Source organism: bacterium (genome assembly GCA_016703265.1).
In the GTDB taxonomy this organism is placed as follows: Bacteria; Krumholzibacteriota; Krumholzibacteriia; order LZORAL124-64-63; family LZORAL124-64-63; genus CAINDZ01.
Genome location: JADJCK010000009.1, coordinates 115,344 through 173,014 on the forward strand (window position 1 = coordinate 115,344; position 57,671 = coordinate 173,014).

39 protein-coding genes (2 of these 39 cut by a window edge) are annotated in these 57,671 nt (G+C 68.3%); 13 read left to right on the forward strand and 26 right to left on the reverse strand.

The window, feature by feature from the left end; translation table 11 throughout:
- Nucleotides 1-151, reverse strand: partial view of a hypothetical protein gene (locus IPG61_16395; protein MBK6735619.1) — the 5' portion only. 623 nt of this gene lie to the left of the window's left edge; the window shows 151 of its 774 coding nt (coding positions 1-151); the start codon lies at nucleotides 149-151; the stop codon falls past the left edge of the window.
- Nucleotides 152-409: 258 nt separating this feature from the next.
- Complete coding sequence (locus tag IPG61_16400; protein ID MBK6735620.1) at nucleotides 410-2,263, reverse strand: hypothetical protein; 1,854 nt, start codon at nucleotides 2,261-2,263, stop codon at nucleotides 410-412.
- 540 nt (nucleotides 2,264-2,803) lie between these two features.
- Between IPG61_16400 and IPG61_16405 the strand changes: the two genes are divergently transcribed.
- Nucleotides 2,804-3,439 carry a hypothetical protein gene (locus IPG61_16405; GenBank protein ID MBK6735621.1) on the forward strand — a complete coding sequence of 212 codons (636 nt, stop codon included), beginning with the start codon at nucleotides 2,804-2,806 and terminating at the stop codon, nucleotides 3,437-3,439.
- 199 nt (nucleotides 3,440-3,638) lie between these two features.
- Nucleotides 3,639-6,053 (forward strand): serine hydrolase, encoded by a 2,415-nt coding sequence (locus IPG61_16410; GenBank protein ID MBK6735622.1) that lies wholly within the window; start codon nucleotides 3,639-3,641, stop codon nucleotides 6,051-6,053.
- Between the two features lie 86 nt (nucleotides 6,054-6,139).
- Here the strand turns inward: IPG61_16410 and IPG61_16415 are convergent, their stop codons facing one another.
- A complete protein-coding gene (locus IPG61_16415) occupies nucleotides 6,140-8,242 on the reverse strand; it encodes a S8 family serine peptidase (protein MBK6735623.1) in 2,103 nt (700 codons plus the stop codon).
- Nucleotides 8,243-8,513: 271 nt separating this feature from the next.
- Here IPG61_16415 and IPG61_16420 point away from each other — a divergent pair, with 271 nt between their 5' ends.
- Entirely contained in the window at nucleotides 8,514-8,855 is a 342-nt protein-coding gene (locus IPG61_16420; protein MBK6735624.1) for a PAS domain-containing protein, read from the forward strand.
- A gap of 58 nt (nucleotides 8,856-8,913) precedes the next feature.
- Here the strand turns inward: IPG61_16420 and IPG61_16425 are convergent, their stop codons facing one another.
- Both IPG61_16425 and IPG61_16430 read right to left on the reverse strand, forming a co-directional pair.
- Nucleotides 8,914-9,669, reverse strand: a complete 756-nt coding sequence (locus IPG61_16425) for a hypothetical protein (GenBank protein ID MBK6735625.1) — start codon at nucleotides 9,667-9,669, stop codon at nucleotides 8,914-8,916.
- Nucleotides 9,670-9,876: 207 nt separating this feature from the next.
- The gene (locus IPG61_16430; protein ID MBK6735626.1) at nucleotides 9,877-11,919 is read right to left on the reverse strand and encodes a hypothetical protein; all 2,043 of its coding nucleotides are present in this window, start codon (nucleotides 11,917-11,919) and stop codon (nucleotides 9,877-9,879) included.
- A 1,244-nt stretch (nucleotides 11,920-13,163) separates the two neighbouring features.
- Between IPG61_16430 and IPG61_16435 the strand changes: the two genes are divergently transcribed.
- Nucleotides 13,164-13,826 (forward strand): PAS domain-containing protein, encoded by a 663-nt coding sequence (locus IPG61_16435; protein ID MBK6735627.1) that lies wholly within the window; start codon nucleotides 13,164-13,166, stop codon nucleotides 13,824-13,826.
- Between the two features lie 9 nt (nucleotides 13,827-13,835).
- On the opposite strand, the gene IPG61_16440 is transcribed toward IPG61_16435, so the two are convergent.
- The 7 genes from IPG61_16440 to IPG61_16470 all read right to left on the reverse strand — a co-directional run bounded on the left by IPG61_16440 (nucleotide 13,836) and on the right by IPG61_16470 (nucleotide 25,335).
- The gene (locus tag IPG61_16440; protein ID MBK6735628.1) at nucleotides 13,836-16,199 is read right to left on the reverse strand and encodes a T9SS type A sorting domain-containing protein; all 2,364 of its coding nucleotides are present in this window, start codon (nucleotides 16,197-16,199) and stop codon (nucleotides 13,836-13,838) included.
- A gap of 145 nt (nucleotides 16,200-16,344) precedes the next feature.
- Nucleotides 16,345-18,171: a sulfatase-like hydrolase/transferase gene (locus tag IPG61_16445; GenBank protein ID MBK6735629.1), complete on the reverse strand. Its 1,827-nt coding sequence runs from the start codon at nucleotides 18,169-18,171 to the stop codon at nucleotides 16,345-16,347.
- Nucleotides 18,172-18,183: 12 nt separating this feature from the next.
- Entirely contained in the window at nucleotides 18,184-19,572 is a 1,389-nt protein-coding gene (locus IPG61_16450) for an SAM-dependent methyltransferase (GenBank protein ID MBK6735630.1), read from the reverse strand.
- Nucleotides 19,559-19,780, reverse strand: coding sequence for a hypothetical protein (locus IPG61_16455; GenBank protein ID MBK6735631.1), 222 nt, complete (start codon nucleotides 19,778-19,780; stop codon nucleotides 19,559-19,561). The genes IPG61_16450 and IPG61_16455 overlap by 14 nt, the downstream gene beginning before the upstream one ends.
- A gap of 117 nt (nucleotides 19,781-19,897) precedes the next feature.
- Nucleotides 19,898-21,289, reverse strand: a complete 1,392-nt coding sequence (gene lpdA / locus IPG61_16460; GenBank protein ID MBK6735632.1) for a dihydrolipoyl dehydrogenase — start codon at nucleotides 21,287-21,289, stop codon at nucleotides 19,898-19,900.
- A 5-nt stretch (nucleotides 21,290-21,294) separates the two neighbouring features.
- Nucleotides 21,295-22,521 (reverse strand): 2-oxoglutarate dehydrogenase complex dihydrolipoyllysine-residue succinyltransferase, encoded by a 1,227-nt coding sequence (gene odhB, locus IPG61_16465; protein ID MBK6735633.1) that lies wholly within the window; start codon nucleotides 22,519-22,521, stop codon nucleotides 21,295-21,297.
- Between the two features lie 18 nt (nucleotides 22,522-22,539).
- Nucleotides 22,540-25,335, reverse strand: coding sequence for a 2-oxoglutarate dehydrogenase E1 component (locus IPG61_16470; protein ID MBK6735634.1), 2,796 nt, complete (start codon nucleotides 25,333-25,335; stop codon nucleotides 22,540-22,542).
- A gap of 378 nt (nucleotides 25,336-25,713) precedes the next feature.
- Between IPG61_16470 and IPG61_16475 the strand changes: the two genes are divergently transcribed.
- Nucleotides 25,714-28,233, forward strand: coding sequence for a hypothetical protein (locus IPG61_16475; protein ID MBK6735635.1), 2,520 nt, complete (start codon nucleotides 25,714-25,716; stop codon nucleotides 28,231-28,233).
- A 9-nt stretch (nucleotides 28,234-28,242) separates the two neighbouring features.
- Here the strand turns inward: IPG61_16475 and IPG61_16480 are convergent, their stop codons facing one another.
- The 3 genes from IPG61_16480 to IPG61_16490 all read right to left on the reverse strand — a co-directional run bounded on the left by IPG61_16480 (nucleotide 28,243) and on the right by IPG61_16490 (nucleotide 31,675).
- Entirely contained in the window at nucleotides 28,243-29,631 is a 1,389-nt protein-coding gene (locus IPG61_16480) for a hypothetical protein (protein MBK6735636.1), read from the reverse strand.
- A gap of 144 nt (nucleotides 29,632-29,775) precedes the next feature.
- The gene (locus IPG61_16485; GenBank protein MBK6735637.1) at nucleotides 29,776-30,468 is read right to left on the reverse strand and encodes a hypothetical protein; all 693 of its coding nucleotides are present in this window, start codon (nucleotides 30,466-30,468) and stop codon (nucleotides 29,776-29,778) included.
- 139 nt (nucleotides 30,469-30,607) lie between these two features.
- On the reverse strand, nucleotides 30,608-31,675 hold the full coding sequence (locus IPG61_16490) for a TerC/Alx family metal homeostasis membrane protein (GenBank protein ID MBK6735638.1): 1,068 nt from the start codon (nucleotides 31,673-31,675) through the stop codon (nucleotides 30,608-30,610).
- Nucleotides 31,676-32,012: 337 nt separating this feature from the next.
- On the opposite strand from IPG61_16490, the gene IPG61_16495 reads away from it, so the two are divergent.
- The gene (locus tag IPG61_16495) at nucleotides 32,013-33,581 is read left to right on the forward strand and encodes a T9SS type A sorting domain-containing protein (protein MBK6735639.1); all 1,569 of its coding nucleotides are present in this window, start codon (nucleotides 32,013-32,015) and stop codon (nucleotides 33,579-33,581) included.
- Nucleotides 33,582-33,626: 45 nt separating this feature from the next.
- Here the strand turns inward: IPG61_16495 and IPG61_16500 are convergent, their stop codons facing one another.
- The 4 genes from IPG61_16500 to IPG61_16515 form a co-directional block, all read right to left on the reverse strand.
- Nucleotides 33,627-35,420: a hypothetical protein gene (locus IPG61_16500; protein MBK6735640.1), complete on the reverse strand. Its 1,794-nt coding sequence runs from the start codon at nucleotides 35,418-35,420 to the stop codon at nucleotides 33,627-33,629.
- 47 nt (nucleotides 35,421-35,467) lie between these two features.
- Nucleotides 35,468-36,232, reverse strand: a complete 765-nt coding sequence (locus IPG61_16505; GenBank protein MBK6735641.1) for a viroplasmin family protein — start codon at nucleotides 36,230-36,232, stop codon at nucleotides 35,468-35,470.
- 211 nt (nucleotides 36,233-36,443) lie between these two features.
- On the reverse strand, nucleotides 36,444-37,265 hold the full coding sequence (locus IPG61_16510) for a MerR family transcriptional regulator (protein ID MBK6735642.1): 822 nt from the start codon (nucleotides 37,263-37,265) through the stop codon (nucleotides 36,444-36,446).
- A 68-nt stretch (nucleotides 37,266-37,333) separates the two neighbouring features.
- Nucleotides 37,334-38,710 carry an MFS transporter gene (locus tag IPG61_16515; protein ID MBK6735643.1) on the reverse strand — a complete coding sequence of 459 codons (1,377 nt, stop codon included), beginning with the start codon at nucleotides 38,708-38,710 and terminating at the stop codon, nucleotides 37,334-37,336.
- 364 nt (nucleotides 38,711-39,074) lie between these two features.
- Between IPG61_16515 and IPG61_16520 the strand changes: the two genes are divergently transcribed.
- The gene (locus IPG61_16520; protein ID MBK6735644.1) at nucleotides 39,075-40,463 is read left to right on the forward strand and encodes a S8 family serine peptidase; all 1,389 of its coding nucleotides are present in this window, start codon (nucleotides 39,075-39,077) and stop codon (nucleotides 40,461-40,463) included.
- Nucleotides 40,464-40,537: 74 nt separating this feature from the next.
- Here the strand turns inward: IPG61_16520 and IPG61_16525 are convergent, their stop codons facing one another.
- Nucleotides 40,538-43,960: a M6 family metalloprotease domain-containing protein gene (locus tag IPG61_16525; protein ID MBK6735645.1), complete on the reverse strand. Its 3,423-nt coding sequence runs from the start codon at nucleotides 43,958-43,960 to the stop codon at nucleotides 40,538-40,540.
- Between the two features lie 167 nt (nucleotides 43,961-44,127).
- Nucleotides 44,128-45,912: an agmatine deiminase family protein gene (locus tag IPG61_16530; GenBank protein ID MBK6735646.1), complete on the reverse strand. Its 1,785-nt coding sequence runs from the start codon at nucleotides 45,910-45,912 to the stop codon at nucleotides 44,128-44,130.
- A gap of 272 nt (nucleotides 45,913-46,184) precedes the next feature.
- Between IPG61_16530 and IPG61_16535 the strand changes: the two genes are divergently transcribed.
- From IPG61_16535 to IPG61_16545, 3 genes are all read left to right on the forward strand, one after another.
- The gene (locus IPG61_16535; GenBank protein MBK6735647.1) at nucleotides 46,185-47,117 is read left to right on the forward strand and encodes a PD40 domain-containing protein; all 933 of its coding nucleotides are present in this window, start codon (nucleotides 46,185-46,187) and stop codon (nucleotides 47,115-47,117) included.
- Nucleotides 47,118-47,265: 148 nt separating this feature from the next.
- Nucleotides 47,266-47,976 carry a YebC/PmpR family DNA-binding transcriptional regulator gene (locus IPG61_16540; protein MBK6735648.1) on the forward strand — a complete coding sequence of 237 codons (711 nt, stop codon included), beginning with the start codon at nucleotides 47,266-47,268 and terminating at the stop codon, nucleotides 47,974-47,976.
- Between the two features lie 230 nt (nucleotides 47,977-48,206).
- The gene (locus tag IPG61_16545; GenBank protein ID MBK6735649.1) at nucleotides 48,207-48,884 is read left to right on the forward strand and encodes a hypothetical protein; all 678 of its coding nucleotides are present in this window, start codon (nucleotides 48,207-48,209) and stop codon (nucleotides 48,882-48,884) included.
- Nucleotides 48,885-48,964: 80 nt separating this feature from the next.
- Here IPG61_16545 and IPG61_16550 read toward each other — a convergent pair whose 3' ends face one another.
- From IPG61_16550 to IPG61_16565, 4 genes are all read right to left on the reverse strand, one after another.
- Entirely contained in the window at nucleotides 48,965-49,675 is a 711-nt protein-coding gene (locus IPG61_16550) for a hypothetical protein (GenBank protein ID MBK6735650.1), read from the reverse strand.
- Nucleotides 49,676-49,826: 151 nt separating this feature from the next.
- A complete protein-coding gene (locus IPG61_16555) occupies nucleotides 49,827-50,933 on the reverse strand; it encodes a hypothetical protein (GenBank protein MBK6735651.1) in 1,107 nt (368 codons plus the stop codon).
- Between the two features lie 217 nt (nucleotides 50,934-51,150).
- Entirely contained in the window at nucleotides 51,151-52,293 is a 1,143-nt protein-coding gene (locus IPG61_16560; protein ID MBK6735652.1) for a formylglycine-generating enzyme family protein, read from the reverse strand.
- Between the two features lie 56 nt (nucleotides 52,294-52,349).
- Nucleotides 52,350-52,775 (reverse strand): T9SS type A sorting domain-containing protein, encoded by a 426-nt coding sequence (locus IPG61_16565; GenBank protein MBK6735653.1) that lies wholly within the window; start codon nucleotides 52,773-52,775, stop codon nucleotides 52,350-52,352.
- Between the two features lie 213 nt (nucleotides 52,776-52,988).
- On the opposite strand from IPG61_16565, the gene IPG61_16570 reads away from it, so the two are divergent.
- The 3 genes from IPG61_16570 (at nucleotide 52,989) to IPG61_16580 (ending at nucleotide 56,430) form a co-directional block, all read left to right on the forward strand.
- Nucleotides 52,989-54,239, forward strand: coding sequence for a hypothetical protein (locus tag IPG61_16570; protein ID MBK6735654.1), 1,251 nt, complete (start codon nucleotides 52,989-52,991; stop codon nucleotides 54,237-54,239).
- A gap of 102 nt (nucleotides 54,240-54,341) precedes the next feature.
- Nucleotides 54,342-54,989, forward strand: a complete 648-nt coding sequence (locus tag IPG61_16575; GenBank protein MBK6735655.1) for an NAD(P)-binding domain-containing protein — start codon at nucleotides 54,342-54,344, stop codon at nucleotides 54,987-54,989.
- A gap of 106 nt (nucleotides 54,990-55,095) precedes the next feature.
- Complete coding sequence (locus IPG61_16580; GenBank protein MBK6735656.1) at nucleotides 55,096-56,430, forward strand: hypothetical protein; 1,335 nt, start codon at nucleotides 55,096-55,098, stop codon at nucleotides 56,428-56,430.
- Nucleotides 56,431-56,515: 85 nt separating this feature from the next.
- On the opposite strand, the gene IPG61_16585 is transcribed toward IPG61_16580, so the two are convergent.
- A protein-coding gene (locus IPG61_16585) for a deoxyribodipyrimidine photo-lyase (protein MBK6735657.1) crosses the window boundary here: on the reverse strand, nucleotides 56,516-57,671 show its 3' portion. The gene runs 269 nt beyond the window's last position; the window shows 1,156 of its 1,425 coding nt (coding positions 270-1,425); the start codon falls outside the window, past its right edge; the stop codon is at nucleotides 56,516-56,518.

A 57,671-nucleotide genomic window follows, 5' to 3' on the forward strand; every position in this document is an offset into this window, starting at 1 on the left:
CATGGACCACCGAGGCCAGCGCTTCGGCGTCCTTCACGCCGGCGACCTTCGCCGCCTGTTCCGAACGTACGAGCAGGGCGCCGAGCATGCCGGTGAGCGTCACCAGGAGAACGCCGACGACGATCAGGCCGATGGTGCGGGACAGGGACATGGTGCCTCACTCGGGTGTCGAAGGGGTGAACGTCGGCGCGGTCGCCGACCGACGGGTCACAGGTCCCCAATGGCATCGGGTTGCGGCGCGGCAACCTTGAGCAAAGGTTTACGCAAGCGGGCCGGCTTTACGCGGACATCCCACAGTGAATTCATCGGCATTTCAGGGCGAAATGATCCTCATGAGGATCGACATTGGCATGAGAACCCCGGCCGCGGTCGGTCGGGGTTCTCCATGCCAGATCGGAATTGCCCGGTGCTACCGCACAAGCATCATCTTGCGCGTCCCGACCCGGCCATCCGCTTCAAGCCGGCACAGGTACGTGCCCGACGGGGCCGGCTGCCCGGCGTCGTCGCGGCCGTCCCACACCACGCGGTTGTCGCCGCCAGGCATGGCGCCGTCGTGCAGCACGCGGACCAGGGCCCCGCGGATGTCGTACAGCTCCAGCCGCACCGGGCCCGAAGCCGCCAACGTGAAGGCGATCTCGGTGCGCGGGTTGAACGGGTTGGGCACGTTGTCCAGCCCGGCCGCAAGGCCCGGCAGCTGCGGGTCGTCCACACCGGCCGCATACGGCAGCAGCCAGTCGCAGATGCGCTGCATGAGCAGGGCGCGCGAGGTCGCGTTGTTGATGGCCTCGAACCCGAAGCCCAGGTACACCACGCGGTGCACGCCGTTGTCGGCCTTGATGCCGGCGGTGTAGGTCGGGCTGTAGGTGATGATCGCCGACGCCCCGGTGCCGCGCGGGGTGATGGCGTCGGGGTACGTCTGGTTGTTGGCGCCGCCGGTGCCGCTGATGGTCAGGGCCAGGCCGTCGCCGATCGGGTCGCCGGGCACGCCCACCAGCGACATGTCGTTCGTGTCGTCGAGCACGAAATTGGCGTGGAGATAGTTGTTGTACCAGGTCAGCGCGGCGCCGCCGATGTCCGCCATCTCCCAGCCGATCTCCTGGCCGGTGATCATCAACCGCCCGCCGCCGTCGAGATAGCCGGCCAGGGCCGCGCGATCGCTCTCGTCCACCGTCGGGTACGCCAGGCCGCATTCCCAGACGACGATGTCGAAGTTGGCCAGGTCAGCCGCGGTGATCGCCGTACTGGAGCGGTCCCACACGGCAAACGACTTGCCGGTGGCGCCGATCGCCGGCGCGAAATAGGTCGTCTCGAACGTGGCGGCGCCGTCGTCGTCGACGAGCAGGATCTTCGTGTCGGGCGTGATCAGCTTGAACGAGATCTGGCGATCGGTGCCGCCGCCGTCCACCGCATGGAGGTTGAGCAGGACGGTGCCCTGCCCGGGCGACGTGGCCTCGATCACGACGTTGACCAGCGCCCGCGCGCCGGAAGCGAGCGGAATCGTCGCCGCGGAGACATTGCCGCCCTCGTACACGAGGTGGGCGGTCCAGCCGGCAGGCAGGCTGCCCGTATCGAGCGTCGCCTCGAACACATCGGCGTTGAGCCCCGTGTTGAACAGTCCGGTCACGCCGAACGGGTGCACGCCCTCGGCGATCGCGGTCCGCTCGCCCTGCACGTAGTAGCGCAGCGCATAGGCCGGTAGCGGTCGTGTGTTGGTGCTCTGCAGGATGGAACGGTCGTGGTCATCCTGGACGAAGGCGATGGCGCGCACGCGACTCAGGTTCCAGGTCGGGTCGACGGTAAAGTTCAGCGTCACCTGCTGGGTCTGTCCGGCCTGCGAGATAGTCAGGGGTTCGTCCGGCAGCATGTCGCGCAGCACGTCGTTGTACTCCGTGGCGCCGTTCAGGACCTTGTCCTCGACGATTGCCACCCTCAGCCAAGTGAGGCTGATATCCGCCAGCGGCTCCTCGAGGGCCAGGTCCACCGTGACGAACGCGCTGCCGGGCGTGAACGACGAGGCGCTGATCCGCATGGACAGCGGCGTCGGATCGTCGAGCAGGCTGCGAACCACCGGGTCGTAGACGCTGCCGTTGACGGCATCGGTGCCGGCACCGGAGATCGTCGAGCCTCCGTTGAACATCAGGGTCGGGAATCCGGTGACGAGGTTATAGGCGTTGCGGGCGTCGGAATCGGGGCAACTCAGGCCGCCGCTCGAGGCCATGTACTCGACAGCATCCAGTTCGGTCGCATTGTAGCGGCTCAACATGACAGCCACGCCGGCACGGGCGCGGGGACAGTAGGCTCACCAGGTGGCCCCGCCCTCCTCGATGAACACCGAACGCGGGACCTGCGCCACGGCAGGCAACGCCGTGAGCACCAGCAGTGCGGCAAGCGTAACTGTCCTCGACAGTCTCATGACGGGCTCCCCCTCCCGGAATGTCCTGGATCAGGGGCGAGGTTGAACCCGCCCCGCGATAGCGGGTGACATCCTACCACTTCGGTTGAATTTGCACAATCGACATCAATGCCAGGGATGACTGTCGGGCGGGTCCCCTTCCATCTATGATGACGGCCCGGGCCGGCCGATCGGGTTTGTGTCCGGATGCGGCTCGGGCCAGGACGGCTGATTCCATGGGCAGATGGCTGGTCGGTACGGTTCTGCTACTCCTGCTGACGGCCGGGATCGCCCGGTCATCCGAACCCTGCGGGCCGGCGGTCCCGCTGCCGGCCTACTCCCACAACGACTACCGGGGCGATCGCCCCTGCCTGGAGGCACTCGAGCTCGGCTATCTCGGACTCGAAGCCGATGTCGTCTACAAGGACGGCGCATTCCTCCTGGCCCACAGCCGCAAGGAAGCGCGCCGGCTTCGAGCTCGCAGCCACCTACCTGCCCCTGCTCGAACGGGTCCGGCAGTGTTCGCGCGTCACGGCCGACCCGCGTCCATTCCTCCTGACGATCGAGGACAAGGCCCCCACGGCCGCAAGCCGCCTGGCGCTGGGGGTGCTGCTCGAGCGCTACAGTGCCCTGCTGCAGCCGTCGGCGACCGGCCCCATTGCCGAGTTCATCCTCGTTGACGAGGCCGCTGAGCCCGGGTCCGTTCCCGCGGAACTGGCGCGATGCGCCGGTCTCCAGTGGCGTGTGACGAGCCATCGCCCCGTCCCGCCGGCTGATGCGGCCGACGCCTATCGCCTGCTCAGCCTCGACTACGGGGAAGAGATCGAATGGGACGGCTCAGGCCCGCCGCCGGTCGAGGCCCGCCGGCTGATCCGGGAAGTGGTCGGCGCCGCCAGACGCGTTCCCGGCTGCCGGGTGCGGGTGCACCATGCTCCGGCGCGCCGGGCCATCTGGTCCTGGCTGCTGCGGGAAGGCGTCGACCTGATAGGGGTCACCGACCTGCCGCGGGGCGTGGCACTGCTCGGAAGCGGCGGGATGGAGCGCTGACGATCTCGGCGCCGGGCATCCGTCCTGATTCCAGGCGATCAAGCGATATAAGGGGAAACCTCACCGACGCGTGACCCAATGCGCTGGAATATCGCGTTAGTCCTTATGTAGGTCGGTTTCAGTCCTCATTCACGGCTGGATCCCCTGAGCATGCCCCTGTCAGCCGCGCGCCCGGATCGAAGGCGCCGGGAGGTTTCCGATGAAACGCACTGCCGCCCCGCGCCGTTACCATACAGCCTGCCTCTGCCTGTTGACCGTCGCCGCCCTGCTGGCCGCACCGGCCGCAGCCCAGGTGGAAGAGATCCTCGACGACCCCGCGGGATGGACCTTCCGCTACGGCGCCACCGCGACCGATATCACCACGGACATCAACGCCGGCCTGCGACCCTTCTCCATCCAGCGGGTGGCCGCGAACAGCTACGACGTGCTCACGGTCGAGAACGCCGGCAGCTACGCGGTGGCGGGTTTCGGGACCGGCAACATGCACTACAACCGCACGTCGTCCCAGTTGAGCCTCGAGCTGGCCAACCGCCGGCTCGTCAGCCTGGACTGCTACGAGGAATCGGGCGTGACGCGGATGACGGCGATCTCCATCCCCAACACCGGCGGAAGCTCCGCCGGCTGGGGCTGGCTCGTGGGGCAGTCGCTGCAGCAGATCGTCGACTGGGTTGCGAACACGACGCCGGCGATCCGCATCACCGACCTGTCGATCTACACGGTCGGCGGGCAGAAGTACTACGCGGCGGTGGCCGTGTACAACGAGGGCGCGCAGTACCAGGGCTGGTGGTGGTACTTCGACAAGACCGAGGCCGAGATCACGGCCCTGCTGACGCAGAACAGCGCGCGGCTGATCGACATCGAGCTGGAGACCGCGCCTTCGCTGTTCACGGGGGCCCGCTTCGCCGCCGTGATGGTGGCCCAGAATCCGGGCGGCGGCTGGTTCGATGCCTCGTCGACCGGCACGCAGACCGGCAACCTGATCGGCCAGACCGGCGGTCGCCTGACGAGCCTGCACCGCTACACCACCGCTCTCGGCACCACCGCCTATGCGGTCAGCCTGGTCGACAACGCCAACGACCAGACGCGGCGCGTGCGCGGCTTCATGGGTTCGCAGGCCACGCAAGGCTCCTACGGCTTCAAGCTCAAGCAGGTGGGCGGCCCGGTGATCGCGTCCCTGAACGAGAACTTCGTGTTCGAGCCGGCCAGCACCATGAAGATCCTGCACGGTGTCGGCGCGATCCGCGAGTGCGCGCAGGGCGACCTTTCCCTGGCCGGCGACATCTGGGTGCCCAACACCTGCACCTCCGAGGCATGGAACAACATCTGCCCCGATGACAACTACAGCTGCAATTCCGGCTACGAGCCGCTCGAGACAACGCTTCGTGGCATGTTGCGAAGCTCGCACAACGGCCGCACCCGCACCATCGAGGAGCTCGTCGGGCGGACGACCCTGAACAACTTCGCCGACTTCACGGCCGACCTGAGCAACACCCAGATCAACCACACCCTCGGCTGCCTGTGCGGGAACACCCCTAACACGACGACCGCGGCCGACCTGACGAGCCTCTACGAACAGATCGCCGACGGCTCGTTCTTCAACGCGACGTGGAGCGAGGAACTGTTCGGCATCATGGCCAACGTCACCGACTGGGGATACGGCACCAATGCGGACGAGGCGTTCAATACGCTGCGGATCGTCATCAACGAAGAGGCAGCCCAGACCGACCTGACGGCGAGCGAGATCCTCGACTTCCGCGCCGCATTGCAGTTCTCGGCCAAGGGCGGCGACTACGGCTGCAGCGGTGTTTCGTGGCGCTCGACGGCAGGCTGGTACAGCATTCCGTTCAAGTTCTACGCCCTCGGCAGTTGGTTCACGACCCGCCGTGAATACACCGTGGCCACGTTCGTCGACGCAGGGGTCGCTCCCGGTTCCGCGGTCGCGTACTTCGCAGCCGAGGAGCTCGTCCGCGAGCAGATCCGCGAGGCGCTCGAGACCTGGGACGACGCCTGCTCGACCGGCATCAGCAGCCATCCGTCCAACACCACCGTGGACGCCGGCGATGACGCCCAGTTCACCGTCGCCAGCGGCGGTGCCGGCTTCGGCGAGTACCAGTGGCAGAAGCTTTCCAGCGGTCAGTGGATCAGCCTGATCAACTATCCCGGCCAGACCAGTGGTGCATCGACCGGGACGCTGACCATTCTTGCGACCGAGGAAAGCGACGAGGGTTCCTTCCGCTGCCGCATCACCAAGGATTGCGGCGTCACGTACAGCAACAGCGCCACGTTGACGGTCGAGCCCGGCTACCTGTCACCGGTACCGGGCGCCGTGCCCACGCACCTGGTCGTGCATGCTCCCATGCCGAACCCGTTCAACCCGCAGGTGACGCTGCGCTTCGAGCTGCCGCGCCATACCGATGTCGCGGTGCTCGAGATCTTCGACGTGGCGGGGCGCCGGGTCCGCTCGATCTCGGCGTCCTCGCTGGCGCCCGGCGCCCACGAGTTCACCTGGAACGGCACCGACGACGGCGGACAGCGGATGTCGTCCGGCATGTACATCGCCCGCCTGCGCGCCGGCGACGAGCAGGTCGTGCACCGGGTGATGATGGTGGAATAGCCGGACAGCCGGCGGGATTCCCGCAATTGAACGAAGAAGCCCCGCCGCACCCGAGTGCGGCGGGGCTCTCTCTTATCGGCCCGCGATCACTTGAGAAGCGTCATCTTCCGCGACTCGTTGATGCCCGGCCCTTCCAGCCGGCAGAAGTACACACCGCTCGGCTGGCCGGTGGCGTCCCAGGTCACGGTATGGTTGCCGGCCGGCAGCGAGCCTTCGGCGAGCACGGCCACCTGCTGACCACGCGTATTGTAGATCGTCAGCCTGACGTTGCAGTCGCGCGGCAGGTTGAAGGCGACCTGCGTGACGGGATTGAACGGGTTCGGCTGGTTCTGCTGGAGAACCGCTGCGGCCGCCACGGCCGCCGCCACGCTCACGCAGCCGGCCTGGGTCGCGGTGTGCGAGCCGGACTCGTTGGTCACCGTCAGCGAGACGTCGTAGACGCCCGCCTCGGCGTAGATGTGGCTGGGGCTCTGCTCGGTCGAGCTGCTGCCGTCGCCGAAGTCCCAGGCCCAGGCCGTGGCGGCGCCCGTCGAGGCGTCGGTGAACACCACCTCGAGCGGCGCGCTGCCGCTGGCCGTCACGGTGGTGAACGCCGCGATCGGCGTGACAGGAGCCGCGCTGCCGACCGCGGCCGCGGCGTTGACCAGGCCCGATCCGGAGTAGCGGTCCCAGCCGGCCTCGGACTCGTCGTTGACCACGTCACGGGCGGAACTGACCAGCAGCTCGCGCACCTCGGCAGGCGTGTAGTCCGGGAACGCCGAGAGGATCAGCGCCGCCACGCCGGCCACGTACGGCGTGGCGCAGCTGGTCCCGTTGAAGAACGGCTCGACGTCGCCCGCGCTGTACCCGCCGCTGCCCATGATATCACAGGTGGGCAGGATGGTCGGCCCGAGCAGGTCGACCGCGTCGGCCGCGCCCTTCACGATGGCGCCGTAGCTGGACCCCCACCAGCGCTCGCCGTCGCAGGTGGGACCGCGCGGATCGGCCGAGACGCCCGCGTTCAGTTCCTGGGCCAGGCTCGAGCTGCGCTTGCGGTCGCCGCCCGGCGAAGCCGCGCCGACGGCGATCACGTACGGGCTCGCGGCCGGGTACTGGATGTCGCCCTTGTTGCCGTTGCCGGTGGCCGCCAGCAGCACCACGCCGGCGGCGTCGGCATACTGCAGCGCGGCTTCGGTCGCGGCATCGGTCTTGATCGGCGCGCCGAAGCTCATGCTCACGATGTCGGCGCCGTGATCGGCGGCGTAGTAGAGCGCGTTCTGGACGGCGCTGAAGTACATGTACCCGTCGCTCTCGGCCACCTTCAGCGGCATGATGCTGCACCCCGGCGCCACGCCCACGGCGCCGATGCCGTTGTTCAGGGCGGCGGCAACGCCCGCGCAGGCGGTGCCATGGCCGGCGCCGGCGGCGTTGTCGTCGGGATCGGCGTCGTCGTCACCGAAGTCGTAGCCGGTCACCAGGCGAAGGTCGGCATGGTCGGTGTCCACGCCCGAATCGATGATGGCGATGACGACGGACGCCGAGCCGTAGCCCTGCGGCCCGTCCCACGCCTGCGGCAGGTCGGCGTCGAAGCCCACGACGCCGGCGCCATCGCCCGTGTGGCTGTGGCTGCCGTTCGGATTGTAGGCGGGAAGCTGGGCCCGGTTCTCGTGGCCCCAGTTGTCGGCGAAGCCGGGGTCCGTCGGAACAGCGGACGGGAACGCGCGCCAGTCCAGCGATACCGCCTGCACCTCGTCCAGCGCCGCGAAGGCGTCGGCCAGGCCGGGCAGGTCCTTCACGTCGGCGAAGTGGAACATGAACCAGCGATCGACGCCCGCGCCGGCAGCCTTGCTGCGGTTGAGCGGCGCATCGTAGGGCCGGCTGATCCCGGTGACGCCGGCGTTCTGCGCCAGGTCATCGACGCCCTTGAGGCCGGTCTTCGCCTCCTTCACCCGGCGCCCCTTGTCCAGGGGCACGTCCATCAACGTCGTCTCCATCGCCCCGTCGCGGATCTGCACGAGAAGCCGGCCCGGCGCGTAGGATTGTTCACCGCCCGCGGCGCCCATGAATCCGTAGAGGGCCGGCGCCGCGGCCGGCGGCCCCTTGGGCGCCTCGTTGTTCCCGGGCTTCAGGTACAGGATGGTCGCTGCCGCGACCAGCACACCGACCGGCAGGATGGCGCGCACGATGGTGATACCGCGACGACCGTTCATGGCTGCTCCAGGCTGGGGTGGCGACGGGGCGTCAACGGACGCCCGCCATGAACGTCGCGGACGCAAGGCCGGTGCCATCGGCGGGCGGCCCCGCCACGGAATCGCCTTTACGCCAAGCCATTGCTGGTCTTAAGGTTGGGCTGCGGGAGCGAGCCGCGCGCCAGGTCCGGCAGGCGCGGGCGCGCCCGGGTGACGACTATTCTGCGCGGACGGCGGCAGGTTGTGCCGGGCAAAGCGGGAGGCCCGGCCGGCCCGCAAAGGAGAGATCGAGTTGACGCCACATGCCTGGGTCCACGAGTTCCCCGCGGCGATCACCGTCTGTGACGCCACCGGCATCATCCTCGAGATGAACGCGCGCGCGATCGAGACCTTCGCGCGCGACGGCGGCGCCGAACTGGTCGGGCGCAACGTGCTCGACTGCCACCCCGAGCCATCGCGGACACAGCTGGCGACGATGCTCGCGGAGAAGGCGTCGAACGCCTACACCATCGAGAAGAACGGCGTGCGCAAGCTGATCTACCAGTCGCCCTGGTACGAGAACGGCGAGTACCGCGGCTTCGTCGAGATGTCGCTCGTGATCCCGGAGACGATGCCGCACCACGTCCGCACCTGAGAAGCGGCCGGCTCCCGATGGGAACCGGCCGTTGCTCGCACGGTCGTCTGCACCGCGCCTAGCGGAACAGGCTCTTGACGTCACCCCACGTCGAGGCCTCGGTCGAGACGACCGAATCGACCGCGAAGCCGATGTTGACGCCGATGCCGTCGCCGCGCAGCTGCGTCTGGATGACGGTGATGCTCGACACCGCGTCGTCGATCCGCACCACGGCCAGCTGCGAATTCCACCAGGGATTGGAGCCGCCGGCGCCCGTCACCGAGTTCATGACCGTGAAGGTGCCCGCACCGCCGATGAACTGGGACGCGCCGGCCGTCACGTCACCGACGAAGTCGCCGAGGAACGTGCCGTTCTGCAGGACGCGGGTGGTCGACGTGCCGCCGCCGAAGCTCGTCGTCGCGCCGAGGCCGATCGGCCCGACGAAGACCGAGCCCGCAGGCAGCGTCGACGCGAAGGTGTAGGTGATCGTGCCGACCTCGGGGCCCAGCAGGCCCGGCGTAAAGATCGTGGCGAAGGACTCGAAGTTCGTCCACGAGTAGGTGTCCGGTCCGAACGTCACGCTGCCGGCGGTGTAACCCGCGCTGAGCAGCCGCGAATGGGTCCAGTGCGCCGGGATCGAGTAGGTCACGGTGACGTTGCCGACGCCGGCCACCGGGATGATCGCGCCGTTCGGCACCGGCGAGCCGAAGGCGGTGGGCGACTGGTCCAGCCAGGTGATGGGAACGATCACGGCGGAGGCCGCGACGGCCCCGATGAGGGAGCAGGCGATGATGGCCAACGACAACAGGTTGACCGGCTTGCGCAGTGTATTCATGACATCTCCTTGGAGACGCATTGCCAGGGGTTCCACACCGACTTGGGGGCCGCCGCTGTCCGTACAGGCTGGACGATCCCCGGCGAGATCGATGCGCGAAGGGTGAGACTACAATAAAGAAGATGAAAATGATATGATTTTCACTGTTTCTTAACAAAACGTGCCGGGCAGCGGACAGGGGCCGCCCGGCACGCAGGCAGATGGCACCTACTTCAACATCGTCACCTTGCGCACGTCGACCTGCCCGTCCGCGCGCGTCTCCACGAAGTAGAGGCCCGAAGCCGCCTGGCCGCCACGATCATCCGCACCGTCCCACAGCACGGTGCCCTGCGTCACGGCCACCGGGCCGTCGACCAGCGTCCGCACCAGCGCACCGCGCGCATCGAACACCTTCATGGCCAGGTGACCGGGGCGAGCCAGGGTGTAGCGCAGCGTCACCGAGGGATTGAACGGGTTGGGCTGCGCCGCGACCGCCAGGGCAGGCGCGGTACCGGGCACGCCCGTGGCCATGGTGTTCAGGTCCCAGGGAATGCCGAAGTAGTAGCTCACTTCCATCAGGAGCCCCGCCCGCGGCAACTGCGGCATCTGCGCCTTGTCCCAGCCCATGACAAACGATACGTCGAACGGCAGCGTGATCACGCGGCCCGGCCCCGCGGTCTGGAGCACCGCCGCCGCATACGGGTACGGCGTTGCGACCCCACCGGCGTCGGTGAACAGCGCCAGCGGTTGGGCGCCGACCTGCGGCAGGATGGCGTCGAAGTCGTTCGGCGTCGGGCAGCCACCGTAGAGCAGCCACTCGTTCGTCGTCAGGAACACGGGATTGCCCGGAACAGCAGCGACGGTGGGCGAGGCCTGGCCGCCGATGTTGTCGCGCACGTCGCCGTCGACGTATTGCACGCCCATCGTCGATTCCAGGAAGGTGCGTGCAACCGTCCCCGAGGTGTAAAGGCTGTGGGCCAGATCTTCGCCGCACAGCAGCATGTCGCGATCGCCGAGCGCCAGCCAGCTGTTCAGCAGTTGCAGATCCTGCGAGGGATCTCCGTTGAAGTCGCCGTTGCTGAGCGTGTACGCGCCCTGGTCGCCTGCGGTATACATCATGTCGGTGTAGCCGGCCAGCTGGGCCACGGTCGCCCGGCCCCCCAGTCCGTTGCCGACGCCCAGGCTGGGCGCACGCGTGGTGAAGACGTCGAAATCCACACCGGCGGTCATGTGGATCAGCTGGAGCGCCTTCAGCCACTCGTCCTCGGCCCCGCGTGAGCCCTGGTCGTTCCAGAACAACATGACCGGTTGATAGCCGGCCACGCTGGCCACGCTCGGCAGGCAGCGCACCGTGTAGGCGAGCGGCCAGATGGGCGAGTCAGAGTCGCCGTAGCCGGCCAGGTCGGCCGGCGCGATGCTGGTGCGCGCGTCGCCCGCACGATGGTCGGTGGCGCTGAAGTAGTAGTGCAGCACGTCACCGGGAAACAGCATGCCGGTGTCGGGCAGGTCGAAGTTCCAGCGGTTCTCGATGATGTCGCCGTTGGCGTAGCGCGTCACCCTGCCCGTGATCGGGCCGGACGGCAGCGTGCGATACGGGTCGAAGAGCGGATTGCGGACCGCCAGCGTCCAGTGCATCACCGGCGGATCCAGCGAGGCACCGTCGCGGGGCGCGACGGTGATGACGACGGTATCGCCCGGATCGTTGCGCTGGTGGGTGCGTGCGCTGATGTTCGACGCCATGTCGAAGCGCACCGAGTTCGTGCCGAGGTTCGCCAGGTCAAGCGTCCCCGAGGCCGGGAAGCCGTCGTTGGCCAGGTGCGCCTCGGTGATGACCATACGCGGCCCCGCCGATGGATAGGCCTGCACGCGCACGTTGTCGAAGTACGGCGCCGAAGTGCCGTTGGTGCCTTCGCCGTAACCGAACTGCCAACCCAGCTCGGCGACGCCCAGCCTGACCTGCACCTGTGTGGCGCCCGGCACGAGCAGGTCGCCGACCTGGTTCTGCGAACGCCGGAATACCGGTCCGCCGTAGTACACGAAGTTCCGGCTGACCCACGGCGCCTCGTTGATGTCGCCGCCCGCGGTCGATCGCACGTCCCAGACGTAGAACATGCCCGGCGAATCGTTGGCAATCAGCAGTTCATGCACATAGACATCGAAGGCCAGGGTCAGCCCGTCGACGTCGCCGCCCGGCAGCGTCATCGCCGGCGAACGCACGTAGTTCTCGAGGTGGAAGCCCTCGCCCAGCGCGCCGCCCGTGTTGTTGACCATGCCGCAACCGGTCGGCGGCGGCGGCAGGATCCAGATGTCGGGGTACAGTTCGATGAAGGCGACCTGGTTCGAGTTGTTCGCGCCGCAGGGGTCGAAGTCGCACAGGTCCCCTCCACACGCGGGCGTAGTCCCCCACGCCGGTGTTCGAAACCGCCTGCCAATCGGGGCCGAGTTCGCCGTCCTCGAAATCCTCGGTGTAGGTCGTCACGGCGCCCGATGTCACCGTGACGACAAGGTTGTCAACGGTGGCGGCGCCGGCTGTCGGCCACAGGCAGTCTTCGTCGGACCAGGCGACATCGGAATCGAAGACGAAGGCCACGGCAATGTCGGTGCCGCCGAGCCGTTGCACGGCCGTGTAGTTGAACGTGTAGTCGACCGTGACGTCGCCCTGCCCGTCCCAGGAGAGGCCTTGCCCGCCGTTGACGGGCTCGAACTCGGGCGCGGCAGCCGTGCGCCGCTGCAGCGTCACGTAGTCGTAGCCCGGTTCGGTGTCGAAGCGCAGCTTCGCCCGCACGCGCACAGTGGCATCGCCGGGCACGGTCTTGCGGAACTCGAGGATGTCGCGCCAGTCGTTGCCATAGCCGCCGGCGACATCGTTCTGGCAGGCCTGAAGCGCGGAATCACCGCACCAGGCCCCGTTGCCGGTTCCGGGATTGTTGAACGCAGCGACGTGCCAGTGGTTGTCGGGCGCCGTCGTGTCCTGCGACGTCCACCCGTCGGTCAGCAGGCCGTCGCCGCCGGGCAGTGCGGCTGCGGTCTCGAAATCGCCCCGGTAGGGGAAAGCCCCGCCCGGGCCCATCAGCGTGACCGTGTCCACCACGGCCTTGACGGGCGAGCCTCCGTACAGGACGGCAGTTCCATCCGACGGAACCCGGTCGGGGATGCCCGCCGGCGACGAGGCGACGGACATGCACACGGCGGCGATCACGAGCATGGACAGCTTGAGCGAGGTCTTCATGGCGGGCTCGACTCCTTGACCGAGGGTTCCCGGGCGCCTGGAGTCCGGCCATGTCAGGCATAGCAGGGGCCGCGGCGAAACGGCCTGGATCGTGCGGTTCCTCCCCCCGGGGGCGAGCCGGGATCAGGCCTGGCATGAGCGGGGGACCATCTTGAGTATAGGGAATCGGGAGGGGCAATGGAAGAGGCTGGGGATGCCCGGCGGGCGGGCGTGGCGCAACCCGTGCGGATCGGGTAGATTCCCCGGGCGCTCGGCGACCGATCAACTGTGTGCCAGGAGTGGACCCATGCCCGATTCTTCGCACAACGGCCCGCCGCCCGCCCTGTGCCTGACACCCGCCTTCGGCGAACTGCTCGCGGGATTCGACCTCGACGCCCTCGCGCGGCAACCGGACACGATCATCGGGCTGGATGCCGACCTGCGCCTCGCGTTCCTCAATCCGGCGTGGTTCGATTTCGCCGAGGCCAATGGCGGCGGGCCCGCCATCGCCCGCGACTGGGGCCTGGGGCGGTGCGTGCTGGATGCCTGCCCGCCGGTCATCCGCGATTTCTACGCGCAGGCCCTGACCAGTGTCCTTCAGGAGGACAAGCACTGGGATCACGACTATGAGTGTTCCAGCCCCGATGTCAGGCGCCACATGCGCATGTCAGCCTATCCGCTCCGCGACCGCGGCGGGCTTCTCGTGGTCCATGCGTTGATCGTCGCCTCGCCGCGCGACACCGGCCGGCCTGCCGGAACGACCATCACCCCGGCGGATTACGCCGACGGAAACGGCATCGTGCACCAGTGCTCACACTGCCGGAAGATCAGGCGCACGAGCGGCCCGCGGCATTGGGACTGGGTGCCGGAACTCGTCGCCAACCCGGCGGCCAACACCAGTCACGACCTCTGCGATGTCTGCCTCGATTTCTACTATCCGACGCCGGGCGATCTCCCGCCTACGACCTGAGTCGCCCGCTCAGCGCACCAGCGTCACCCGCTGCCGCGCCGCAGCATCGCCGCCCCGCAACGCCACGAAGTAGACTCCCGCCGGGGCCGGCAGGCCGGCCGCATCGCGCCCGTCCCACGTGACCTGGTGCGTGCCGGCGCCCAGTCCCGCCCGCGCCAGGCTGCGGACGCGGGCCCCGCGGAGATCGAAGACATCGACGACGACATCGGACGGCTGGGGCAACGTGAAGCTCAACGTCGTGGCGCCCGTGAACGGGTTGGGCCTGCCCGGGCCCATGAAGAAGCGCGCCCGGCCGTCGGGAGCCGGATCGACCGCCGAGGCGGCCGTCGTCCAGCGGGCGATGCGCAGTGAACCGGAATTGCCGGCCAGCGTGAACTCGCCGCCGACCATCAGGTCGTTGCCGACGAATCGCAAGGCGTGGCCCTTGGCATTCAGCCCCGAGCCGAGTCCCTGCCACGCGGCCCCGTCCCAGCGGGCGATGTACAGAGACGGCTGGCCGCCGGCCTGCGTGAACTCGCCGGTTGCGTAGATCGAACCGCCTGCGGACGTGATGTCGAAGACGCGCCCGTTCACCCCGGCGCCAAGCGCGCTCCAGGCGGCGCCGTCCCACACGGCGATGTTGGAGGCGGGCTGGCCGCCTGCCTGTTGGAAGATGCCGCCGACATAGAGAAGGCCGCCCGATTCGTGGATGGCGTTGACCGAGCCGTTCGTGCCCGTCCCGAGCGCGTGCCACGCCGCGCCGTCCCAGCGCGCGATGTTGGCCGCCGGTGTGCCGCCGACGCTCGTGAAGCTGCCGCCCATCACCGGTTGCCCGCCGAACGAGCCGAGGGCGTGGAGGATCTGGACACCGCCAAGGATGGTGCCGCCCAGCGGCGTGAAGTCGGCGCCGTTCCATCGCCCGAGCGTCTGCAGGTTGCCGGCCCAGTAGCCGTTCGCGTAGAGCTCGCCGCCCAGCGCCAGCAGGCCGCTGACGGTGGAAAGCGAGCCGGCGCCCATCGCGCTCCACTGCGCGCCGTTCCAGCGCGCGATCTTGTTCGCGGGTACGCCACCCGCCGTCGAGAAGGCGCCGCCGGCGATGAGGTCGCCTTCGAAGGTGGCGAACGACTCGACGCCGCCGCCGAACTGGTAGGCGATGCCGCTGCCCAGCGGCGCCCACCCGCTGCCGTCCCAGGCTGCGACCATGCTGCCGGAGACGCCGCCGATCCGCGAGAACGAACCGCCGGCGATCAGCGTGCCGTTCCACTCGTGGAATCCGCGGACCGGCAGGTTGGCGCCGTGACCTTCGGCCAGTGCCGACCAGGTTCCGGTGTAGAGGGCCACATTGGCCACGCGCGGGTTGACGCCGAGTTCGAAGCTCCCGCCGAAGACCACGCCGCCGCCGTACTCGGTGCTCGTGGCGATCGTACCGATGATGCCGCCGAGGTGGTTCCAGAAGGTCCCGTTCCAGGTCCTGATGATGCCCTGCTCGCCGGCCGCCACGAGGTTCGCCCCGTAGAGGCCGACCTCGGTGACACTGCCGCCGAACGAGGAAACCCCGGGCGCGGCGAACACGGTGCCGTTCCAGGTCACGATGCCGTCGACCGCGAGGGCGCCGGCTCGCGCGAACGTGCCGGCGATCACCAGCTTGCCGGCGTGGACCACCATGTCGCCGGCATTGGCCTCAAACGGGTCGCCGAATTCGTCGGTCAGGCCGCCACCGACACCGGCCCACGACGAACCGTTCCAGCGGGCCAGGTTCGGCGCGTAGCTGCTGCCGGCGAAATCGAACTGGCCGCAGGCGTAGAGGGAGCCTGCGAAGACTTCGACATCGGACACCGAGCCGTTCATGCCGCCGTCCATCTCATCCCACGCGGCGCCGTCCCAGGTCGCGATGTGGGCTGTGGTCAGGGAACCACCGTCGACACTTTCGAAATAGCCGCCCACGGCGAGCATGCCGTTCCAGACGGCCAGGTCATCGACGTAGCCGTCCACCCCACCACCGACCGCGACCCAGCCGGCGCCATCCCAGCGCGCGAGGCCCGACATCGGGGTGGCGCCGCAGGCCGTGAAGCCGCCGCCCGCGTAGAGTTCGCTGTTCCAGACAACGAGACTGTAGACATCGTCGTTGAAGGCCTCACCCATCGCCGACCAGGCGGCCCCGTCCCAGCGGGCCAGGCGGCGCGCGCCGAGGCCGCCGACCGCGTCGAAGCTGCCGCCGATCACGAGATCGCCCTCGAACACGGTCGAGGTGAAGACGAACCTGTCGGCGCCGGGTGCACTGCACACTGTGGCCCAGTTCTCGTCGCCGGGGGCGGCACTCGCCGCGCCGAATCCGCTGGCGATGACCAGCAACATCAGGCCGAAGACTGGAACAAGGCGGTGATGGCGTGCCATGGTGGTGACGCTCCCGGAGCTACAAGTGCAAATCCTGTGTGGATGAGGCAGAATACCAGATGATATGTATCTCGTATATTGGCTGTATCATTACATATGCATACGCCAAATCATGCAAAACCCTGCCGTCCCTGGGCGCCGGCGACTACCGCCCGGCGCTGCTGTCCGCGCTGGCGGCCGCGGCAGGCCCGGTGGGCAGCGCGCGCCCCGCGCTCCAGGCCGCCGGATCCCGGACCGCGCCCTCCACCTTGTACTCCGTCATGGCCGGCAGGTATTCCTCCCACCAGTAGTCGTGCAGCCAGGTGTAGTCGTAGCAGGTCCGCGAACGGAGCTCACCCTCGGGCACTTCGTCCAGCGGACGACCGGGGAATACGGATGTGACCTCCATCGCTGTCGCGACCGTCGCAGCGATGTCCGTCAGGCTCACTGGGGCTTCGGACACCTTCAACGCCCCGGAAGCGCCGATCGGCTTGACCAGCAGCAGCGGCAACACCCTGGTCGGTGATGGCCTGCCCGCCGCCAGGGCCGCTTCGTGCGCGCCGGGAATCAGCTCGAGGTGGCTGCCGTGGTCGCCGGTCAGGATCACGAGCGTGTTGTCGAGGACATCCAGTTCCTCCAGCCGCTTGACGAGCGCCAGGAACTGGTTCAGGGCGCAGGTGCTCTGGGCCACGACGGCCTGCGGTTCGGTCAGCTGCGCATAGAGATCCTGCGTGAGCTGCACACAGTCGGCGTCGAGGAACCACGGCATGTGGGTAGTGAAGAAGTGGACGAACTTGAATGTCGGTCGCCGGCTCGTGGCCGTTGCGGTGTCGAGCAGCCGCTCCTGCAGGATCCGGCCCGCCATCTGGTTGGGTGACGGTGCGCGGTAGGTCTCGGCGGTGGAATATGGCGATCGCGACCCGGGCGCCGGAGAATCGGTCGACGCATCATCCCGCAGCAGCCAGCGATGGTCGGCGTAGATGCGCATCTTCAGGTGGTGCGGCGCGTAGCGGAAAAGCGCGACGTTCCAGATCAGCAGCGCATCGCGACGGTGACGGTTCTGCGGCACGCCGTCCAGGAACGAGACGGTGCCTGCGAAGGGCACACCCTCGAAGTACTCCCCGTAGATGGGTTCGGTGATGACGGTGGCGGCGAAGCCCTGCTGCTGCAGCACCACGGGCAGCGAGTCGCGCGCGAGGCTCTCGCGCAGGAACGCCTTCACCGGGCGCGCATTGTCCGTAGTGCGGCCCGAGAGGATGGCCGGGATCGAGGGCAGCGTCGTGGGATACACGGCAAGGGCGTCGCGGTACCACGTGAAGCCGTCCAGCCGGTCCTGCCAGGCCTGGTCGTCGGCCAGCATCTGCTCGAAGACGGGCGAGGCGAAGGCATCCATGACCACGATGAGCACATTGCGGTCGCGCGAGAAGCCGGCGAACCCCTCATCGAGCCCCGAGGTGGTGGCGTGGGCGAACGTGCGGCCGGACAGCAGATGGCCCCCGATCGTCAGGCCGTTGAGCAGCACGATCACGACCGCCAGTCCCGGCGCGTGACGCCACAAGCGACGGCGGAAGGCGACAGCCGCGACCAGCACACCCAGCCAGACGGCCGCCTCCAGTGCGCCACTCGTGGCGTGGCGCGACCAGTCGATGTCGCTGCCGTCGAACTTGCCGTAGCTGCGGACGAGGACGTTGCCCTGCAGATACAAAAGGGCGGCCAGGGCCAGCAGCACGGCGGCCAGGAGCCTGCGGCCGCTCGCCCTGCCGATGGCGCCGAGCAGCGCCACCACCGCGATCAGCCCGGCCTGAACGGGCCAGGACCAAGTGATGATGGTGGGCAACGAAGTAGTGACTTCACCGGCATTGAAGAGGAACACGGTGGCCGGCGCGGCCCAGAAGCCGGTGACCAGCAGGGCCACGGAGGCGGCGGCCAGCGGCAGCCATTCGCGGCGCCGGGTGTCGACTGGCGTCTGCTGCTGCTTCATGGACGGGTTCACCGATGCCTTCCGTCAGGCCGTATGCCGACTGCGCAGGAGAAACAGCGTGCGCGCGGTGCCCGCGACGGGCTCTGCCCTCATCGTCTCGAACGCGCTCCCGAAAGCGTCACGAAATCCCGTGAGATCGTAGTGCGGGAAGATATCCTCACGCGTGGACAGCAGGCGCTGCACCTGGGAATCGGACTTCGGAACGAACTCGATGATGAGGTGCGTACCGGCCGCGGCCAGGAAGCGCGCGAGCACATCGAGGGGCACATTGTTGCTGATGGCCAGGTGATGCACGAGCGCCAGCGCCATGACCGCCCCCGCCGGCCCGCGCTGGAGCAGCGACAGGCGCTCCGCATGGGCCCAGCCCAGGGCCGGGCTGGGATTCGTCAGATCCACCAACAGGGGCAGCATCAACGGTTGCTTGCCCTGCCGACAGTGCAGCCAGTTCCGCTCGACGGCCGCGGGATCCCGGTCGGCGGCAACAACCAGTCGGCCCCGCTCTGCGGCCAGGCGGCTGAAAGTGCCGTCGTTGGCACCCAGGTCCCAGACGATGCCGGCGCCGGCTTCGGCCAGAAAGGAGCCGACCAGGGTGCGCTTGTGCTCCATGGCGGCGTCGGTGTAGTTCGTGGCGCCGTAGTAGTCGCCCCACTCCGTGGCGCCGGGGCGCCAGCGCAGTCCCTGGACCGTGCGACGCAGGCTGTCGACGATCCCTTCCAGCGAGCGTCGCGAGACCCTGACGTTGTGAGCGGATGTTTCGCGACCGGCATGCCTGCGCTGGCTCGCCGCATGGGCGTGGATGTGCATGAGCAGCCCCGGCTGCAGCCGCGACCGCCAGGGCAACAAGCGGGCGGCCAGGTCCAACGGCACGCCGTCGATGTGCTCGCGCAGCAGCGCGCCCAGCCTGATATCGCGCCCAGCCATGAGCGCCAGCGGCGCCAGGAAATGCCGGCAGAACTGCTGGTAGGCCGCCCAGGGTTCGCCGTCGCGATACGCCGTGAACGAGAGCGTATCGATGAGGACGGGTTGTCCCTGCCTGAACTGGATGTTGTACGCGGATGCGTCCTTCAGAACCAGCCCCTTCTTCAGGGCCAGCGACTGGATCCGCAGCGTGGCCAGGGCGGCATCCTTCAGCTGCGTGAAGCACCACTCGTACGGATAGCTGATGAACGGGATGGGGTCGGGTTCGATGACGGCAATCGCTTCGGCAGACCTGGCCAGATCCAGTGACACCTCGCGGTGAGCGACCAGCAGCCCCTTCGCCACCAGCTCATCGTAGAGCCCTGACCCTTGGAGCAGGTGAAAGTCGTCCGCGGCGCAGCGATTCACCTGGCGGTGCAGGCGTCCCTCGTGCCGGAACATGAAGCCGCCCGGATCGCGGAACGAGGAGGCAAGGCGGCCGTCACTGGTCGGCATCGGACTCGTCGTCCCGGGATGATCTGCCGGTGAACAGCCTGCGGATCCGTCGCCAGTACAACCGGAGGGTCAGGCCGACACCGACGACCGCCGCGATGATCCCTTGGATGACCAGGCTGCCGGAACCGGGGTCGACGTAGGCATGGGCGGGCCTCGGGGCCAGCAGGGAGCCGGTGATGAGGACGAGGGCAAGCAGCCGCGCGGTCATGCACGAACCCCGGGATGGAGGAAGCTCCGGCGATGCCGGAAGACCAGATTCAGGAAGATCGGGCGCGGCCCGATTGTGACACCCCGGTCCCTGGCGGTCAATCCACCCGTCGCATGCCTATTTGCCTGCTCGCCCCCCGGCACCAAACGCCGCCTCCCGCACCACCTCCGACAACGTCGGATGCGCGTGGCACACGCTGTCGATGTCCTCGGCGCTGGCGCCGAAGGCCATCGCAGCCGCGGCTTCGGCAATGAGGTCGCCGGCCCGCGGCCCGATGATGTGCACGCCCAGCACGCGGTCGGTTTCCGCGTGCGCCAGCACCTTGACCCGGCCATCGACGTGGCCGAGGGCGAGCGCCCGCCCGTTGCTGCGGAAGCTGCTGACGCCCTTGCGGAACGGCACGCCGCCCTCCCTGAGCTGCTCCTCGGTGCGGCCCACGCCGGCAATCTCCGGATCGGTGTAGCACACGGCCGGGATCACGGCCGGGTCGAAGTGGCCGACGCGCCCGGCCAGCTGTTCGGCCACCGCGACGCCTTCGTCGGTCGCCTTGTGCGCCAGCAGCAGGCCGCCGACGACATCGCCCACGGCCCAGATGCCGGGCGCGGCCTGGTGCTGCTCGTCGATGCGGATGAAGCCGCGCGCATCGAGCGCCACGCCCGCCGATTCCAGGCCGAGGCCTTCGGTGTGGGGCTTCCGGCCGACGGCCACGAGCACGCGGTCGGCGACCAGCGGGTCGCGACCCTCGATTGCCACCTCGACCTGCTTCGCCTTCGACTTTGCGCCGGTGACCTGCGCACCCGTCACGCGGGCGCCAAGCACGAACTCCAATCCCTGCTTCCTGAACAACTGCAGCGCCACGCGCGCGATCTCGCCGTCGGTGCCGGGCAGGATGCGGTCGAGGTACTCGACCACCGTCACCTGCGCGCCCAGGCGGGCCCAGACCGATCCCAGTTCCAGGCCGATGTAGCCGGCGCCGATGACGACCAGGCGCTGCGGGACCGCGGGCCAGGCCAGGGCCGCCGTCGAGTCGCCGATGCGGTCGCCGTCGAGCGCCACGCCGGGCAGCGACGCCGCGGTGCTGCCGGTGGCGATCATGATCCGCGCAGCCTCGAGCACCTGTTCACCCACCACGACGCGACCCGGCCCGTCCAGGCGCGCCGTGCCCTCGTAGCGCGTCACCTTGTTCGCCTTGAACAGGCCCGCGATGCCCTCGGTCAGCGTCGTGACGATGCCGTCCTTGCGAGCCATCATCGCCGCCAGGTCCAGGCCCGCGTCCTTCACGAGCACCCCGTGCTGCGCCAGCCCGTGCCGGGCCTCGGCGTACTTCTCGCTGGACTCGAGCAGTGCCTTGCTCGGGATGCAGCCCACCCGAAGGCAGGTGCCGCCCAGTCGCGGCTCCCTCTCCACGCAGGCCGTGTCGAGGCCCAGCTGCGCCGCGCGGATCGCCGCGGCGTAGCCGCCGGGGCCGGCGCCGATCACGACCAGGTCGTGCTTCTTCGTTGCTTCCATCTTCGTCAGACCTTCAGCAGCAGCCGCTCGGGCTGCTCGACGCAGTGCTTGATGTGCGCGAGGAACGCCACCGATTCGCGGCCGTCGACCAGGCGATGGTCGTAGGTGAGTGCCACGTACATCATGGGGCGGATAACGACCTGCCCGTTGATCGCAACGGGGCGGTCCTGGATCGCATGCAGGCCCAGCACCCCGCTCTGCGGCGGGTTGACGATAGGCGTCGACAACAGCGAGCCGAAGATGCCGCCGTTGCTGATGGTGAACGTGCCGCCCTGCAGTTCATCGAGGTCGAGCTTGTTGGCCTGGGCACGCTTGGCGAAGTCGGCGATGATCCGCTCCAGGTCGCCGAAGCCCAGGCCTTCGGCGTTGCGGATCACCGGCACGACCAGGCCCTTGCCACCGCCCACGGCGATGCCGATGTCACAGTAGTCGTGATAGACGGTGCTGTCGCCCTCGACACTCGCATTGATCTCGGGAACCATCTGCAGCGCCTCGACCGCCGCCTTCACGAAGAAGCTCATGATGCCGAGCTTCACGCCGTAGCGGGCCTGGAAGGCTTCCTGGTGCTCGCTGCGCAGGGCCTTGACGCGCGACAGGTCGATCTCGTTGAACGTCGTGAGCAGGGCCGCGTCGCGCTGCGCCTGCACCAGGCGCTCGGCGATCTTGCGCCGGATGGGACTCATGCGCACGGTGCGCGTCCTGCGCTCGCCCGTGAACGCGGATGCCGGCGGCATCGGCGCGACGACCGGCGCCGGTGACGGCACGGCAGACGGCACGGCATTCGGCACGGCGCCCGCCACCGCCCGAACGGCGTCCTCCTTGAGCACGCGGCCTCCGGGGCCGGTGCCCGTGACCAGGTCGGCGTCGAGCGCGTTCTCCGCGAGCACGCGCCGGGCCGCCGGCATGATCGTCCGCTCCGCGTCGGCGGCCGGCGACTTCGCAGGTGCCGCTGACGGCGCCGCGGCAACCGCCGGCTTCGCAACCTTCGCGGCTCCCCCCGCCTCGATCCGCGCGAGCACATCGCCCACCTTGAGCACCGCGCCGACGGCGGCCACGATCTCGACCACGACGCCGGCCGCGGGCGCCGGCACCTCCACCGTCGCCTTGTCCGTCTCGAGCTCGATCAGGGGCTCGTCCAGCGCCACGTTCTCGCCGGGCTGCTTCAGCCAGGCCGAGACCTGGACTTCCTGGATGGACTCCCCGAGCGCGGGGACCTTCACCTCGAGCGGCATGGGTCGCTACTCCTTGATTCAGGCGCCGCGGGCGCCCGTGATCAGGCCCGGTCCGCTGACCGCGCCGAACACGCGATCCATCAGCAGGGCCAGTTCGATCGTGTGGGCCCCGGCCGAGCCGGTGGCCGGGCTCGCCGCTTCCGGGCGACAGGCTCCGACCAGCGGGCGGCCCAGGAACTTCTCCCCGAAACGGTACCTCAGGTACGGCCACATGCCCATGTTGGCCGGCTCCTCCTGCACCCAGACGAGCTCGGTGCCGTCGCGGAACGCGTCCACCGCCTCGATCAGCGCACTGGCCGGCAGCGGGTACATCTGTTCGAGTCGCAGGATGGCCACATCACTGCGACCACGACGCCGGCGTTCCTCGAGCAGGTCATAGAAGACCTTGCCGCTGCAGACCAGCACGCGCGACACGGTCGCCGGATCGGGCGCCTCGGGGTCACCCAGCACCGGATGGAATGCGCCTTCGGTCAACTCTTCCAGCGTAGACACGCAGGCGGGAAGCCGCAGCAGGCTCTTGGGACTGAGCATCACCAGCGGCTTGCGCCAGTGGCGCCAGACCTGGCGTCGCAGCAGGTGGAACAACTGGGCCGGCGTCGTCGGGTTGGCGATCTGGATGTTGTCGGCGGCGGCCAGGCTCAGGAACCGCTCGAGCCGCGCGCTGGAATGCTCGGGCCCCATGCCCTCCATGCCGTGCGGCAGCATCAGCACCAGGCCCGACAGCATGCCCCACTTGGTCTCGCCGCTGGTGATGAACTGGTCGATGATGGGCTGCGCCACATTGCAGAAATCGCCGAACTGCGCCTCCCAGATGACGAGCGCCTCGGGATAGGTCAGGCTGTAGCCGTATTCGAACGCCATCACGGCCACTTCCGACAGCGGGCTGTTGATCGTCTGCACCGGCGCCTGCCCCGGGGCCAGGTGCTGCAGCGAAGCATGGATGGCGCCCGTGTTCACGTCGTGAAGCACGGAATGGCGATGCCCGAACGTGCCGCGCTGGCTGTCCTGGCCGCTCAGGCGCACCGGATGTCCGTCGAGCGCCAGCGACCCGTAGGCCAGGCACTCGGCCGCCGCCCAGTCGACGGCATGCTTACCGTCGGCAATGGCTCGCCGCTGTTCCAGCAGGCGTTCGATCTTCCGGTGCGGCGTGAACCCGACCGGCACGGCCGCCAGGGCGCGCAGGATCTCCTCGAGCCTGGCGCGCGGCACGCCCGTCAACACAGGCGGCCCGCCCGGCTCCGGCCCGCCCTGGTATTCCCGCCAGACCGGCCCCAGCACGCGCTTGCGCTCGACCGTCGGCGCGGCGACGCGCGGCGCCTCGCGCACCTCGTCCAGCGTCGACTGCAGGTGCTGCCGGCGGCTGACGGCCATCTGCTCGGCCATCTCCACGGTGACGTGGTTCGAGCGCGTCAACCGGTCGAGATAGCCGGCGCGCACTGACGGCCGCCGTCGGATCGCCTCGTACATCAACGGCTGGGTGAAGGCCGGTTCGTCGGTCTCGTTGTGCCCGCGGCGCCGGAAGCAGTACATGTCGATGATGACGTCGCGACGCCACTGCCGCCGGAAATCGAGCGCCAGCCTGACGACCTGCGCCACCGCCTCGGGATCCTCGCCGTTCACGTGGAAGACGGGCGTCTGCAGCATGCGGGCCACATCGGTGCAGTAGCGGCTGGAGCGCGCCTCCTCGGGGTCGGTCGTAAACCCGATCTGGTTGTTGATCACCACATGCACCGTGCCGCCGCTCTCGTAGCCCGCCAGCTGCGACAGGTTGAGCGTCTCCTGCGTGACGCCCTGGCCGATGAACGAGGCATCACCGTGGATGAGGATAGCCATCGACTTCTCGTGGTCCAGGTCGCCGACGCGATCCTGCCGCGCGCGAACCCGACCCAGCGCCACCGGGCCCACGAATTCCAGGTGGCTGGGATTGAAGCACAGTGACAGGTGCACCACGGTGCCCTGCAGCGTAGTCCAATCCGAATGGTGGCCGAGGTGGTACTTCACGTCGCCGTAGCCCACGAACTGCTCGGGGTCGGCGTCCTCGAATTCGGCGAAGATCTTCCGCGGGCTCTTGCCCAGGATGTTGGCCAGCACGTTTAACCGGCCGCGGTGGGCCATGCCGATGACGATCTTCTCCAGTCCCTGGAGACCGGCATGTTCGATGGCCAGGTCCAGCAGCGGGATCACCGTCTCGCCGCCCTCGAGGCTGAACCGCTTGGCGCCGAGGTACTTGTTCTGGATGAACTCCTCGAATATCTCGGCGTCGATCAGGCGCTGCAGGATGCGCCGCTGCACTTCCGGCGTCAGCTCGAGGCGGTTCTCCGTCGGCTCCATGCGCGTCTGCAGCCACTGGCGAACCTGCAGGTCGTCGATGTGCATGTACTGCACGCCGATGAACCGCGAATAGGTTGCCTGCAAGCGGCGCAGGATCTCGCGCAACGGCAGCATGTCGCCCGGGCTGAGCGTGCCGGCGGCGAACACGCGGTCGAGGTCGGCCTCGCCGAACCCGTAGTATTCCAGCGTCAGCTCGGGCGGCGCCGACGGCGGCTCGCGCAACGGATCCAGGCGGGCGATGCCGTGCCCCCGCACGCGGAAGTTGCGCACCAGCTGGTCGACCTTGTTCTGGTCGTCGAGTGCGCGATCGTCGAGGTGGCCCGAGGGCCGGTAGCCGGGAGCCGTGGGGCTGCCGCCCTGCGTCGCGAACCAGTCGCGCCAGGCCTGAGGCACGCTGTCGGGATCGGCCTGCCATGAGTGCCACAGCCGGTCGGCGTAGGACAGGCTCAGTGTATTGGGATTGTCGGGGTTGTCCTGATTCATGTTTCCTGGTTCATGTTTCCTGGTTCATGTCCCCTGCTGCCCGCCCAGGGGCACCGTGACATTGACGTGGTTCCGACGTGGTCCTGAGAACGCATTGGCGTTAGGAGTCAGCGATGATTGGCAAGTATATACAAGACTCCTGATGGCGGCAGTCCCCGAACGCCAGGACCAGGAACAACAAGACCGCCGGCCGCGGTGTCGCCGAGTCCACCCCGACGCGCTGGAGGCCGCACGAAAAGGCGGAAAATCGCGCTCCACGGTCGCGGCTTTGAAATGTAGACATATTCCATCCTCTATGCTACGCTCAGCAGGTTCGCCGAAGGGCAACCCAGCCTGCAAACGTACCTGATCGTCGCGCCATCCCCGGAGGCCATCCCCATGTCGAGCCCGGTCCACTGCCTGTCGCGACGGATCGTGAGTACGTCCCTGCTCCGGCTCCGGATTGCCGGTATCGCCGGGGCCCTGTTCGTCGTGCTCGCGGGCGTTGCGGTGGCCAGCGCCGATCCCGCCGATGTGAGCTGGTCGTCGGACTATGGCGCGCCGGGTCTCACGGGCGTCGCCACCCGCTGGACCGGCATCATCCAGGCCACGGTCAACTGGAACGGCACCCTGGTCGCCGCCGGGGACATTTCCCACGCCGGCGGCATGCCGGTGCAGAATGTGGTGCAGTGGAACGGGTCGGAATTCGAGTCGATGGGCGATGGCCTCAACGGCACCGTCACCTCGCTCGCCGTCGTCGGCACGACGCTGTATGCGGCCGGGGATTTCACGGCTTCGGGCGACACCTACCTGCCCAACGTCGCGCGATGGACGGGTTCAGCGTGGGCGCCCGTTGGCAACGGGGCACCGGATGATCCAACCAATCTTGTGCTCGTGGCGGACGGCTCGACGCTGCTGCTGCTCGGCTCGTTCAGTACGGTCGATGCGCCCGCGGTGGCCGCCCGCTGCCTTGCGCGCTGGAACGGCTCGGCCTGGAGCGATGTGGGCGGTTTCGCGGCCGCAGCCGCCGGCTACCTTGTGGCCGGCGCGCGCGTGGGTTCGACGCTCTATGTGGGCGGCTTCTTCGACGACGAGAACGCCCGCAACTACCTGAACGCCTTCGACGGCTCGACCTGGACCTACAACGTGGCCGCGCTGGACGGCGAGGTGCAGCGGCTGGCGGCTGTCGGCAGCGATCTCTTCCTCCACGGCTGGTTCTCATCCGGCGACAACGGCAATGTCACCGCCCTCAACCTCGCGCGCTGGGACGGCGCCGCGCTCCATCCCCTGACCGACGATGTCTCCGATGTGTTCGGCATGGGCGAGGACGGCGGCCAGCTGTTCGTCGTCGGCCCCTTCTTCAATCATCCCGGCCCGTCGTCCTCGTGGTGGAACGGCTCCGGCTGGGACGCCGGCCCGGCCCGCCCCTGGGGCCAGTTCGGTTCGCACCTGAACACCTTCACGCGCATCGGCGGCGAGCTCTTCCTGGCCGGCAACCTCCAGGGCTTCTACGACTACACCGACGGCGGCGTGATCAAGGGCGGCAGGAACATCGTGGCCTGGGACGGCGCGCGGTTCCGCGCGCTGGGCACGGGCTATGGCGTGGCGGATGAAGGGTACGTCAACGGCCTGACCGCATACGGCGGGCAACTCATCGCGACAGGCAGTTTCAAGATGATCGGCAAGCTGGGCGCGGCCCAGGGCATCGCCGCCTGGGATGGGGTGCAGTGGAACGCGCTGGACAGCGGGCTGAACGACCCGTTCGGCAATCCGTCCGGCGACCAGTTGACGACGTGGAACGGGCGGCTGGTGGTCTCGGGCTACTTCACGGGCGGCGCCGACGTGGACTCGCGCAACATCATCGCCTGGAACGGCTCGACCTGGGAGGGCTTTAACGGCGGCCTCGTGGGGCAAGGCGCACAGATCGTCGACTACGATTCGGAGTTGGTCGCCGGCGGCCTGCTCATGGCCGAAGTGGGTTCGGGCGCGCCGCTGGGACAGGTCGCCCGCTGGACCGGTGCACAGTGGCAGACCATCGGCACGATGACGCCCGACTTCGGCGCTTCGTCCACCCGCCTGACCGTCTGGAACGGGAATGTCGTGTGCGCGGGCCTTTTCGACAGCATCAACGGCGTCGCCGCACAGAACATCGCACGATGGGACGGCTTCACCTGGAGCGCGTTCGGTGGCGGCTTCGACGGCCGGGTCACCGCCCTGGCCGTCCACGGCGGCGAACTCTTTGCCTCGGGCGATTTCACGGCGAGCGGCGCCAACCCGCTGCCGGGCAGCATCGCGCGCTGGGACGGAAGCGCATGGGTGGCTGTCGGCACGGGACTGGACTATTACGCGGACGTCATGACCTCGGCGGGCGGAAAGCTGTTTGTGGCGGGGAATATCGGCGCGGCAGGCGGGACGCCCGTGACCCGTATTGCTTCCTGGGACGGGGCGGGCTGGGCTGCACTCGGCTCCGGCCTGGGCCAGGGCCCCGGTGGCAACAACCTGGGCGCGCTGTGCCTGACCGCCTACGACAACGACCTGTTCGTGGGCGGGTTCTTCAACACGGCCGGAGACAAGTCCTCGCAGAGAATTGCGCGATGGACCCTGGCGACAACGTCTGCGGTCGAGCCGTCCGCCATCAAGACGTCATTGCGGATCTCGCACGCCTCGGCGAACCCGAGCCCCGGACGCACCAGCTTCCGGCTGCAGTTGCCCGCCGCCGACCAGGTGGACGCTGCGGTGTTCGACCTGCGCGGCCGCCTTGTGGCGCGACTGCTGTCCGGTCGATTGCCGGCCGGCGAACACCATCTGGCCTGGGACGGACGCGACCGCACGGGCCTGCCGGTCGGCACCGGCGTCTACTGGGTGCGCGTGGTGACGCCGCGCGGGCAGACGAGCGAGAAGGTCGTGCTGCTGCGCTGATCCTCCGGCCTACGGCACCAGCATCACCTTGACCGTGCCGCGCCCTGCCGCGCCAGTGACCTGCGCCACATAGGCGCCTGCCGCGACGCGACGCCCGGCATCGTCGCGCCCGTCCCAGAAGACGGCCTGCGAGCCCGCGGCGCGGGTTGCGTCGACCAGTCGCCGCACGAGCCTGCCGCCCACGTCACGCACCATCACCTGCACCGGTCCGTCCCCATCCAGCCGCCAGCGCAGCCACGTGCCCGGGTTGGCCGGGTTCGGCTGCGCCGACACCGGGATCGCGCGTTGCAGCGGCAGTCCCGGTACGCCCGTCGGCGCCAGGTACTCGTAGCAACCCAGGTCCACCTCGAGGCCGGCACGGCGCGGATTGCCGGCCAGGTCCACCTCGGGCAGCCAGGCCTGCGCGGCGGTGAGATCGCCGGCATCGATGCAGGGCGACGCCCCGCTGAGCAGCCCGCGGGTGTTCCACCGTGCCAGGAACAGCGGGTCACTGTCCATGCCGCCGACACCCAGCCCGTACCCTTCCACGTTGCAATGGTCGATGTCGGCACTGCGCGGCTCGAGGATCTGGTGCGGCTCGTGATGGTTCGTGACGTTGCCGTAGACGATGCAACCGGCGTAGTGCGGCCGGGCGTGGAAGTGGTCGACGGCGCCGGCAGTGCGGGCGTAGATGTCGGCGTTCACGGCCTGGTTGTCGATGAGCGTGTCGTGCACGAAGCGCGGCGCGGCATGGCTGACGTAGGCCGCCCCCGCGCGGGTCCAGGCGGTGTTGTCATGCATCAGCACGTTGACGAGCAGCGGCGTGGCGCCGTAGTGCGCGACCAACGCGCCCCCGCGTGCGCCGGCATTGTGGCGCAGGATGCTGCCGGAAATCTCCACGCTGCCGGGGCCGACCAGGCGCAGCGCACCGCCGGCGCCGTCGGGGCAGCGTCCGCCCACGCGCGGTGTGTCGTCGTCGGGCCCGTGGCCGGGCACCGCCTTCGCGTGCTGCAGCACGCAGCCGCGCAGGAACGAGGGCGGGTTATCGGCCGGGACGTTCAGGAAGGTGATGCCGCCCCAGCTGCCGGCAGTGTCCGGCTCCGTCGTGAAGTCCTGCGGATGGGCCGTGTCCCAGGTGATGGGCGCCGTCGGCGTTCCCCAGGCCTGCAGGGCGCCGTCGCGCACCACCAGTCCGTGGTGCCCCGTGAAGCGGATGCCGGCACCGGCCGCCACGGTCAGCACGGCGCCGTCACGGATGACCACGTCGCTGCCCACCGTCACCGTTGCCGCGTCCCAGACGGTATCGACCGCGATGTCACCGCCGACGTTCAGCGTGGCCGCTCGCGCGGCGCCGGGCTCGCGGCGATCAGGCACTGCCGCGCCGGAAGCCGAAGCGTCGAGGGCCACAGCCGCCGGCACGATGCGCGAACCGTACTGCGGCGCGCGGACGGGATGGAAGTCGCCGTGCTCCGGGTCGCGCAGACCCGGATCGCTGCCGAGGATGTTGTTGTGCGGTGCCGAACCGGCATCGTCCCACGGGGCGGGAAGCGTTCAGCTGTACTCTCAGAGAAAGCCGAAATGGCGAAGCGGGTCCTCGTTGGCCCGCGGCTCGCTGTGCCAGGTCCAGTTGTCGCGCAGGTCGGGCAACCCGAAGGCATCGGTCTGCACCGAGATGCCGAAGGCGAGGCCGGTCGGCAGGTGGAGGCCGGTGATGCCGCTCCAGATCACGACGTCCTGTCCGGTGTCGACCGGATCGACGACGAGGTTGCGCTCGCAGGTCACGCCGGCGCCGGCACCCATCAGGCGCACGGCGTAGTCCACCGGCCGGTAGAACGTGCAGTAGCGGACCGATCCCGACGGCACGCGATCCACGGCCAGCGTCCTGTCGCCGACAAAGCGCACGCCCCCGTCCAGCACGATGCAGTCCTGCATGTCGAGCCGGTTCGTGCAGAACGAGATGCGGATCGACTGCCCCTGCAGGTCGAGGACGGCCCCGTTGCCGGCGATCATCACGTCGAGCCCGAGTTCGGCGTCGATGAACTGCGCCTGGTCGTCGTCCCAGGTGGCGCCGACCTGCAGGCCGCCCGTGTAGATGCGACCTGTCTCGAGTTCCAGGAAGCGATCGTAGCCGTCCCGCGCGGGCGCCGTCTCGTAGACCGATTGCAGCGACAACGGCGGCGGGGCCGCGCGCAACGCGCACGGCAGCGAAACCAGGGCGATCGTGACGGCGACACGGAAGATGTTCGGGATGCGCACGCGGACCTCCGGGATGTGCAGGCACCGCTACCGATTGTAGCATCCGCCATCGCCCGACAGGCAGGAAACGATGGGCAAATATGCCCGTTGGCGGGGGCCGCATGCAGGTCGAAGAAAGCGGATGGGATTTCCCGGCGCGCTACCCGCGCCGGGCATCCCGCCTGTCCGCAAGCAGCGAACAGGCCACGCCGATGCCGAGGATGGCCAGGACGACCAGCAGCAGCAGGGCGTTGAAGTGCTCGCCGAGGATGCTCTTCAGCCAGCCGGCGATCAGCATCTTCACGCCGACCACGAGCAGCACCAGCGCCAGCGAGACCTTCAGGTAGCGGAACTTGTCGACGGCCCCGGCCAGGGCGAAATACAGCGAACGCAGGCCGAGGATCGCGAAAACATTGCTCGTGAAGACCAGGAACGGGTCGCCGGTGATGGCGAAGATCGCCGGGATCGAGTCGACGGCGAAGATGAGGTCGGTGGTCTCCACCATGACCAGCGCCAGCGCCAGCGGCGTCAGCAGCAGGGCGCCGGGGCGCGCCTTCTCGACCACTTCGTCGCGCAGCACGGCGGCGCCCGGCACTTCGCTTTCCTTCGAGGCGGTGGTCCCGGCCCGCACGATGAAGTGCTCGCCGTGGAAGCGCGACGTGATCGGAAACAGCCGGCGCGTGAGCCTGACGACAGCATTGTGTTCGGGGTCCGCATTCTCCGTCTTCATGAACAGCATCTTGAACGCGGTGCCGATGAGGAACACGGCGAAGACGTAGAGGACCCAGTGGAACTCGTGGATGAGCTTCGCGCCGACGGCGATCATCGTCCCGCGCAGGATGAGCGCGCCGAGGATGCCCCAGAACAGAACCCGGTGCTGGTACAGGGCCGGCACGCCGAAATAGCTGAAGATCATGACGATCACGAAGATGTTGTCGACGCTGAGCGACTTCTCGACGACGTAGCCGGTGAGGTACTTGCCCAGTGCGGTGCGGCCGTCGTTGGCGGCGCCATCGACAACGTCGATGCCCAACCCGAGCCCGAACCAGTGGGCATCGTAGGCGAACCAGATGAAGATGCCGAACGAGAGCCCCAGTGCGATCCAGAACGCCGACCAGCGGAGGGCTTCCTTCACGCCGATCACGTGCGCCTTCCGGTGGAAGACGCCCAGGTCCAGGGCCAGCATCAGGAGCACGAAAGCGATGAAACCCGTCCACACCCAGATCATGCGCCCTGTCTCCCCGGTTTCCGTTCGGTCGCTGTTGCGGCCCAGCATCGTAGACGAGGTCCGAATGGCGCGCCATCGGCACGCCGTGCCCGGCGGAACCCCGTCACGGCGCTCAGAGTGAAACACGGCCCCGGGACGGGCGATCCTGCGCTTCCGGTCGAAGATCTCACCCAAATTGATACACAAAATCAATATTGGGTCAATGTTTGCGTAATATTTGTTGTTTCGTGCGTTTTTTTAGTCTAGAATCATGACTGTCCCGGGGGCTCGGCCATCAACCGCCCCCGGCAGCGCATCCCGGTCCCGCATCCCTCGATGCCGGAAAGCAGAGGCCACCGTGTCGCATCTTCGAAAGAACCCGCTGGTGTCGGCAGTATTGATCCTGATCGTGCTGGCGCCGGTCGCGGCGCTGGCTGACCAGCAGTACGGGTACGCCGTCGATGTCACCGCCGGCAGCGCCGCGCGCGTGGACCTGCCCGTGGACGCCGCGGTGGACCTGACCGCGTTCCTGGCCGGCATCAGCGGCACCCTGGACCCGAACGCCTTCCAGGTCGTCGAGATCGACAGCACCGGCGCCGTCCTCGACCCGGCAGTGCCCTTCCAGTTCGATGCCGCCGCCGGCTTCGACGCCGCCACGAACGCGGTGGGCAACCTGGTCTTCGTCGTGAACGACACGACGCCGGCGCAGGGCTCGCGCCACTATCGCGTGCTCTTCGATGTGGTCGGCGCCTGTGGCGGCTGCCCGGCCCCGCCGGCCGTGACCGTCCCGACGACGCTCGACAGCCTGCAGTACGAAGGCCAGCTCACCTACCTGGTCAGCACCGAGCGCGCCGACTATTACTACCATCTCGAGGGCGGCGGCTTCGCCAGCATCATCGACAACGAAGGCCATGACTGGCTCAGCTACCATTCGGAAGTCGGCAGCTTCGAGCGTGGCGAGTACCGCGGCATCCCCAACATGGACGTGAGCCGCGAAGGCATCAGCACCGGGAGCTTCCACCCCGGCGACCACGCCGTCACGACGACCCTGGTGGGCCACGGCCCGCTGAAGGTGACCTTCCGCTCGGTCTACGACAATCCGCTGTACCGCTGGAGCATCCTCTGGGAGATCTACCCGACCTTCATGCGCATGACCGTCGAGGAAGCCGGGGCCGACAACGCCGGCAATTACTGGCTCCTTTACGAGGGCACGCCCGGCGGCTCGCTGGACACCGGCGATGTCGTCGTCACGTCCGACGGTTCGAGCAGCAGCGCCGCCGACAATGCCGAGCAGTGGATGACGGTGATGACCGACCCGCAGTGGCTGTACTACCTGGACACCGCCGGCTCGCGTTACCTGTTCCTCAGCGACGACAACGGAGACGATGCTCCCGACGCGCACCGCAGCATGGGCTCGACCGACGGCGGCCCGAACGCCGGCATGGTGATCTTCGGCTTCGGGCGCGTGCTCGAATGGATGGCCGATGCCCTGGTGCCGAGGATGTACGGCGCCGACCGCACCTTCACGATGGGCCTGGGCGAAAACAACCTGACGGCGGCCGCCGATATCGCGTGCGTCACGGAGCCGGTGACGGTGACCGTCGGCGCGCCGCTGGGCGGATCGAGCGCCGTCGGCGATGCGCTCCCGCACGGCCCCGTGCTGGGTCGCAACCACCCCAATCCGTTCAACCCGGCGACGACCATCAGCTTCTCGCTCGTGGAGCGCGGCCCGGTGAACCTGTCGATCTTCGATGTGTCGGGGCGTCTGGTGCGCACGCTCGTGGATGCGGACCTCGAGCCCGGCACACATGCGGTCAGGTGGGACGGCCAGGGCCGCGACGGCCGGTTGGCCGCCTCCGGGACCTACCTCTACCGGCTCAGGACCGGCGGCAGCACGCTGGCCGGCAAGATGACGCTCGTGGAGTAAGGCCGGCCCGCGCGGAACAGGCCCGGCAGCAACATGGTCGCCCCGTCACTCGAACCGGATGTCATCCAGGTAGAAAGTGACGGGGCGCCCGCGTCCCGCCATCGACCACACGAATGGCGTCTTGATGCGGGTCAGGTCCCTGTCCTTCAGGTCGATGCTGTAGCGCTTCCATTCCCGGCCCAGCTTCACGCCCTTCAGTTCGGCCTTCGTCGTGTCGGGATACTTCCTGTCCGAGCCGAGCAGGCCGACGCCGAAATCGAGGCGTTCGCCGCCCTCGCTGCCGCGCGCCCAGAAGGTGAGCTTTCGCGCGCCGGTGAGGTCATAACCGCCCGGCTTGTCGCCCCAGTCGCCGGTCGGGTGCTGCCAGGCCACGCCGACCCACATGCCCGGCGCATCGTAGAGAACCTCGAGGCAGGTCTTGCCGCTGTGGGGCTCAACCGTGGATTCGGCGTCGAGCTTCAACGCGTCGGTACCGCCCATCCAGCCCGAGGGCACCCACGGCAGGGCAGCGTCGTCGGCGTAGACCGCCAGCGGCAGCTTGGCCCGCGCGCCGCCCGGCTCGCCTTCCACCTTGAGCGGCACGTTCGCGGTCGCCGCCGCGCCGGCGCCGTCGTGCGCCGTCAGGTAGAGCCGGTAGAGCCCGCCACCCGGCATCACGAGCGTGGCGCCGCTCGCCGATGAGGCGGTGATGATGCCGTCGAGCTCGAGCGGCAACGGCTGTGCATCGCCGCCGGTCATGTACTCCGGCGCTTCGCTGCGCACGAGCCATTGGACCGTTACCCCGGCCCCTTCGGGATCGGCGACCTCGAGTTCGACCCGCACCGTGTCACCGCGTTGCACGACATCGGGCCCCACAAGCCGGAAGGCGCGGATCTCCGGGCAGAGGTTGGCGGGCGGGCGGCCGCTCCACAGCTCGGTCATGGCGTCCACGGCGGCGAGCTTCTCGCCCGTCGGCAGGAACATGCCGTACCAGCTGGATGTGGCCTCCATCTTGGATCCCCAGATGAACGCGAAACCGCCCAGGCAGAGCCCTCGCGCCTCGAGGCAGCCCTTCGTGAAGGCATCACGATAGATGGCGGCCTTCTCGGTGCTGGTCCGCTCGGGAGGCGCCCCGAAGCTCGTCAGGCCGATCTCCCAGACTCCCGGCGGCCCGAACTCGGTGATGATGATCGGCTTGGTGCCGCCCAGCCTGCGGTAGCGCTCGGGCACCGACGGCAACCCGCCGTAGGAGTTGATCCCCATGATGTCGATGTCCGGGCACAGGCTGTGGACGGCCTGCACGCGGCCGCCGCCGATCTCGGCCGTCACGGTCATCACAGGATGGTTCGGGTCGAGCTCCTTGATCATCGCCGCCACGGCCTGGACATGCTTCCAGATGGCGGGATTGTCGCCCTCCGCGAAGCCCTCCATCTCGTTGCCGACAGCCCAGAGCAGCAGCGCGGGATGGTCCTTCCAGGCCAGCACGTCGCGGCGCACGCGCGCAAGCTGCTCGGCCGTCGCCTCGGCATTGCCGTAATCGAAGCCGTGCCGCTCGTGCCCGAGCCAATGGCCGATGACGACCGTCAAACCCAGGCGCTGCGCCTCGTCCAGCTGCTGCCCGAGGTCGGGGCCCACGCCCCAGGTGCGGAAGGTGTTGGCGCCGGCCGCGGCCAGCATGTCCTTCGGGCCGCCGCCGCCGGCGCCGTAGATGTAATACGGCTGGCCGTCGCGCAGCAGCTCCCACTGGCCCGGCGCGGTCTCGACGACTTGTACCGACACGGCTTGTCCCAGGGCTGCCTGCGCGGCCAGGAGCACGAAGGCGAAGGTCGACGCGACCCTCAGCAGCGAGATCATGCGCATGGCTTGCCTTTCTTCCGATGCCCTGAACGGTCCGATGCCGACGCTGCTCAGCCCTTCCTCATCGCCAGGATCACACCGAGGTCCGTTGCCGCCTCGTAGCGGGCAAAGGCCTTCTCCTTCGTGTCGATGCCGTGGATCGACATGCGGTCGGCCAGTTCGTTGCCCTCGAGCCCGGTGTGCCCGTTCACGTGCAGCACCTGCACCGACTTCTTCAACCTCGTGTAGAGCGCGTAGGCGGGCTGGATCAGGTCCAGGTTCTTGATGTCGCCGCCCGGCTTCTTCCAGCCCTTCTTCTCCCAGCTCACGGCCCATTGCGTGACGCACTGGATGGCGTATCGGGAGTCACAGAAGATGGCGACCGTCACCTTGCGCTCGATCTCCTTCTCGGCCATCAGCAGCGCCTGGTGCAGGGCATTGAGCTCGGCGGTGTTATTGGTGCCCCGCGGGTTGTAGAGGCCGTACCAGAGCTCGTCGACCAGGCCGTCGCGATAGACAGCCACGCCCGAGCCCGCCTGTCCCGGGTTGGGCTCGCAGCCGCCGTCGGCGAAGATCTTCGTCTGCACGGGAAGTTCGGCGACCTCGGCGGCGCTGTAGGTGCGAGGGACCTTGCCGGTGGGCCTTGCGGCGGCTTTGTGGGACTTGCCGATCGAAGCCTCGCTGCTGCCACGAAAGGCCGCCTCGGCCTCGGCCCGGGTCTTGAACGACTTGTAGCGGGCCCCGGCGAACTTGTCGATCTGCGCCTTGCAGCGGTCCCAATCGGTGAAGATCCCGCGCTCACGGCCTTCCCAGACCACATAGAATTTCTGCGCCACCGGGGTGCTCCGTCTTCAGGCTGGATGTCAGGCAATCTGCGCCGGGACCGGCGCCGCGAAGGCGACGCTACACAGACACCGCGGCTGGAGTCAACCCCGACTCCGTGGAACGCAGTCCGTGCCCTGCAACTTGCGCCGGCGCAAGTCGCCTTGCCACGAAGATCGGCACCGCCACTCGCGCGACGGTGCCGTGCCGTTCCCATTCGACCGTCTACCCGCCGTCGCGCGCCACCGGCACCTGCAACTCGGTCACGTACGCGGTCGGACCGCGCCCGGACCCGGGACCGACCAGGTACACCTCGCGATCCGGCCCGGTGATGTGGTAGCCGTTGCTTTCCACCCAGCCGAGCAGCGCCGCGTAGGCGTGGCGCAACTCCTCGTACGGGCCCTGGTGCACGGTGCAGGCCAGGCACGGCTCGGCCGGGAGCTCCCGTTCAAGCACGCGCGGGTGCGGAGGCAGGCGGCCCGCGAACGGCGCCGCCACCTCGATGTCCACGTCCTGTTCGCGGTACTCGCCGTCGTGGTACAACGCCAGCGGCGGTCCGGTGAACTGCAGTCGCGAGCTGCCGAGGAAGCCGCACAGCTCGCCGAAGAGCCGCTCGATGTCGGGATAGTGCGGGACCGTGTCCCGCAGCGCCGCCACGCGCAGCGCCGGCGCACTCTTGATCGTCACGTCGTAAGCGGGCATGTCGCCCTCCCTTTCGATCCGCGCCAGGTAGGCCTCGACGCGCGCAAGCCGCGTTAGACCGTCCGCGATCTCGCGCTCCAGCTGGGCGCGCCGCAGTCGCAGCATGCCGCGGATCTCGACCAGGCCCGGCTCCTCGTCCAGCAGATCACCGATCTCCTGGAGTGTGAGGCCGAGGTCCTTGAGGGCGATGATCCGCTGCAGCCGCGGCAACTGCGCAGCCGAGTAGAAGCGGTAACCACTTGAGCGATCGACGCGGGCCGGGACGAGCAGGCCACGCTCGTCGTACAGCCGCAGCGCCTTGACCGTCACCTGCGCCAGCCTTGAGAACTCACCGATCCTGAACACATGCCCCTCCCGGATGGGGACTGCGCAAGCCTGCGCGGACAACCATGGAGTCTCCCCCGGGGGGAGAGTCAAGCGGCCTGCGGATGCTGCCTCAGGCGCCAGTTCACGAGCGCAGCCAGGAAGGCCAGCGATGCCATGAGCCGCAGCGTCCACGAGATGCCGACGGGGACCGCGTCCGGGCCGTGATGTGCCAGCGCGGTGGTGTAGAAGGCGCCGGCAAGTCCCACGCCCAGGACCATGCCGACGTTTCGCGACGCCGCCAGGACACCGGAGGCGATGCCCCGCCGGTGGGCCGGCGCCGCGCCGAGCAGCTGGCTGTTGTTGGGCGCCACGAACAGCCCGATGCCGAAGCCGACCACGACCATCCCGAGGATCACGACCCGCACCGGCGATGCGGCTCCCAGCGTGGACAGGATCCCGAGCCCGGCTGCGAGGAACAGCAGGCCGGCAACGACAAGGATGCGCGTGCCGTAGCGGTCGGAGAGCGTGCCCGCCGCGGGCGCGGTCGCCATCATCACGAGCGGCTGGCACATCAGCAGCAGCCCCGCAGTTCCGGGCGCATAGCCCCTCCAGGCCAGGTAGTAGGGAAGCAGGAACAGGACGGCGAAGATGGTCACGTAGGTGAGCATGGCCGTCCAGACCGCGCCCGAGAACAGCGGCAGGCGAAAGAGGGCGAGGTCGAGCATGGGCTCCGGCACGCGACGTTCCACGGCGATGAAGGCACCCAGCGCGACGACGGCAACCACGGAGAGCCCGCAGATCGGCAACGACGCCCAGCCCCAGTCGTGCCCCTTGTTGAGCGCGAGGAGCAGCGTGAGCAGGCCGACGAAGAACAGGGCGGCTCCCGCAATGTCGAAGCGCGCCCGCGACACGGCCGGGCGGTCACGCTCCACGGACCGCCACGCCAGCCAGCAGCCGAAAGCGCCGATGGGAAGGTTCACGTAGAAGACCGAGGCCCAGCCGAAGTGCGTGGACAGGAATCCGCCGAGAGGCGGCCCCGCGGCCAGGCCGAGATACGTCATCACGGCCTGGAGCCCGAGGGCGCGACCGCGCTCGGCAGGCGGAAAGCTCGCGCTCAGGATCGCGGGCGCCGTCGCGTACAGGAGTGACGCGAACAGGGCCTGGAGCGCGCGGGCGGCGACGAGCCAGCCGAGCGTCGGCGCCAGGCCGCACAACCCGGAGCTGAGCGTGAAGCCGGCGTACCCGGACAGGAAGATGACCTTGTGCCCGCGCAGGTCGCCGAGGCGACCGGCCACGAGCAGCAGGCCGCTGACGACGAGCAGGTAGACCGTCACCACCCACTCGACGTCGGCAACGCCCGCACCCAGCGACCGACCGAGCAACGGAAGCAGCGTATTGACGATGCTCCCGTCGAGGGCAGACATGAACGTGCTGATGCCGATCGCGATCAGGACGGTCCATTTCCGCGGCAAATGCTCGCTCATCAACCTGGCCTCTCGATCTTCCGTGTGACTCCGGGTCCCTGCCATTCACCCGAACGGAAGACCACGATAAGATTCCTGTTCGGCACCTCCAAGGACCTGGAGAAGAAATGCCAGACGTCAATAGTAGGATATCCCGCACCCTCGATCGACAAGTCATCGCACCGACGCGAATCGCCACTCCCAATTCGAGAATGTGCTTGCAGCCGCTCCAAGCACTCCTGTAGGATCAAGCTTCCTCGCCAGGAATCGTGTGGATCTGCCATGGGGTCGATGGTCCCTCGCCATCAGCCACCGGTCTGCCGGCGTCCACCCGGAAGACACCCACGATATTTCTGGAAGGGGCTCGCTCATGTTCAGCAAGACCATGCGCATCGGCGGCATTGTCATCTCCGCGTTGCTGGTCATCTCCATGATGATGGTGACGGGATGCGATCGGGAGCTCGGGACGATGCCGTCGATGACGGACGCCACCCTCGAGTCCGACACCTTCGGCGATGACGGCCCGCGCGTTCCCTACGTTGAAGGCGAAGTGATCGTCAAGTTCGCGACGGGCACCAAGGCCGCCGCCCGCGGTGCTGCGCTCGCCGCGGTCCAGGGCAGCGAGTCGTCGCGCATCCTGACGAAGGCGATGCAGGACGGTGGCGACCGTGAAGGCCTCACCATCGTGCGCACCCTGATGGACGCGCCTTCGGCCGCGCAGGTGCTGGCCGCCCAGCCTGGCGTCGAATATGCGGAGCCCAACTACTGCTACTACCACGATGCCGTCTCCAACGACACGTACTACACCAACGGCTCGCTGTGGGGCATGTACGGCGACGCCACCACGCCCGCCAACGTGTACGGCAGCCAGGCGGGCGAAGCCTGGGCCGCCGGCCACACGGGTTCGGCCAGTGTCTTCGTGGGCGAGATCGACGAGGGCATCATGTTCACGCACCCGGAACTCGCCGGGCAGGTCTGGACGAACCCCTACGACCTGGTGGACGGGATCGACAACGACGGCAACGGCTACATCGACGATATCCACGGCTGGGACTTCGACGGCAACAACAACACGATCTATGACGGCTCCATCGACGACCACGGCACCCATGTCGCCGGCACGATCGGCGCCAAGGGCGGCAACGCTCTCGGCGTGGCCGGCGTCTGCTGGAACGTCCAGATCATCTCGGGCAAGTTCCTGGGCAAGCGCGGCGGCACCTCGACCAACGCCATCCTCGCCCTCGACTACTTCACCGACCTCAAGAGCCGCCACGGCCTGAACATCGTGGCGACGAACAACTCCTGGGGCGGCGGCCTGTTCTCGCAGGCGCTCCAGGACGCGATCGAGCGCTCCAACCAGGCGAACATCGTGTTCGTGGCGGCGGCGGGGAACGCGACCGTGAACACCGACGTCACGGCCAGCTATCCCTCGTGCTACCCCAACGCCAACGTGATCGCGGTGGCCTCGATCACCTCCACCGGTACCCTGTCGAGCTTCTCGAACTACGGCCTGACCACCGTCGACCTCGGGGCGCCCGGCTCGTCGATCTACTCCACCATCCCGAGCAAGACGGGCGCTGCCAGCTACGCGTCGTACAGCGGCACCTCGATGGCGTGCCCGCATGTGACCGGCGGCGTGGCGCTCTACGCGGCAACGCACCCGGGCGCATCGGTGGCGACCATCAAGGCGGCTTTGGTGGGTAGTGTCGTTCCGACGCCGGCCCTGGCCGGCAAGTGCGTGACCGGCGGCCGGCTCAACGTGAGCGGCTTCTAGGTCGCGGAAAAAAAGGACTCCGGCTCCGGTCACCCTCTCGGGCGGCCGGGCCGGAGTCCTTGTTCCCGGCTGGCCTACTTCACCAGCATCAACCGCCGCACCATCTGCTGCGCCCCTGCCTGCAGGCGGCACACATAGCTGCCCGAGGCCACGGCGCGTCCGCGGTCGTCCTGTCCCTGCCAGACCGCTTGGTGGCGGCCGGCAGCGAAATCACCCGTCAGCAGCGTCGCGATGCGCCGTCCGTCGAGGGAGTAGACCGCCAGCTCGACGGGGCCCGCCTGCGCCAGCTCGAAGGACACCGTGGTGGCCGGGTTGAACGGGTTGGGATACGGAGCGTGCAGGACAGTCGCCGCCGGAACAGTCGTCGGCAGGTCCACCGCGCTGACGATGCCGTGGGCGATCGACAGCACCTGGTCGGCGGCCACGGCCACGCGCACGGTGCGGGTGCCGTCGGGCCAGCGCACGATCACGCTGTCGGCGACCGCCGATGCGCCCAGGCCGAAGGCCACCCGGCGTGCGTGCTGGGCCAGGCTCTCGCCGCCCGCCGACACCTCGCGCAACTGGCTCACCCCGCCGGCGACGACGCGCACGCGCGCGCCGATGGCCTCGAGGTTCGGTGCCTTGCCCGCCAGGTCGAGGTGCAGCCAGTGCCCGCGCGAGACGATCGTGTTCCGCAGCAGGACATTCGCCTGCCCGTCACGCGAGAGGTAGAGATCGAGGCCGCCGTCCCCGTCGATGTCGCCGCAGGCCACGGAAGTGGTCGGGCCTGTCGCGACGGCAGGCAGGTACGAGGCGGTGAATCCGCCCGCGCCGTTGCCGAACAGCAGCAGGTCCGGGGCGTTGAACCGGGCCACATAGATGTCGAGCCGGCCGTCGTTGTCGAGGTCGGCCATCGCCACGCCGCGGCCGGGCCCTGCGTCGCCGAGGGCCGGACCATCCAGGATCGAGAAGTACGTTCCGTCGTTGCGGTAGCAGACGTCGGCCTGCCCGTCGTTCACGAGGTACAGGTCCAGGTCGCCGTCGTTGTCCAGGTCACCCCAGGCGGCCGCCTGGCCGGAGCTGCCGTTGGCCATCAGGCCGCTGTTGAAATACGCGACTCCACCCGCGTTCTGGACGAGCTGGTTCGCCTGCCACGACATCACGCGGTAGACGTCCGGGTCGCCGTCGCCGTCACTGTCGGCCCAGGGTGCGGCATTGCCGGCCCCGACCGTCTGCAACGCCGCAATGACCTGCGGGAAGAACGTGAACGCGCCGAAGCCGATATTGCCCAGCGAACGGAAGATCTGGCTCGCGGTGCCGTTGTTCACCAGGAAGATGTCGAGCAGGCCATCGCCGTCGTGGTCGCACCACGCGGCAGCACGACCGGCGCCGGCGTCCTCGACTCCGAATTGCGCGATATTCGTGAACACGCCGGTGCCGTCGTTCGCCAGCAGGTAGTTGGCCTGCAGGTCGCGCGTCAGGTAGACGTCCTGGTCGCCGTCACCGTCCATGTCGGCCCAGGCGGCGGACATCGTCGGACCGGCGTCGGCCAGCAGCCCCGTGGCGATGCTGGTGAACGACAGGCCGCCATCGTTGCGCAGCAGGCGATTGGCCGACTCGCGATTGCAGATGTAGATGTCGAGGTCGCCGTCGTTGTCGACGTCGACCAGCGTGACGCCGCGGCCGGCGCCGGTATCGCCGACGCTGCTGTCCCCGGCCGTGACGAACGGCGGATTCGTGTACACGCCGGCAAAGGCCGGCGGCGTGCCGGTGGCTGAGACCGTGGCCGTCACGACGGACGGCGCCGGCGATGACCAACCCGGCACCGGCAGCCAGGTCAGCGTGTAGTCGCCTTCGTCCGAGACGAGGAGACCCGCGTCGCCCGACCCCGTCACCAGGTAGCCGTTCGGGCCTTCCAGGCGCCACGGCGCAGCCAGCCCTGCAGGCTGGATCGCGATCGACACCGACAGCGATCCGGGCGCTTCGCGGTAATTGAACGTCATCGTCGGGCCGGAAGCGCTGATCTGGTCGAGATACACGGGCGCATCGGCGCCGCTCCACCAGGTAGCGGCCGGGCTGGTCTCGGGAGTCAGCAGCACGTGCGTCGGCGCCGCCCAGAGGTCCGTGTTGTCGCCCGCGCCGACGTGGTTCTCCAGGTCCCACCGGCCGTCGGCCTGCACGAGCGTGCAGAAGTAATGGCTCGTGGGCGTCTGGTCCTGGTCGCTGTTGCTGCCGTTGGTGTCGACATGCCAGACCGCCAGCCCGACGTCGGGAAGCGACGCGTCGCGCCCGCTCGCCTGGCGATTCTCGATCATGTAGTACTCGTTCGCGCGGGCCGGGTTCGCGACCTTGTAGAACTGGTTGACGCCGGCCGTGACCGGCAAGGCGTTGCTGATGCCGGTCAGGACGGTCAACGAAGACGTCCAGCCGGCGAGGTCCTTGAGCGGCGCGCTCGGCTCGACCGGGTTGTTGGACGGGCCGGAATTGCACATCAGGCAGAAGCGGCCCACGCCGGACGAGTCGCTGTCGTAGTCGTAGAGGTCCGGCCAGAAGCACAGCATGTGGCCGTTCTCGTGGCAGAACGTGCCCAGCGAGAGGCCCGAGCCGATGTTCGTGATCTGGTAGCGATTCGTGGACACACCGTCGGCGGCGTAGGAGATGCTGCTGCTGTGGGGCCACAGGCCTTCGGACCAGCCCAGGGACGGCTCACCGGCGTAGAAGGCGTTGAGTGCGTCCACATAGCCGTCGCCGTTGCTGTCGTACTGGCTGAAGTCGAAGCCGCTGTTGTTCAGCGCGACCAGCGCCGCCTGGATCAGGATGCGCGCACCCTGGCCGTAGGGCATCGCCGTGCTGTCATAGTACGATTTCGGCTGCGGGGCGCGGAAATAGGCCGTCGGCACGAAGTTCGTGTAGGTCAGGGCGCCGTCCGACACATCGTGGAAATAGTCGCGCACCGAACCGTTGTTGCCGTAGCCCGTGTAGCCCGGCTGGTTCAGGTAGGCAGCGAAGTTCGCGGCCGGCACGGTGGCCGGCTGGTCGCTGAAATCGATGATCAGGGTGATGCCCTGCACATTGCCCGTGCTTGCCGGCTCCAGGGCCTTGGCCTGCTTGCCGGCGAATTTCGGCAGTTCCGCACCGAGCCGATCGCGCGCCGCCTGTACCTGCCGCGCGCGCGCCGTAGCCGGCAGCCTGCGGTGCTTTTCCAGGCCGAGGCCGGCGACGGCGGCATCGCCGGCACGCACACCGGTGCTCACGAGAGCCTCACCGTCGGCCGCGAGCACGGCGTAGCAGATCACGCCCGTGGCCTTGTCACGCACCAGCGTGTAGCCGTCGAGCGATTCGATGTGCTGGAAGTACTCGTCGCCCCAGACCAGCACCGGCACCTTCGTGCCGTCGGGCTGCTCCAGGTCGAAGCGGGCGCCATAGTGCGGCGCTGCGGTTGCGGCGCCGGAGGCCAGCAGTGAGATGCAGGCCAGGACGGCCGCGAGGATCAGCGGAGCTTGGGCGAAGCGGCGCACGGGATCTCCTGTGGACAGGGGACTTCCTGCGGACATGGGACGTCCTGTGGTAACGAGGCCTGGGATGAAGATACTATTATACACTGGCGGGGCCCACCAAAGGGGGCCGATTGCATCGGCAATCATCACGAGGCTGGGATAAAGTTCCCGAAATCGCCCTGCAATCGCTATTTCACCAGCGTTGCCGTGCGGCTGTACTGCAGCCCGGCGGCGCGCAACCGGTAGACATAGGTCCCGGAAGCGACCGCACGCCCGTCGTCGTCGTCGCCGCGCCAGGTGACTTCGGTGCGTCCCGCCGGACAGGCTCCATCGATCAGGGTGCGCACCAGGCGGCCACGCAGGTCGAGAACGACGAGTTCGACGCTGTCGGCATCGCGCAGCTCGAAGGCGAAGGTCGTGCGCGGATTGAACGGATTCGGGGCGTTCGGCAACAACGCCGCCGCTGCGATGGCCGCCGCGCCCGGAACCGGGGTAAGCGCGCTCCCGTCGTGCAGGAACCGGATCCATTGCTCCGGCGCGACACGCGGATAGGCGGCGGTCCGGCCGGTACCATCCTCGGCCTGGATGTAGTAGCTGCAGGAGTCGATCGCGGACACCGCCGGAATCACTGCCGCGAATTCATGCGGCGTGGCCGTGGGCGTCATCTCCAGGGACGCCCAGGCGCCGGCGCCGTGACGATAGTGGAGCCGCGTTGCGGTGAGCGGCTGGTCGCCATGCGCGCGGATGTGCGCGACGACCGTCACCGGCCCGGCGGGCTGGTCGGCAATGACGGGCACATGGGCGACGCGCAGCATGTCACGATCCATGATGCCGATGGCGCGGCAGTGCAGCGCATCGTCGGTCAGGAACCCGCTGTAGTAGTAGCCCCGGACGTTGTAACCCGGCGCGGCGGCCCGGTAGGCTTCGAGCGCCTGCTGGTCGTAGGTCGCGTTGCCGAAGAACGGCACGTAGATGTTGTCGTTGAGGATCAGGCTGTTCGTGTAGGCCGCCGGCTGCGTGTTGGCCAGGGCATAGCAGAAGACGCGCCGTACCTGGTAGTTGCGCCCCGTCGACGAAGGCAGCGAGGCGAGCAGGGTCGCGCGCTGCTCGAGCGCCGCGTACGTGTAGTGACCGGCAGACGTCTGCTTGACCAGCACCGTCTCCTCGTCGAGGAACTTGGCCCAGCAATCGATGTGATGGATGCCGCCGGCTTCGATGTCCTGCACCACGCTGTAGTTCTCCACGCCATAGTAGTCGAGCATGAGCTGGTCGACCGCGGCGTTGTCCATGCCGTTGTAGACAGCCGCCTCGGAGTAGACGAGGTCGGTCGAGGCGCTGAACAGTGCGCCGTCGGTCATGTAGTTGCCGCCCGTGTGGTACATGCTGTGCGTGTGGACGGGGATCCCGTAAGCCTGCCCGAAGTACAGGGGGATCAGGTCGTCACTGGGGCGCAGCGGGCGGTTGTATTCATGATCGATGATGGCGATCTCGCCGTTGCCGTCGAAAACGAACCAGGGGCCGTAGTCGCGCGTCCAGATCGAATTGCTCGGCTGGCCCAGGAACTCGACGTGGCTCATGTCGACGCCGTTGCCGGACAGTGCGGTTGTTGCCGCCGCCTGGGCGCCCGCTGCCGCGATCACGTGCAGGATGGCGTCGTCTGCGAAGTCGCGCAGCAGCGCGTAGGGCAGCCCGAAGGGATAGCGGACCAGGACGCCGGAGGCCGGCTCCCATTCCGCGCAGTTGCGCACGGGAGCCACGGGCGGCGGGTCGTTGCGCAGTTCGGATTCGGGGCGCAGTGCCCCGCCACGGCGCCGGAATTCGAGTTCGGCGCCGGTTTCGCGGTGCGGCAGGAGCGCCTCGCGGCCCTCAAGGTCCCATTCGAAGGATTCCGGCGCGCTCTCCGGAAACGGCCGCTGACTCGGCGGGGACTCGGCAGCAAGGGCGCCGGCAGCCAGCAGCGCGGCGCCGATCACGACGAATCTTCCGGTGCAATTCAAGGTGTCCCCCCGGGTTCGGAACGCACATCCGGATGCACCAGGATGCCGTTGCCTCGATTCACCATCGCAAGCGTGCCTAGTGTATCAGGCTTTGAACCGGCGATCCAGCCCGGCGGCCGCCCGGACGCCGCGCCCGGCGCCCCCGTACACCGCGAGTGATGCACCGCCCCTTGCGGCAACCGGCCGACGGCGATTTATAGGATCCGGACAATCGCCTTCACCCATCCCGCAACGGCGGAGACAGGATCATGGACACTCATCGCAACCTCGGCCTGGCCGCAGCCGCCTCGCTGGCCCTCCTGCTGGCCGCTTGTGGCGACGCGACTGATCCGCCGCCGGCGCCGACACACGACCTCGTCTTCGAGGGCGTCCTGGACTCGGTGCCCGAGCTGCTGATCCTCGACAGCGACACGGGCGATGTGCGGCGGCTCCTTCCGGAAGGCATGATCGCGACCGATCCGCAGCCGTCGCCCGATGGCGCGCGGCTGGCCTTCGTCGTGGCCGACCTCGACGACGGCATCGGCGACATCTTCATCGTGAACCGCGACGGCACCGGACTGCTGCAGTTGACCTTCGACGCTGAACTGGACGACCAGCCGACCTGGGCGCCGAGTGGCGACCGGCTGGCGTTCCGCAGCTACCGCACCGGGCGCGACGGCGACATCTGGCTCATGGATGACGACGGTGGCAACCTGGTCAACCTCACGCCCGACCCGCTGCCCGGCATCACCGACGAGCGCCACCCGGCGTGGTCACCGGATGGCGCCCGCATCGCGTACATCAGCACTGCCGGGGGAAACATGGACCTGTGGACCATGGCCGCCGACGGGTCCGACAAGCGGAGGCTGGTCACGACCATGGACCTGGAGGCCGAGCCGAGCTGGTCACCCGACGGCGCGACCATCGCCTACCGGTACAGCTCGAATGCCACGGGCTCGGACATCCACCTGATTGCGGCGAACGGCGGCGCCTCCGTGCCCGTGACTCTGGCGGGCGATCAGCGCATGCCCACGTGGACGCCGGACGGCCTGCGGCTGGTCTTCGTCAGCCAGGCGACGCCCTTCGCGCGGCCCGACATCCACACATCCCGCCTCGACGGCAGCGACCTGCGCCCGCTCGTCACCGACGCCGTGCCCGGTGGCAGCACGAATCCGGCGTTCCTGAAGCGCCTTCCGCGCTGAGCGTTCCGGGCGGAAGGTCGCCTTGATTGCTCCCCCGCGGCCGCGCAAGGCCCGGTTTGACCGCACCAGATCGGTTGTGCATTATCGTGCCGTTCGCGAGCGCCGCCCGCCCGCCTGGATCCAGTGTCGAGACGCAAGGACGAAGACCATGGGACGTGCCTTTGAATACCGCCGGGCCGCCAAGGAGCGCCGCTGGGACAAGATGTCCAAGCTGTTCCCCAAGCTGGCGAAGTGCATCACCGTGGCCGCCAAGAACGGCGGGACGGATCCGGAGATGAATGCGCCCCTGCGCACCGCGATCCTGAACGCCAAGGCGCAGAACATGCCCCGGGACAACATCGAGGCCGCGATCAAGCGCGCCGCCGGCAAGGACGCCGCCGACATCACCGAGATCAACTACGAGGGCAAGGGCCCGCACGGCGTGCTGGTCTTCGTCGAGTGCGCCACGGACAACACCCAGCGCACCGTCGCCAACATCCGCAGCTACTTCAACAAGGTCGGCGGCCAGCTGCTGCCGAGCGGCTCGCTCGAGTTCATGTTCGACCGCAAGGCCGTCTTCGAGTTCGCCAAGCCCGAGGGCATGGCGCTGGAAGAACTGGAACTCGCGCTGATCGACGGCGGCCTGCAGGAACTGGCCGAGAACGAGGGCACCGTCTACGTCTACGGCGACTACAGCGATTTCGGCAGCCTCGCGCAGGCGCTCGAGGCACAGAAGATCGAGGTGACCAAGGCCGGACTGCAGCGTATCCCGCAGAATCCTCAGGAGTTCAGTGAGGCGGAGCTGGCGGATATCGAGAAGCTGCTCGACCGGATAGAGGATGACGAGGACACCCAGGCGGTCTACACGAATATTGCCTGAGGCCCTGGAAACCTCCGCTCGGATCCGGCTCCCGGTATTCATCGGGGGCCGGACATGTCGCGACTCGCGATCGTCCTCATTGACCTGAAACCGGTGCAAGTCCCCGATGCGCCGCCGACTCAGCCCGGCGGCGCCCCGTCGACGATTGAACCCCAATGACCCCCGCGGCCGTGATATGATGAATACTGTCCTGATTCGCATCGCCCACCTCCGTCCTCAGGGGTCCCCACATGCGCCGCCTTCGTTTCGTGGCCTTCCTGCTCGCCGGCTGCCTGCCGGCGCTCGCGCTCGCCCAACCCGCCACCTGGGTGACGCCGGCCGGCGGCGAGACCTGGACGCCGGGAACCGCGCACACCCTGGCCTGGACCGGCGGCGCGCCGACCGTCTTCGGCATCGCCGCCTACGCCGTGCCGGGGCCCGCGGTCTGGCCCATCTCGCCGCAGATCTCGAACACAGGGTTCGTCACCTGGAACCTGCCGACGAACCTGCCGGCAGGCACCTACATCCTGACCATCGGGTTCGTGGGCGACACCTCGTACAACAGCCAGCCGATCACGATCAGCGGCACCCCGCCGTCGTGCCTGGTCGGTTGCTACCTGCAGTCCGCGAGCACGATCACGTCGCAGGGCGGGTTCCCGCCGATCGGCGCCTGCGCCTTCACGGCCCAGGGCGCCCTTGATGCCGCCGCAGCGCTCGCGACGGCCCAGATGGAGAGCCAGTGCGGCGAAGGCTACTCGCTGGATCCGGGCAGCATCGTCATGGACGTCACGCTGATCCCGACCGGGGTCTGCTACGCCGGTTTCTTCGGAACGTTTGTTGCCGAAGCGTCGGGGTTCGGGTGCTGCTGCCCGGATGCGGTGCCGAACGAGGCGCAGTCGTGGGGCAGCCTGAAGGCGACCTTCCACTAGAATGCGTTGGTGACGGTTGATTGAAGAAGAAGGCCCGCCGCTCCTGCGAGCAGCGGGCCTTCCCATTTCCAGCGAACCGACTACCGAAAGATCGACTTCACCGAACCCCAGGTGGTCGATTCCGTCGGGACGATTGCGCAGTCGGTGTACACCGTGGCGCTCAGGATGAGACCGCTGATCGCGCAGCCGGCATCACGCTGGTACACCGAGAGACTGTTGGCGCCCACGTTCAGCGGGACGTTGTAGGCGACCGCACTGTACTGCGGACTGGAACCGGGACCGCTGAACGCCGCGCCGAGGTCCACGCCGTTGATGTAGACGCCGCCCGGGTTGGGGCCGGGGTACGACGGGACGTCGCCCAGGAAGTCATCGACAGCCCAGCAGATCCGGATGCTGTCGGCGATGGCGCACTCCGAGTCGAACGGCGCGCAATACAGCACCGAAACGCCGGCGCCCCAGCAGTTGACGGGATCGGAGCGGCCCGAGGCGATCCAGCGCGCAGCGGGATCGCAGGGCAGGTTCGTGACCCAGGGCCCCCCGTACGAATCGATGACCGACGCCGGCGGCCCGGCGCACGCCGCGGCGAAATCGGCCGGCGCGAACGGCGTGGGCAGGATGGGCTGCCCGCAGGTCTGGTTCGGCGCGTAGAAGCGGAACAGGTCATCGTTGCCGCCGCAGTTGCCCGGGACGCCGCCCACCTGGCCGGTGCGGATGACGGTGGTGGCGGCGAACGCGGAACCGGCGGCAACGAGCAGGGCCAGGACGGCTAACATCAATAGAGATCTGCGCATGGGGCGCCTCCTCTGGTCGAAGCGGGTGCAGTCCCCCTGCCGCGCCCAGGGAACCTCCCGGGCGTAGGAATGATCAGGGGGCGGCAGCATACCCTAAAACCAGATAAATTTGATATTTATTCAAGATCCGCGCCGAACCGCAACCAGCAGACTATCGCAGCAGCACGGCGCTCTGCGTGACCGTGACACCGTCGGCAGTCAGATGGTAGAGGTACGTGCCGCTCGGCAAGGGGCGGCCGCTGTCGTCCCGGCCGTTCCACACCGCTGTCCGTGGACCATCGGGCAACGAGCCGTCCACGAGGGTCCGCACGCGTCGCCCGCGCACGTCGTGCACGGTCAGGCGCACGGATGACGGACGGGCAAGCGAGAAGCGGATACTCGTTTCGCTGGTGAACGGATCCGGGAAGTTGGGCTGCAGCGCAAAGCGGTTGCCCTCGGCGCTCTCGACCGCAGAAGCGGTTCCGCACGGCGCATTACCCAGCCGCCAGATTGCGCCCGAAGTGTTCCCCACCCAGGCCTCCTGCACGCCACATTCGAGCCCGAGCCCGCTAAGGCCGGTGACGCCGGCAGGCAGGGTATGAATCGCCACGAAGTCGCCGGCAGGCGTGAACTCGGCGAGTCCCGTCTCGGAACTGCTGACGACGAACAGGTTCCCGGTACTGGTGGAAACGTCGAGGTCACCGAAGTTCACATCGAAGTCGGATTCGATCGAGAACGAGTTCAGGACGACTCCTGTCACCGGGTCAATCTCGGCGACGAGATTCCCGAGGGCTCCCGAGGGCACCCGGTCCTGGACGAGGAAGAACACATTCCTGATGGGATCGTAACCGCCGCCCACGACATGGCTGGTCCCGAACCCCGTGACGAGAACGTCGAGCACCGCTCCCGTGCCCGGGTCCACGGCGTAGATCTCCGCTACGCCCGCTTCGCCGTTGATGAACAGCAACGTGCCTTGCGGCACCGTCGTGGTGTTCAGCGTCAGTTCCTCGGGCGCGAACTCGATGTCGACGTCGTTGGCCACTTCGCCTGGGCGGACAATGGAGGCCAGAAAAATGCCGTTCGAAGTGTAGCCATCGATGGTGGCACCCGAGCACGGGTACACCCAGATGTTGCCGGAAGTCGGGTCGACACCCAGGCCACAGAGTCCGCCCGACTGTGACGGATTGAACTGGTCACCGATGACGATCTGGGCCAACGCGGGCCGGTTGCCGCCCAGGAGGGCCAGAACGGCCAGCGGCAAAAGCACTGTGCGGATCATGTCTTTGCCCTTCCGGCAGCTTGTCCCCTGACGAATGGACCGGAATGTCCCGATCACCAATTCGGGATGATAGTAGTCCAATTTAGGGGCTCGCAGGGAAAAAAACGGGAATCTCGCGTCTGCAGGCCGGACTGCAGTTGAGTCGGCCGTGTGACCGGGTCACCCGGCATGGGACATTGTCGACGGGTCTCCAGTGGCGTCCTGCGGAATCATCCGTTCAGGGCGCCCACCGCACGGGCCGCAGCCCGAAGTTGGCGACCGAGTCGCCCGGGTAATAGAAGTAGCGATAGGCCGAGCGGCAGTAGCGCGCGTCGATGTTCCAGCGCCCTCCGCGGAAGATGCGATAGCCGGTCACGCCCAGGTCGCACACCGGGTCGATGGCGCTGAGGTTCTGGTAGTCGGTGCGGTACGTGTCCCACACCCATTCGAGGATGTTGCCGTGCATGTCGTACAGGCCCCAGGCATTGGCCGGGAACGAACCCACGGCCAACCGCGCGTTGCGGAAGACGCCCAGGGCGCAGCCCGTCAGCTGGAGCGTGTTGCCCCGGTAGTTTGCCTCGGTGTCCGATGACAGGCAGTTGGTGTCGTTGTGGAACGCCATCACGGTGCCTGCGCGGCAGGCGTACTCCCATTCCGCTTCGGTCGGCAGGCGGTAGCCGTCGGCAGCCTGGTTCCAGATGACGTTGTTGGTGCCGGCGCCGATGACGTAGGCGGGCGTCAGGCCTTCCAGGGCCGAGAGCGCGTTGCAGTACCGCACCGCGCTGTCCCAGCTGATGTAGTTCACCGGTGCCTGGGCGGTCGATGGCGTGCCACCCATGACCTCGTACCAGCGCTGCGCCGTGACTTCGAACTTCGAGATGAAGAAACCGCGCGTCAGCGTGACCGGGTGCAGGCTCTCGTTGGTGGCGCGACCGGGCTCGCCGACCGGACTGCCCATCTCGAAGGTGCCGGCCGGAACGTAGGCGAATCCCGTCGGCGGCACCGGGTCGCCGCGATGATCGTCGGCTTCCACGCGCACGCGCAGGGTCTGGCCGTTGAGACCCGGCGCATCGATCGCGGCGTTCCACACGATGTGCCGCGCGCTGCCCGGCAGGACGCCATCGCCCACGTCTCCGGCAACGGTCGTGCAGGTGAGCGGGAACGTCAGCCCGCCATCGGACGACACCAGCAGCGTGATCGTCACCGGCAGGTCCTCGACGGTCTGCAGGTCGTAGGAGATGTCATACGAAGCCGAGAACGGCAGCGGCGTCACCTGCACGTTGCTCACGGCCAGTTCGGCGGCGGCGACGGCGCCCGGGGCCAGCATGATCCACAGCGCCAGGATGATGGTGCGCGTCGGCCGCAGCCCGTGTGCCCGCATGTGGACCAGCCTTCGTTGGACGCCGCTCTCAGCGCCGGTTCAGTTCGCCAACAGGTTCATTTCGTCAGGACGAGCTTCAGGGACTGCACGCGACCTGCGGCAACCAGGCGGCACAGATAGGTCCCCGACGCCACGACCTGCCCGCTGCGGTCCCGCCCGTTCCAGGCAGCCTGGTGGTGGCCGGCGGCCAGGGTGCCGGTTGCGATGGTCTGCACCAGCCGCCCCTGGAGGTCATGGATCGAGAGTTCGACCGGTCCGGCTGCAGCCAGCTCGAAGGTGATGGTCGTGCCGGGATTGAACGGGTTCGGGCTCGCCGCCGTGAACCTGGTCGTCGCCGGCAGGTCGGAGGACGGGTCGTCGACAGCCGACACGATATCGAGGAGGAAGTCCGCCGAATCGGCGTGGACCACCGTGGCCCGGGCGGCGCCGGCGCAGCCCAGCAGCACGACCGGCACGAGAAGAAGGAGCAACGGCTGGCGCATGTGGTGTCATCCCCGGGCCTCGCGGGCGCCCGCATGGTGCGATAGCTGGCCACGACCGGCCTGCCGTGAGGCGGCAAGGGAGGACCGGCATGTTGATAAGACAATATCACAAGGCGCGGGTCGCGGTCAACGGCCGGCAAGCGGACCGGTGATGTCGGCATTACCATCAGCGGACAGATCATGCCGATCATCTCATGGCCACGGGGGGAACCGATGATCCTGCGAACCGTGTCTCTCGCCCTCATCTGCGGCACCCTGTTCATGGCGACGCCGTCGCCCGCACAATGGCAGGCGGCCGCCTCTCCCCCGGGCGATCCCGTCGACAGGCTGCATCCGGCCGGCGCCGAGCTCTATTGCCTGAGCTACCTCGGCAAGGTCTACGTGACCACCGACCAGGCCCAGAGCTGGACCGAGGTCGGCACGATGACCCACGGCACCGCCATCAACTCGCTGGTCATCCACGACGACTGGATGCTGATCAGTCGCCAGGGCTGGGCCGGCAACCACCGCATCCGGCGCACCGCCGAAGGCTGGACCGCGTGGGAACCGTGGCCCGACCAGGACCACGAGTACCAGCACATGACGGTGTGGGGCGGGCGCATCTTCGCCGTGTCCAACAACGGGCTTGTCGTGAGCGACGACTACGGCTTGGCGTGGTCGCCGGTGGCTACGCCTGACGGCCGCAGGGCCTATCAGCTGATGGGCGCTCGCGGCGCGCTGTTCCTCGTCACCCGCAACATCGGCCAGAGCAACGGGCTGCTGCACCGCTCGGTCGATGGCGGCGTCACGTGGCAGGACGTCACCGGTCCCCTTGCGCCCATCAGCGTGCATGCCTGGGCCGAGCACCAGGGCTCGATCTACGTCGTGAAGTACCTCGGCGGCGGGCAGGGCGAAGTCTACCGGTCGATGGACGACGGCCTGTCGTTCCAGCTCTACACCGGGATGCCGACCGCCGGCTATGCGCCCAGCGCCTTCGCCACGGCGGGATCGTGGCTGGCCGTCGGCTACCCGACGTCGCAGGTGACGAGCTGCTTCCTGCGCGCCGACGAAGGCGAGTGGCAGGACTACGTGCAGAACATCGGCTTCCCGCAGATCAACGTGCTGGTCGCACAGGGCGGCTACCTCTACAAGACCGGCGGCACGGTGGGCCTGTGGCGTGCGGCACTGCCCGTGACGAGCAGCATCGACGACACGCCGCCGGCGCCGGTGGCACATCTGCGTGTGCAGCCCAACCCGTTCAACCCGCGCACGAGCGTGATCTTCGCGGCGCCGGGAGCGGCCCGCCTGGCCGTCTACGACGCGCGCGGGCATCGCCTCCGCAGCATCGCCGTGGCCGATGCCGGCCAGTGGACCTGGGACGGAACCGACGACAGCGGCCGCACCGCCCCCTCGGGCACGTACCTGTTGCGGCTGGAATCGGCAGAGGGTGTCCTGGCGCGGCAGTCGGCAACCCTGTTGCGGTAACGGCGGCGCGCACGGAGCACGGAGCGCGGGCCTTGCCACTTGCGCCGGCGCAAGTCCGCATCCGACAAGTCGAGTCGAACATAACGACAAAGGGTGGATGACATGGCGCGCATCGGCATCATCGGTTCGGGTGTGGTGGCCCGCACGCTCGGCAGCGGCTTCCTGGAGCACGGACACGAAGTGACCCTCGGCACGCGCGATGTGGCGCAGCTCGAACCGTGGCGGCAGGAGACCGGCGGCCGCGGCCAGGTCGGCTCGTTCGCCGATGCCGCGGCGTTCGGCGAGATCGTCGTCCTGGCCACCAAGGGCGCCGCCACGAAGGCGGCCATGGGCCTGGCCGGCATCGCGAACCTGGCGGGCAAGACGGTGATCGACACCACCAACCCGATCGACGACACGCAATCGCCGCGCGACGGCGTGCTCAGCTTCTACACCGAGGCCGGCGATTCGCAGCTGGAACGCCTGCAGGCGCTGGCCCCCGCGGCCCGGCTGGTGAAGGCCTTCAGTTGCGTGGGCGCGCCGTTCATGGTCAACCCGCCGTTCAGCGAGAAGCCCACCATGTTCATCTGCGGCAACGACGAGGCGGCCCGGCGGCAGGTGGCCGGAATCGTGGCCGAATTCGGCTGGGAAGTGGAGGACGCGGGCAGCGCCGCGGCGGCCGGCGCCATCGAGGCGCTGTGCATCCTCTGGTGCATCCCGGGCTTCCGTGAGAACCGGTGGACGCATGCGTTCCGGATGGTGAAGAAGTAACGGGAGCCGTGCTCGCGATCCTTGTCGCGCGGCCGCACACTGCCGGTGGAGCCGTCTGCACGATGAAGTCACAAGCACGAACGTGGATAAACCTGGGAGGCAGCCCATGCAATCCGTTGTCCGCACAGCTGTTAATCGCCTCGCGGGCGGGTTGGCCTTCACCGCCGCCGTCGGATTTGCGGTCCCGGCCCGGACCGCAGATCTGCTGACGTCGCCTGTCTCATCCTATACCTATTCAGGGGCCCTTATTGAGGCGGCCGACACCACACCGGGCGGTTCGCTGACACGCTCTTCGATCAATGTCCCGGTGGCGATCGCGGGCCAGCAGGTGCCGTTCGAACAACATGCCTCGGCCACCGACACCTGGGGCTATTCCACTTCGCGTTACGACCTGGAACTGGACTCGGTGCTGTATCCCGCCTTCGACGTGCTCACATTGCAGGTACAGATTGGTATTTCGGGAACAGTGCACGGGCTACAGGCTCCATGGCACGGATTCACCACCAACCTGTCTGGCGCGATGACCACAACATTCGCAGTCCAGCAGTGGTCGACTGCCGATATCGACCTGGAAATTGCTTGGGGTATGTCCGAGAACGGGGGACCATTCGAGAGCGGTGCCGAGGCCGGCATCAACGTAGTCACGGTCCGCGGTCCACTTGAACCCGATCCTGCGCAGCAGACGGCATACCTTCTTGAGAAGGTCCTGCCGTTGCCCGCAACGTGGCTACAGGAATCGGTAGCGACGAGTCAATCGCTGCACAATCTGGTGCCCGGAACCTACGAAGTGGTGATCGTGTCGGAATTGGATTCCGAAGGCTACGCATTGAGTACCGAAACCACGTCGTACGGCATGGACATCGGCAACATCGTCGCCGTGCAGGTCACGCAGACGCTCACTCCGGGTGCCTGCCTGCCTGGCCTGCCGTGCGCTTCGGCGGCTGACCGCGACCAGTTGAACGGCGTCTTGATCAACGATTTCGCCGCGTGGTACGCCGAGCCGGTCGATGTCACGAGCGACGGCATGGTCAACGACTCCGACGTGGCCGCCATGGCCTGGCTTGTCGGCGTCTCGACAGTCGATGCCGATCTCGATGACATCGTGGATGCCGTCGAGGTCTGGCAGGCGATCGCTGCGGTGGAAACGCCATCGGCCATGAAGGCGGCGCAGCTGCATCCTGCGCGCCCGAATCCGTTCAATCCGGCAACGGTGCTGTCGTTCACGCTGCCGACCGACGCGCGGATCGACCTGGCAGTGTACGACCTCATGGGCCGGCGCGTGCGCACGCTGGTCGCAGGCGAGCCGCGTGCCGCCGGGCGCCACGAAATGGCCTGGGACGGCTGCGACCAATCGGGACAGGCCGTGGCGGCCGGGGTCTACGTCTACAGGTTGGAGGCCGGCGCCGAGGTGCTCAGCGGGCGCATGGCGTTGGTGAAGTAGCAGGTCCGGCTTTACGGTTCGTTTCCGGCCGCGCCACTGAAAGGCGCGGCCGGCTTCGTTTCCGGACCGCCCCACGGCGCCGGCGTCACCGCGCGCCGCCGCGCGACTCCGCGTACGCCGCCAGCGCCCGCTGCCGCGAAACGGCCAGGTCGACCACCGGCCGCGGATAGTCCTTCCCGAGCTCGACACCGGCCGCCTGCAACACCGCCGCCGGCGCTTCCCACGGCGCGAAGAGCCAGCGATCGGGCAGGCCCGCCAGTTCGGGAACGAAGCGGCGCGTGTAGGCGCCGTCGGGGTCGAACCTGCGGCCCTGCAGCACGGGATTGAAGATGCGGAAGTAGGGCGCAGCATCCGCGCCGCAACCGGCCACCCACTGCCATGACGCGCTGTTGGCCGCCAGGTCGGCGTCGACCAGGCAGTCGCGGAACCACGCCTCGCCGTGGTGCCAGTGCAGCAGCAGGTTCTTGACGAGGAACGAACCCGTCACCATCCGCACACGATTGTGCATCCAGCCCGTCTGCCACAGTTCGCGCATGCCGGCGTCGACGAAAGGGATTCCGGTTTGGCCGCGCTGCCAGGCCCGCAACAGCGTTGACTCATCGTCCCAGGGAAAGGCGTCGAACGACGGCTGCAGGTTATCGGTCGGCAGGGTCGGATGGTGGAAAAGCAGGGCGTAGGAGAACTCGCGCCAGGCCAGTTCGCTCTGGAAGTGGTCCAGGTCCGGTCCTTCGCCCGCGGCGCGCGCACCGTACCAGAGCTGGTTGGGCGACACTTCGCCGAAGTGCAGCGCCGGCGACAGGCGCGACGTGTGCGGGCGCGCCGGGAAGTCGCGTCCCTCGCGATAACCACGCAGGCCGCCGGCCAGGAACGAGGCGAGCCGCGCGGTCGCCGCCTCCTCGCCGATCTTCCAGTGCGGCTCCAGCTGCCGGTCCCAGCGAATGCGCGGCAGGAGCTCCAGCGCGGCCAGCGGCAGCGCTCCTGCGGGCAGCTCGGCAAGGGCCAGTCGTTCCGGCCGCGGCAGCGGCAGTCGCGGCGCGCCCGCATTGAGGCAGCCCTTGCGGTAGAAGGGCGTGAAGACCTGGTACGGCTTGCCGGCGGCGTTGCTGACGTCCCACGGTTCCCAGAGCAGCGAGCCGTTGGTGCTGACGGCGGCCACACCCTGCGCCGCGAGCTTCTCCTTCAGCTTCGTGTCGCGGGCGATGCGCCACGGTTCGTAGCAGCGGTTACAGTGCACGGCCGTG

Bases quoted from the DNA above. Each gene is read 5' to 3' on its own strand.
- lpdA (MBK6735632.1), bottom strand. From the start codon at position 21,289: ATGGAAGCAACGAAGAAGCACGACCTGGTCGTGATCGGCGCCGGCCCC.
- IPG61_16405 (MBK6735621.1), top strand. From the start codon at position 2,804: ATGTCGTCTACAAGGACGGCGCATTCCTCCTGGCCCACAGCCGCAAGG.
- IPG61_16540 (MBK6735648.1), top strand. From the start codon at position 47,266: ATGGGACGTGCCTTTGAATACCGCCGGGCCGCCAAGGAGCGCCGCTGG.
- IPG61_16455 (MBK6735631.1), bottom strand. From the start codon at position 19,780: ATGACCGCGCGGCTGCTTGCCCTCGTCCTCATCACCGGCTCCCTGCTG.
- IPG61_16400 (MBK6735620.1), bottom strand. From the start codon at position 2,263: ATGTTGAGCCGCTACAATGCGACCGAACTGGATGCTGTCGAGTACATG.
- IPG61_16470 (MBK6735634.1), bottom strand. From the start codon at position 25,335: ATGAATCAGGACAACCCCGACAATCCCAATACACTGAGCCTGTCCTAC.
- IPG61_16545 (MBK6735649.1), top strand. From the start codon at position 48,207: ATGCGCCGCCTTCGTTTCGTGGCCTTCCTGCTCGCCGGCTGCCTGCCG.
- IPG61_16555 (MBK6735651.1), bottom strand. From the start codon at position 50,933: ATGATCCGCACAGTGCTTTTGCCGCTGGCCGTTCTGGCCCTCCTGGGC.
- IPG61_16520 (MBK6735644.1), top strand. From the start codon at position 39,075: ATGCGCATCGGCGGCATTGTCATCTCCGCGTTGCTGGTCATCTCCATG.
- odhB (MBK6735633.1), bottom strand. From the start codon at position 22,521: ATGCCGCTCGAGGTGAAGGTCCCCGCGCTCGGGGAGTCCATCCAGGAA.
- IPG61_16570 (MBK6735654.1), top strand. From the start codon at position 52,989: ATGATCCTGCGAACCGTGTCTCTCGCCCTCATCTGCGGCACCCTGTTC.
- IPG61_16515 (MBK6735643.1), bottom strand. From the start codon at position 38,710: ATGAGCGAGCATTTGCCGCGGAAATGGACCGTCCTGATCGCGATCGGC.
- IPG61_16415 (MBK6735623.1), bottom strand. From the start codon at position 8,242: ATGAACGGTCGTCGCGGTATCACCATCGTGCGCGCCATCCTGCCGGTC.
- IPG61_16435 (MBK6735627.1), top strand. From the start codon at position 13,164: ATGCCCGATTCTTCGCACAACGGCCCGCCGCCCGCCCTGTGCCTGACA.
- IPG61_16535 (MBK6735647.1), top strand. From the start codon at position 46,185: ATGGACACTCATCGCAACCTCGGCCTGGCCGCAGCCGCCTCGCTGGCC.
- IPG61_16410 (MBK6735622.1), top strand. From the start codon at position 3,639: ATGAAACGCACTGCCGCCCCGCGCCGTTACCATACAGCCTGCCTCTGC.
- IPG61_16450 (MBK6735630.1), bottom strand. From the start codon at position 19,572: ATGCCGACCAGTGACGGCCGCCTTGCCTCCTCGTTCCGCGATCCGGGC.
- IPG61_16425 (MBK6735625.1), bottom strand. From the start codon at position 9,669: ATGAATACACTGCGCAAGCCGGTCAACCTGTTGTCGTTGGCCATCATC.
- IPG61_16580 (MBK6735656.1), top strand. From the start codon at position 55,096: ATGCAATCCGTTGTCCGCACAGCTGTTAATCGCCTCGCGGGCGGGTTG.
- IPG61_16500 (MBK6735640.1), bottom strand. From the start codon at position 35,420: ATGCGCATGATCTCGCTGCTGAGGGTCGCGTCGACCTTCGCCTTCGTG.
- IPG61_16490 (MBK6735638.1), bottom strand. From the start codon at position 31,675: ATGATCTGGGTGTGGACGGGTTTCATCGCTTTCGTGCTCCTGATGCTG.
- IPG61_16550 (MBK6735650.1), bottom strand. From the start codon at position 49,675: ATGCGCAGATCTCTATTGATGTTAGCCGTCCTGGCCCTGCTCGTTGCC.
- IPG61_16560 (MBK6735652.1), bottom strand. From the start codon at position 52,293: ATGCGGGCACACGGGCTGCGGCCGACGCGCACCATCATCCTGGCGCTG.
- IPG61_16430 (MBK6735626.1), bottom strand. From the start codon at position 11,919: ATGGTCAACAACACGGGCGGCGCGCTGGGCGAGGGCTTCCACCTCGAG.
- IPG61_16440 (MBK6735628.1), bottom strand. From the start codon at position 16,199: ATGGCACGCCATCACCGCCTTGTTCCAGTCTTCGGCCTGATGTTGCTG.
- IPG61_16475 (MBK6735635.1), top strand. From the start codon at position 25,714: ATGTCGAGCCCGGTCCACTGCCTGTCGCGACGGATCGTGAGTACGTCC.
- IPG61_16575 (MBK6735655.1), top strand. From the start codon at position 54,342: ATGGCGCGCATCGGCATCATCGGTTCGGGTGTGGTGGCCCGCACGCTC.
- IPG61_16565 (MBK6735653.1), bottom strand. From the start codon at position 52,775: ATGCGCCAGCCGTTGCTCCTTCTTCTCGTGCCGGTCGTGCTGCTGGGC.